The organism is Paenibacillus etheri, from assembly GCF_001012825.1.
GTDB classification, from domain to species: domain Bacteria; phylum Bacillota; class Bacilli; order Paenibacillales; family Paenibacillaceae; genus Paenibacillus_AQ; species Paenibacillus_AQ etheri.
The window spans coordinates 1-55,890 of sequence record NZ_LCZJ02000036.1; the positions used below are offsets into that span (position 1 = coordinate 1).

Sequence of the window (55,890 nt, forward strand, 5' to 3'; positions counted from 1 at the left end):
AGCGATATGCTCATTTTGAAACATCTGACGAGAAAATTAATTCTCACGATGAAATTTCAAAAGCGTAAAATACGCTGTGAAACTCATCAGTTTTGGATCTCACTTTCGTGATTTCCCACTCACTCGTTGTTCAGTTTTCAAAGATCAATGTCTCTCATTTCATCGTCGTTGTTTGTCAGCGGCGACCTTTATAATATATCACAGTGTTTCGTTGTTTGGCAAGTCTTTTTTTTGAAAAAGTTATTTTCAATTTTTCTTGCCTTCCGCTTTCCTTTTACACAAGCAAAAGGAGCGCGAGATATAATTTATCACGAGCACTCCTTTTTAGTCAAGCTATTTTATTAAAAAATCTTAAATTCATATAAGACTCTTGCATTTACCGCCTATCCTTAGTGTTTATACTGAGAAGAACGTCCACCCCACGCATACTTGGAAAGCTCTTTCTGAGGAGCAAAACGAGCATACATACGAAATACAGTCTTATATCTATTGGCGATGGCATGTCTGATATTTTGGTCCAAGCGCTGATCGCTCAAATCTAACAGCATCTCATCAAGTTCTTTCCGCAAAACATAATCCAGTTCCTTGCATTCTTTTTCGTTAAACAACATTCCCAACATATGCTTGGCCTCCTTCATGAAGTTGCAAGTAACACATTCACTTAAACCAAAAACCCCTTGTACATAATTAGTTAGTCCATCTCATGGAGAAAGCTGCCTGAAGGTCCTCTTACACTAGATTAACCGGAGTCCTCTTTTTATAACCATAATTATTAAAAATTCCCTTTATGGTTTCGTCACGATTATATACTTCTGACCTTTAGGCAATCCTTGGATGAATAGCTTTAATGTTATGCTCCATTCTCGGAAGTTTTATGATAATAGAGAAAAAGTTATTGTGCTTTCAATGATGGCTGCAATAAATAACAGGATTACAGTCCAAATAGATGCTGTAAGTGTTTGACGCATAAACGAAGACCAATCAACACCTCTGTTCACTTTTTTAGTGGATGAGCTAAATATACTTGCAAGTACCTTCCCGCCGAACTGCAGTCCAAATGCACAAGCAATAATGATCGCTGGAATCTCTATAATCCCATGTGGCAGCAGTCCTTTTACTATTAGTTCGAACAAATCCTGTCCTTGCAGTGCTGATAAATGAATCAGGTAACCGATAACCGCTCCGTTAATAAATAAGAATATGGCTGGCAGTATACCGAACAACGCCCCTAAAAATATGATAAGAACACCCTTGATGCTGTTATTCAAAAATATAAATACAAAGAAGCTCCATTGCGGATTTGAAGAATCTCTAAGGTTGCCACTGATTTCACTGAGCCCCTCTAATTGCTGAACCAATAGCTTTTCCAGACTGCTAGTAGCTACCCACCCTATAACCGCTCCTACTGCGAAGAGCAGACAAGATAGCAATAAAGCCTTCCGGATCGTTTTTAGATCTTTAACAAACGTGAAGAACGACAACATAAATACCCTCCTGAAATTGTGATCTCTGTTTCTTAGGTCATAACCGTGCGGTACGAGCATACATTTAGAACAAACAAGCATTTCGCATGGGAGAGGAGCGCTGTCATTATGAATTCTTTTTATGTATTCAGCGGCAAAAAGATTAAACGATTCATCTATATCTTCGCCGCTGTGCTTCTTGCTGCTGGAGTTGTCTATGTCGAGAGGGGAAACATAACCGTTTTTTCTGAATCCGGACCTTCCGCGATCTACAGTGTACCAACAGAGAAGAAGCTGATTGCCCTGACCTTCGATATTAGCTGGGGGGAGAAAAGACCCGAACCGATTTTGAAGGTACTCGAAGACAAGAAAGTGGACAAAGCCACCTTCTTCCTATCGTCACCATGGAGTAAGACTCATCCAGACATTGTAACCAACATCAAGAATGCAGGTTTTGAAATTGGAAGTCATGGTCATAAACACGTCAATTACAGCACATTAAGCAACGAAGAAATTCGCACACAGATCTCAACGGCTCACACCGTTCTTACCGAATTAACCGGCACTGAACCCAATTTGATTCGTATGCCTAATGGAGATTTTGATAAAAGAGTCCTTCAGGTTGCCAACGATCTCGGTTACAAGGTCATTCAATGGGATACAGACTCCCTAGACTGGAAGAACATTGGCGTAGACAATATCGTGAAGCGTGTAACAACAAAAGCGCATCCAGGTGATATCGTCCTTCTACATGCCAGTGATTCCTGCAAACAAACACATGAAGCACTTCCACTCATTATCGACGAGCTCCGCAGACAAGGTTATGAATTCGTTACCGTCTCTGAGCTGATTAGTCAAAGCAACACCGAAGGTAAAGAAGTCCGCGACTCAGCTTCACTTAGTAATGCCTTAGAGGACGCGGCTGGACTGTAAAGTACTTTTCAATCTCTGGTGCCGTAATGATATTGATCTGCCCAAAGGATTAATGACGTGGAGAAATGAGTTCCGATATGTCGGGTGTGGGGGTATTCAGCTTCGGATAGCTCAGATCCAGACTCTCCAGTGTCTTTACTACGATGGATAAGGTCAAATAGTTGCGGTACCATTGATGATTAGCGGGTATCCAGTACCATGGTGCTTTATCTATGCTAGTTTCCTTAAAAACATCTTCATATGCTCCTTGGTAATCATCCCAATACTCCCGCTCCTGGAGATCACTTGCATCAAATTTCCAGTGTTTTTTAGGATCTTCAAGCCGTTCCTTGATTTTCTTTAACTGCTTCTCTTTAGAAATGTGCAGAAAAAGCTTGATAATTGTCGTCCCCTCTTCCACCAGCATTTCCTCGAACTGCCGTATGTAACGAAAGCGCCGCTTTAAGTCGTCCTTTTTCAACCCTCCATGTACCCGTGGTACCAATACATCTTCATATTGTGAACGATTAAATGCTGAGATATAGCCCTTAGGGGGTGTCTTCTGATGTACCCTCCATAAAAAATCGTGAGCCTCTTCCTCAAGAGATGGTTTCTTGAAGCTGGTAACAATGAATCCTTGTGGATTGATGCCTGAAAAAATATGCTTAACCGTTCCATCCTTACCGCTGGAATCCATTCCTTGCAGAATAACAAGCAGCGAATGCTTTTTCTGAGCAAACAAAATATCTTGTAGCTCTGCCAAACGTGCTTTAAGCTCTTCTGTTTTGGCTTCTACTTCTTTTTTTGATTTAAAAACACCTGTATCGTCCGGATCCAGCTTGTTAAGCCGGATTTCTTTTGTGTCTTTTATCATATAGCGCTTGATGTCCATATATTCCCCTCCTAAAAGTTTTGTGAGCGGTGCTACACCTGTATTACTACGTACAAAACTCGCATCGGAAGCATACACTTAGTTTTGTGAGCGTATCGTTCTTTAAGATTAACCTTCACAATCTGATTTTAATCGTTTAGATACAGCCAGAGCAGAAAACCCCGTCTTCTGAAATCAGAGCACGGGGTTCATTGTTTAGTGCCTTCCCCATTCATTATCCGGCAGCCGGCCTCAGAATACGGTGAAGCATCAAAATTTGGAATGCATTACAAGCGATAAGCGGAACAACAATAAATACCGTCGCACTATCAACACCTATACGGAGCACGCCGATAACTTCCACAATTGAAATAGCTGTCATAAAAAAGAGGGTTGGAATCAAAGCTGAGATGTTTGTACTTTTCACCTTGAAATAAGACACAATAATAGCTGCTAGCAAAATAACGATTCCTAATATTAGATCAGACATAACATTTCTTTCCCCGCCAACGACGGTACGCAAAAAAATCAGTTCAAGCAATGCGAGCACAGAAAGCACTAGTTGTATGTATTTCCAAACCTTTTGTGGAAAAACGCCGTTACCCATATAATTCAAAATCAAATAGGCAAAAAAACCAAGTTGCGAATAAACGCTTACAAGCATACCGTAGCCAAGCAGAATCAGCGGGTATAAAAAGAAATCCCCGACACTTTTGAAATCAATCTTACCGTTTACGAATTGCAGTGCCAGACCAGCGATTACAGCCCCACCCGCTCCTATAAGGAGGGTAGTCCAAAATAAATGAAACCATTTTTTTATACTCAGCTAATTCACCTCCTCTTGTCAGATTTATTTTACCAAGGATACCGACAAAACACCATTACACCTACAACATAAATGTGCTCTAATGCGGCATAATACATCTGGAGAATCCTATAAAGGAGGGCAGCGCCAATGAAATGGAGATTTATCGGTTCTGTGGGTTTGGCATTGGGCTTTGTTATGGCTTTAACGGCTTGCGGAGGTGAACAAAGCAGTTCTTCTTCCGGACAAGGCAGTTATAAAGAAATGAAGACCATGGTTATAGATATATTGAAAAGTGAAGACGGGAAAAAAGCGGTTGAGGAATCATTATCAAGTTCCAGCTCTAGCGGCACCAGTGGAATGAGCATGAAGATGATGCCTCTTCAAACAACAGAGGAAATCAAGACTGCTGTTAAAGATACGCTCACTGCACCGGAATATCAGAAGGAAATTGAGAAAATAATGAAGGACCCCAAGTTTGCGGGCGATTTTGCTAAAGCCATTCAATCGCAAAGCAAGGAGCTACACCTTCAGCTAATTAAAGATCCCACTTACCAGAAATCAGTCGAAGAAATTATGAAATCTCCAGAAATGATGACGATGTTTCTAAATCTCACCAAAACACCTGATTACCGAAAACAATCCATGAAGACCATGCAGGAATCCATGCAAACCCCATTATTCCGTATGGAAGTATTGAATTTACTTAAAAAAGTCGTACAAGAAGAGCTTGAACCAAAGGAGAAAAAAGAAAAAGGTAGCGAAGGTGGCGACAAACAAGAAAGCGGCGGAGGTGGCGGCGGTAGCGGCGCTGATTCAAGTTCTTAAAAAAGAGGCCTTATCCCACTAATAAAGTGTGGGACGGCCTCTTTTTCATGCATAATAGTTAGTACTCAAGCTCATATTTGGCAATAAGTTTATCAGCGATTTCTGCAAACAATTGTCCTGTTGGTGTTTCTTCTTTGTATACAGAAGGTGAAAAATCGGGTTCAGAAATATGGTTGTCCGGTGCACCCAGCGGCACTTGAGCAAGCAGCTCCGTATGAAGCGTCTCGGCAAGTCTTGCTCCTCCGCCTCTACCAAAGATATAATCTCTCTTCCCACAGTCAGTGCACTCATAATAAGCCATATTCTCAATGACTCCAATAATCTCATGATCTGTCTGTAGAGCCATAGAGCCCGCTCTAGCCGCCACAAACGCCGCGGTAGCATGAGGTGTCGTTACTATGATCTCTTTGCTGTGAGGCAGCATCTGATGCACGTCAAGCGCCACATCCCCTGTACCTGGAGGAAGATCAAGCAGCATATAATCAAGTTCACCCCAACCAACATCATTGAAGAACTGGCGAAGCATTTTACCCAGCATAGGTCCACGCCAAATAACCGGACTATTCTCACGGATAAAGAAGCCCATAGACATGACCTTCACTCCGAATCGTTCCACAGGAATAATCGTTCCCTCTTCAACAACCGGTCCTTCTTCGATCCCCATCATATCAGGAATGCTGAAACCATAAATATCGGCATCGATAAGACCTACTTTTTTTCCTTTTCTTGCAAGGGCTACGGCCAAATTCACCGTTACAGTTGATTTACCGACTCCACCTTTGCCGCTGGCCACGGCGATAAAGTTCACACCGGAGCTCTCGCTAATTAATTCATGGTCATCAAGACCTGCAGCATGTCCTTTAAGTTTCCCTGGCTCATCAACTTCCTCAGTGCTCTCTCCGCGAAGGATAGCACGTTCATAATCGGTTGCATCACGAAGCCGGATATGAACATTAGACGCGCCGCCCGCTTCAAGCAATTCACGAACCCGTTGTTCTAGATCCATGCGACTTTGCTCTTCAGGACTCAGACATACGATAGATAAAGAAATACGATCTTCTTTAATCATGATGTCACGAATCAGCTGTAGTTCCACAAGGCTTTTTCCAGTTTCAGAGTCTGTTAATGGCTGCAGTATTTCCTGAATTTGTTCCTTAGTCAGCATGGAAAGCACCTCTGTTTCCTTTCCGGTTGAGAAATTCTCCGGAGTTTTTGTCTATTATAGCATTACCTGTCTCCCCATGAGTAGTCCTGACTACTCAGAGGCGTACCGAAGGATGCCACGATAAATGCTAGTCGCTACCTTGCGCTGATAGACATCATTTCCGAGTAGAGCTGATTCCTGGGGGTGTGATAAGAAACCTACTTCTACAAGGACCGCTGGTATTTTTAATGCTTTTAGCAGATATACTGTATTCACTGTCTTCGCCACACGATCGGTATTCTCCAGTGTAGTCTTCAGCTCATTCTGCACGAACTCCGCAATGGCTTTATTATCCTTATGATTGGGATAGTAAAAGGTCTGTGCTCCACTCCAACGATTCGAAGGGACGCTGTTCATGTGAACGCTTATAAAAAGGTCTGCGCCTTTCTCTTCGATGCTTCTTACTCGTTGTTTAAGATCTTCTGTCTTGCGCTTAGAATAGCCCTTAGTGCCTTCCAAAGCCAAATCATAATCACCCTCACGAGTCATTACTACAATAGCCCCTGCTTGCTGTAGATAATCACGCAAATAAAGCGATACGGCGAGATTAATATCTTTCTCAATTAACCCTTCCCGGCTAACCGCTCCGCCATCAGCTCCACCATGCCCCGCATCGAGAGCAATAACTTTTCCTGATAAGGGCAGACTCCAATAATTTAGTGTTTTAGCGGTAGGCATGTCATACGCTATAATTCCGATCATTATAGCCAGCAGTGTCGCACCAAGCATACTTTTTTTGATACTGCTCCATGAAATCCAGACCGAGACTTTATTCTGCTTTCGGCCAGACATAACAAAGACCCCCTCGTCCCGATAGATAATACTCATCTATATGGGACAAGAAGGTCAAATAGTACTAGCTGTTAATGATTAAGCTGTAACTTCTTGAGTCATACCTTCAATCAGAATCTGCGCAACCTCAGGCCGCGTAAATTCTGGCGGAGGGCATTGGCCATCACGGAGCAAAGCCCGGACCTTTGTACCCGACAACGTCATGTGATCATCACTAGGATGAGGGCAAGTTTTACTTGAAGCCATATTTCCGCATTTTTTACAGAAGAAGCTATGTTCAAAAAATAATGGAATAATATCAAGCTCCTCAGCACTAAAATTCGAGAAAATTTCCTGTGCCTCGTAAGTGCCGTAGTAATCACCTACGCCAGCATGGTCACGTCCGACGATGAAATGGGTACAGCCGTAATTTTTGCGAACCATGGCATGGAAAATCGCTTCTCTAGGACCCGCATAACGCATTGCAGCCGGAAAAACACCAAGAAAGGTACGATCGTCAGGATAGTAGTTCTCCAAAAGTGCCAGATAGCTCTTCATCCGCACATTTGCCGGTACATCATCCGACTTTGTCTCACCAACAAGTGGATTTAGGAATAGAGCGTCTACAACCTCCATAGCGCACTTTTGAATGTATTCGTGAGCTCGGTGGACCGGATTGCGTGTTTGGAAGCCTACAACCGTTCTCCAACCCTTTCCAGCAAATATCTTCCGCGTATCCGCAGGATCAAAATAAAATTCACCAAACTTCTCTGGCTGTGGGCGGTTTAAGACTGTAATCGGTCCTCCAACATAGGTTGCTGGACGGGCCAAAAGCTTACTTACACCTGGATGTTCAAGGTCTGTTGTTTTGAAGACATTTTGTGCTTCAACCTTTTGATCAACCGTATAAATACTCTCAATATCCAATAAACCGTAAATCTCACCATCGTCTTCACCGATTAGAGAAACTTTATCCCCAATTGATAAACCGGCAACCATGTCATCTTCTACAGCCAGCGTTATTGGAATGCTCCACACTGTGCCATCTGCTAAACGCATGCTTTTTACTACTGAATGATAGTCTTGCTCATTTAAGAAGCCCGTTAGTGGCGAAAATGCACCTACAGCTATAAGATCCAAATCGGATAAGGTCCAGGTATTCAAGGCAATCGCCTTGCTGTCACGTGCAAGATTTAGCAATTCTTCTCGTTCAGTACCCACTACTACACGGTTAACCAAAGCTCCGCCATGCGGACGTATTGAAGTCATCTTAGTCTCTCCTTCTATGTTCCCACAGGGATATGTCTTATTTGTGCAATCCGCACTCTGTCTTCTCTGATCCAGACCAACGTCCAGCACGCGGATCTTCACCTGGCATAACCTGACGTGTACATTGTTCACAGCCGATACTTGGATAGTTACGGTCATGTAGAGGATTATAGATTACGTCATTTTCACGAATATAGTTCCATACATCTTCTGTCGTCCAATCCGCAATAGGATTAAACTTCACTAAACCAAATTTATAATCATACTCAACTTTCTTAGCATTCGCACGGGTAGGCGCTTGGTCACGACGAATTCCAGTAATCCAAGCTTCATATTGCGATAATATACGAGTCAATGGTTCAACTTTACGAATGCCACAGCATTGGTTAGGGTCAACTGTCCATAACGCATCACCGTATTGAAGTGCTTGCTCCTGCGTTGTGAGTTGCGGAGATACACGTACAAACTCTAATCCATATTTGTCTGCCATCAAATCTCTGGTTTCGTAGGTTTCCTTAAAATGATAATCTGTATCGAGATAAAAGACGTCGGTCGACGGACTAACTCTGTGAAGCATATCAACTAGCACTACATCTTCTGCACCAAAGCTGCAGGCAAAAGTAATGTTAGGGAATGTTTCTACGGCCCAACGGATTATTTCCTCGGGTGTAGCAGTTTCTAATTCTTCGGCCTTAACTTTAATTAAATCCTCTTTCTCGAGCAGGTTCATTAAGGTATTCCTCCATCCAAAATGTTAATCGTATGAATAAATGAGGTAAAAGAAGTAATAAAACCAACTATTTCTATATGAAATAGTATATAACTTTTACTGAGGAAGTCAATCAATTTCATCCCTCAGAATTAGTAAATGAATGCAAAAATAGCCCATTTCTTATTCGAAAGGGGCTACTGAAAAAAAATCAACCCTCGACCATAAAGGCCAAGGGTTGATTTTTTGAATAATATTAACGTTTCGAGAACTGAGGCGCACGACGTGCAGCTTTCAAACCGTATTTCTTACGTTCCTTCATACGTGGGTCACGAGTCAGGAAGCCGGCTTTCTTCAGCGCACCGCGATATTCAGGGTCAACTTTAAGCAATGCACGGGAGATACCGTGACGAATTGCTCCAGCTTGACCGGAAATGCCGCCACCATGTGCAAGAACGATTACATCGTAGTTGCCCAGTGTTTCAGTCAGGTTCAAAGGTTGTTTTACGATCATTTTCAGTGTTTCCACACCGAAATATTCGTCCATCTCACGTTTGTTAATGACAATGCGTCCTTCACCCGGTACAAGGCGAACACGTGCTACCGAATGTTTACGACGACCTGTCCCATAGTATTGTACTTGTGCCATGAAACTGTCCTCCTCTATTCTTATCCGCGAAGTTCGTAAACTTCAGGTTTTTGTGCTGCATGTGGATGCTCAGCGCCTGCATATACTTTCAATCTCAGCTTCATGTGGTCCCCTTGACGAGTCTTAGGAATCATACCATGAACAGCGAATTCAATTACGCGTTCTGGTTTAGTATTCAGCAAAGTTTCAGCATTAGTAACTTTCAAGCCACCTGGGTGCATCGAGTGACGGTAGTATTTCTTGTTTTGCATTTTCTTACCGGTCAAGTGAATCTTCTCAGCGTTGATTACGATAACGAAATCTCCTGTATCAACGTGTGGAGTGAATTGCGGTTTGTGTTTGCCACGGATCAAAGCAGCGGCTTCGCTGGCCAAACGACCGAGTGTTTTGCCTTCGGCATCAATAATGTGCCAATTGCGTTCAACTTCGTTCGGCTTCGCCATATAGGTGGTACGCATGAATGTTTCCTCCTTGTTCTCGTACGAAAATCTTCTGTTTCGTATATCTTGTTTCTCATTGAATTACAATTATGTGAGTTAAGCAAAGCATTTTTTTGGCATTTCCTTGATCGGGGCTGTGGGATAGCCATCAAGAAAACACAACTTTTATATTACAGTATAAACATAACAAGTGCAAGTGATTTTTAAACATTCAGCCTATTATTTAGGAAGAAATTTATACAAGTATAAACGCCTTTAACGTCCCAATAAGGACGGTTATCGTTTATGCGAGAAATATAAGAATAATGTATTACGTGAAACTTATACATTCTTATATTTGAAAAAAAGATTCACTTTCAGACTCGTCATATTCTACACTCCACAAAGCCAACCCCTTGGCCATAGCTGTCGGACCAGCAGCAGAACGATCACATGCTGCCAATATCTCAGCAACATGATCAGCATCTATTTTACCTTCCCCCACATGGATCAAAGTCCCCATAATAATGCGAACCATATGCTGAAGAAATCCACTACCCGTTATATAAGTTTGGATCACTCCCTGATCTAAAGTAGAGGGTCGGCACATGCTGCGGTCTACTTCCATATGAGCTTCAAAGATCGTTCGTACATGAGATGTCTTAGTAGACCGACGTGAAGCAAACGAAGTGAAGTCATGTGTCCCTAAAATATGCGTTAAGCCTTGCTGCATCGCAGGAACGTCCAACCTCACCGGATGATGAAGCTGCCAGCGCCGCTGAAACGGATCTGGAAACCTGTTGCCGTTAATCGTGTATCGGTAAGTTTTACGCTTAGCTCCTCTACGAGAGTGAAACGTCAGCGGTACTTCCCTAGCCTCAGTAACCACGATATCTTGTGGCAGCCGGGCATTAAGCGCCAGACACCAACGTTCAAGCGGGATTCGAGAGGAGGTCGTAAAGTTAAAGGGCTGACCATAGGCGTGTACTCCGGCATCTGTGCGACCAGAAGCAGTAATCTTAAGCTCCTCACCCGTCAGATGAAGTATCGCTTGCTCCAGCCGATCCTGAATCGTATTGCCCTGAGGCTGGGTCTGAAAGCCATCATAATTTGTTCCGTCATAATTGACCTTCATCAATAGATTACGCATTCCGTTCTCCTTTTTAAACCGTTCAGCAGAAACGTCGATCGAAGCACTGTCTGATCTTATTCAAGAGGAAGAAATGGCTTTGCCGTCCCTAGAAGGACGGCATCCATTAACACTTCACTCCATTACTTCAAAAAAAAGAGCCCCTGCGGGAGCTCCTTCAATTGAACCAAGGTGATTCCCACGGTTATTGGTACAGCAGAGTCTTGCGCCTCTGCAGCACAATAACGCTGATATTTCCCCCATCTTTACTCCAAAGAGGGCCAGATGAAAGGGAATCATCGGAAATCAATACTTGTGATACTACGCGCGATCTACTAATTCAAGATAGACCATAGGCGCAGCGTCGCCACGGCGAGGTCCGAGTTTCAGGATACGAGTGTATCCACCTGGACGCTCTGTGTAACGAGGAGCAATGTCAGAGAACAATTTTTGAATTGCATCTTGTTCACCATCAACAGTCTCGCGGCGAACAAATGCAGCTACTTGACGACGAGCATGAAGATCACCTTTTTTAGCTTTAGTGATCAACTTTTCAGCGATAGAACGAACCTCTTTCGCTTTAGCTTCCGTTGTTTGGATGCGCTCGTATAAAAACAGATCCGTTACCATGTCGCGAAATAACGCTTTACGCGCACTGGAATCACGGCCCAATTTTTGGTATGCCATTGTGTTTTCCCTCCTTTACTAAAGCAATCTGTAGCTATTCTTCTGTACGGAGACCCAAACCAAGTTCCTCAAGCTTTTCCTGAACTTCTTCCAAAGATTTGCGACCAAGGTTACGCACCTTCATCATATCTTCTTCAGTCTTCGTGGTAAGCTCTTGTACGGTATTAATACCAGCACGTTTGAGGCAGTTGTAGGAACGAACAGAAAGATCAAGCTCTTCGATTGTCATCTCAAGTACTTTTTCTTTTTTGTCTTCTTCTTTTTCAACCATAATTTCGGCGTCTTTCGCTTCGTCCGTAAGACCTACGAACAGAACGAGGTGCTCGTTCAAAATTTTGGCTCCGAGGCTTACAGCCTCTTCCGGTCTAATACTGCCATCTGTCCAAATTTCAAGCGTCAATTTGTCGTAGTTAGTCACTTGACCAACACGTGTATTGTCTATGCCGTAGTTAACGCGTGAAATAGGAGTGTAGATGGAGTCAACCGGGATAACGCCAATTGGCTGATCGTCGCGTTTGTTCCGGTCCGCTTGGACGTAGCCGCGACCACGGCCTGCAAAAATACGCATGTGAAGTCTCGCACCAGGTCCCAGCGTTGCAATGTGAAGATCCGGGTTGAGGATCTCAACATCGCTGTCCGCACGGATATCACCTGCGGTAACGATGCCTTCCCCTTCGGCATCAATCTCAAACACTTTTTCCTCGTCTGAATGAATCTTCAGGGACAAGGCTTTAAGGTTCAGAATGATCTCCGTCACATCTTCCATTACGCCTGGAACGGTCGAGAACTCATGCAGAACGCCGTCAATTTGGACCGAAGTCACTGCGGCTCCTGGAAGCGAAGAAAGCAATATCCGGCGAAGTGAATTCCCCAGAGTCGTGCCATACCCACGTTCCAACGGTTCAACTACGAATTTCCCATAGGTACCTTCATCATTAGCTTCTACGGTCTCAATCTTCGGCTTTTCGATTTCTATCACGAGTTTACCCCTCCTTCAACGTCGCTCCTATATGAAACTGTCACCCCATCAGGTGCATCATGTAGTATGCCTAAACACCTATTATTAGCAGATGTGTCAGAATTATACCACATTCACAATACTGATTTCACTATACGCGACGACGTTTCGGCGGACGGCATCCATTGTGAGGAACCGGAGTTACGTCTTTAATAAGGTTAACTTCAAGCCCTGCAGCTTGAAGGGAACGGATGGCTGCTTCGCGGCCCGCGCCCGGTCCTTTAACCATAACCTCAACCGACTTCATGCCGTGCTCCATAGCTGCTTTAGCTGCTGATTCAGCTGCCATTTGCGCTGCGAATGGAGTCGACTTACGGGAACCTTTAAATCCTTGGCCGCCGGAGCTTGCCCAGGAAATTGCATTTCCGTGAGGATCTGTGATGGTAACGATGGTGTTATTGAACGTGGAACGAATATGTGCCACGCCGGATTCGATATTTTTACGGTCGCGACGTTTAGTACGTACGACTTTTTTCGGTTTAGCCATTGTCTCTTATCCCCCCTTATTATTTCTTCTTGTTTGCTACCGTACGACGCGGGCCTTTCCGGGTACGGGCATTGGTTTTAGTACGTTGACCGCGAACAGGCAATCCACGACGGTGACGAACACCGCGGTAACAGCCGATCTCAGTAAGACGTTTAATATTTAAGGAAATTTCACGACGCAGGTCACCTTCAACCTTAACCGTTTTGTCGATCGTTTCACGCAGTTTGCTGACTTCATCTTCCGTCAAATCACGGACACGTGTATTAGCGCTAATGCCTGTTTCATTAAGAATTTTCTGAGAAGTCGTTTTACCGATTCCGAAAATATAAGTCAAGGCGATCTCAACGCGTTTGTCACGTGGCAAATCCACTCCAGCTATACGAGCCATTTTACGCTACACCCCCTTCTTAACCTTGTTTTTGTTTGTGTTTCGGATTTTCGCAAATCACCATAACAGTCCCTTTGCGGCGGATTACTTTACATTTCTCGCAAATGGGCTTTACAGAAGGTCTTACCTTCATGTTAATTACCTCCTCAAAGTTTTGCGAAGCAAAACTTTTTTCGTAGTTCCCATCTATTTACGGTAAGTTATACGACCTTTTGATAAATCATAAGGCGATAACTGCACGACCACTTTGTCTCCGGTCAAAATACGGATAAAGTGCATCCGCAATTTACCGGATACATGGGCAAGTATTTGATGACCGTTCTCAAGCTCAACCTTAAACGTTGCATTTGGCAACGGTTCAAGGACAGTACCTTCTACTTCAATGACATCTTCCTTAGCCACAGTTAGTCTCCTTTCTCATCAGCACTTATTCCGGTGGGTCCAGCATACTTCATGACTGCGTAACGCAGCTTTCCGTTTGTTACCCGGCCAGTTTCTTCCAAACTGTTCACAACCTCACTGCTGATGAAGGGTATGAGCTCGAGATGAAGAATATTCTTCTTCTTTGGCCCATCAAACTTACGTTTGTCTCCATCTGCAATGTATACAAATCTGCTATCAACAACTGCGATAACAACGGCTGCCTCTCCGGCATCTTTGCCTTTGAGAATTCTCACTAATTGACCAACCTGCGGGCTGCTCACAGTATTCAAGTGGAGATCACCTACGCATTCAGTTTTGTGAAAATTTCCATGCCGTCCGGAGTAACTGCTACTGTATGCTCAAAGTGAGCACATAGTGAGCCATCCACCGTAACGACAGTCCAGTTATCTTCCAGCGTTCTGACATGTCTCTTTCCTACGTTTACCATCGGCTCAATCGCGAGTACCATACCCGGTTTCAGACGTGGTCCACGGTCCGCTATGCCATAATTCGGAATTTGCGGTTCTTCATGCAGTTTTGCCCCAATACCATGACCAACATACTCACGTACGACTGAGAAACCAGCCTCTTCGATGTATTGCTGAATAGCATGGGAGATTGTAAACAAGCGCACATCCGGCTTAACTAACGCCAGTCCCGCGTACAAGGAGCCTTCCGTAACGTCCAGCAAACGCTGAGCCTCTTCGGAAATGCTGCCCACACCGTAGGTCCAGGCGGAATCACCGTGATAACCGCGGTACTCTGCACCGATATCCAGCGTTACTATATCGCCTTCAATCAGTTTGCGTTTACCTGGAAATCCATGCACTAATTGTTCGTTGACTGAAGCGCAAATGCTGGCAGGAAAACCGTTGTAGCCTTTGAAAGACGGCACAGCACCTTGACTGCGAATGTATTGATCGGCGATTCTGTCAAGATCCCCCGTTGTAATGCCGGGCTCAATGGCCTCAGCAATAAGACGGTGACTCTCGGCAACAATTCGACCAGCTTCCCTCATAAAGGCAAGTTCCTGTTCGGATTTACAAATGATCATTACATTAACCTCGCAATAAAGATACGATTTCAGAAGAAACGACATTGATTTCGTTTTCCCCATTTACCTGACGCAAAAGACCTTTATTATCATAAAACGCAAGCAGCGGCGCTGTCTTATTATCATATTCATCCAGACGCTTGCCTACACTTTCTTCGTTGTCATCCGGACGTTGATACAATTCACCGCCATCAATGTCGCAAATGCCATCTTGCTTCGGCGGGTTAAAGATTAAATGGTAGGATGCTCCGCAAACGCTGCAGATACGACGTCCTGTAAGACGCGCCATCAACAGTCCACGGTCAACATTCAAGTTGATAACATGATCCAAAGAAGTATTCAAACGGCTAAGAATTTCATCCAGCGCTTCCGCTTGCGAAAGAGTTCTTGGAAAACCATCCAATAGAAATCCTTTTTCGCAATCGGACTGCTGCAGCCGTTCTTCAACTATACCAATGGTCACATCATCTGGTACAAGCAAACCTTGATCAATAAAGGATTTGGCCTTCAATCCTACTGGAGTTTCCTGTTTGATTGCCAAACGGAAAGCATCTCCTGTCGAAATATGTGGAATACCAAATTCTTTAATGATTTCTGCCGCTTGTGTTCCCTTGCCTGCCCCAGGAGGGCCCATGAATAATATGTTCACGATTTCTCTCTCCCCCCAAAAGTTCGCCACCAAGCAAGAAACAGCACAATAGGTGCCGGGAAGAAAGAGATCTCAAGCTTCGCCGGAACCTATCACCTATTTATTGATGAAGCCTTTGTAATGGCGTTTAATCAATTGGCTCTCGATCTGCTTCATAGTATCCAATGCCACACCGATAACAATTAGCAGTGCAGTACCACCAATTTGAACTTCTTTGGGCAATCCGGATAAAGCACCGAAGAATACCGGCATTACAGAAATCACAGCTAGGAACAATGCACCAGACATGGTCAAGCGAGACATTACTCTAGTCAGATATTTCTCTGTGGCTTTACCAGGACGGATACCTGGAATGTACCCACCATTCTTCTTCATGTTATCAGCCATCTGTTGAGGATTCATTTGCACGAACGTATAGAAGAACGTGAAACCAATAATCATCACTACATACAGAAGCATACCAAGGGGTGCATCCATTGCTAAATACTTAGCAATCCATTTCGCCCAATCATGCGTTGACCAAAAACTGGAGAGAACAACTGGGAACTGAAGCAATGATACGGCGAAGATTACCGGAATAACACCAGCCGCATTAATCTTGAGCGGAATATGCGTATTCTGTCCACCGTACATCTTGTTGCCGACTACGCGTTTAGCGTATTGAACAGGAATCTTCCGAATACCTTGCTGTACGAAGATAACTGCTGTAATAATCGCTACAATCACAATCAGCACAATAACGACTTTAAGAATATTCAGGAACACTTGATCCGGCTGAATAAAGCTTGAGTTAGCCGTACTCGTGATATATCCCGGGATGGCGGCGACGATTCCCGCAAAAATCAGGATCGAAATCCCGTTCCCGATTCCCTTTTCGGTAATCTGTTCACCAAGCCACATCAAGAAAGAAGTACCAGCCGTCAAGATAATGGCAACCAGTAAGTAGTCAGCAAATGTCGCATTCGGCATCATTTGAGTTCCATAAATCCGGTTAAACCCTATCGACGTAGCAAAACCTTGGATCAGGGCCAAAATCACAGTACCATAACGAGTGATCTGCGCCAGTTGTTTTTTACCGTGCTCCCCTTGTTTAGCCCATTCAGCAAACTTAGGAACAACATCCATCGACAGCAATTGCACGATGATGGATGCTGTAATGTACGGATAAATACTGATCGCAAATATCGAGAAGTTTTTGAGCGCTCCGCCCGAGAAGGTGTTCAAAAGTCCCATCAAAGCGTCACCGCTCTGATTTGCTGTTTCCAGTACATCTTTGTTCACACCAGGAACCGGTACAAACGAACCGATACGGTAGATAATCAGAATGAACAAGGTAAACAGGATCTTTTTGCGCAAATCTTCAACATGCCAGATATTCTTAAGCGTCTTGAACATTAGATCACCTCGGTTTTACCGCCGGCAGCCTCGATTTTCTCTACCGCAGATTGAGAGAACTTATTTGCTTGTACAGTCAATTTAACGGTTAACTCACCATTGCCGAGAATCTTAATGCCGCTTTTGGAATTCTTGACAACACCAGTCTCAAGTAACAACTGCGGAGTCACTTCAGTTCCTTCTGCAAAGCTGTTCAGATCTTCCAGGTTCACAATCGCATACTCTTTACGGGTAGGATTAGTGAAACCACGTTTAGGCAGACGACGATAGAGCGGATTTTGTCCACCCTCGAAGCCCGGACGAACACCACCGCCAGAACGTGAGTTTTGACCTTTGTGACCGCGACCGGAAGTTTTACCATTTCCGCTACTTGGTCCACGACCAACGCGATTGCGTTCTTTTCGGGAACCAGGAGCCGGAGCAAGTTCATGTAACTTCATCGTTTGCACCTCCTTATGTTTGTTAATTTATGCGAGGCGATTAGCCTTCAATTTCAGTTACAGATAGCAAGTGACTCACTTTATTGATCATTCCGCGAATTGCAGGACTGTCATTGTGAACCACTGTCGTGTTGAGTTTACGCAGGCCGAGCGTCTTAACAGTAACACGTTGTGTTTCTGGACGTCCGATTACACTACGTACGAGGGTAATTTGCAATTTTGCCATTGACGTTCCCCTCCTTAACCGCGCAATTCTTCGACAGATTTGCCGCGAAGTTTCGCGACCTCTTCAATGCGTTTCAGACGGGAAAGTCCCTCCAAAGTTGCATTGACCATATTCATGGAATTCGAAGAACCCAGTGATTTTGTCAAAATGTCGCCAACGCCTGCCAATTCCAATACTGCACGAACTGGACCGCCAGCGATAACGCCAGTACCCTCTGATGCTGGTTTCAGCAACACGCGTCCTGCGCCGAAGTGGCCAGTAACGAGATGGGGAATCGAAGTTCCTACGATTGGAATGTGAATCAGGTTTTTCTTGGCGTCTTCAATGCCTTTACGGATGGCATCCGGAACTTCGCCGGCTTTACCGATACCAGCACCGACGTAGCCATTGCCATCGCCCACAACAACGAGTGCACTAAAGCTGAAACGGCGTCCGCCTTTTACAACTTTTGCTACACGGTTAATGTGTACAACTCTTTCTGTCAGTTCTAAACTGTTCGGATCTACACGCAAGTCGTTAACCTCCTTTTAAGAATTATTCTAGAATTCAAGACCAGCTTCACGAGCTGCGTCAGCCAAAGCTTGAATCCGTCCATGGTACAAGTAACCTCCGCGGTCGAATACGACCACTGCATAGCCTTTTTCTTTAGCACGCTCAGCGACCAATTGGCCAACTTTCGCTGCAGCTTCAACGCTGCCGCCATTACCGATGTTAGCGCTCAGTTCTTTATCAAGTGTAGAAGCGGATACGATAGTAACCCCTTTAACATCGTCGATCAGTTGAGCGTAGATGTGTTTCGAAGAACGGAATACGTTCAAACGTGGACGCTCAGTAGTTCCCTGGATCTTCTTACGAACACGCAGGTGTCTTTTGAGACGAGCCTTGTTTTTATCTTCTTTTGTAATCATGACTTCCCTTTCACTCCCTTCAGTTTGCCGTAAACAGCTTCACTTTAAGATGCACGGGGTATCTTACAATTAAGTTTAAACTGGTTATTTCTTCTTACCAGCTTTACCTTCTTTGCGGATGATACGCTCGCCTTCATATTTGATACCTTTACCTTTATACGGTTCTGGCTCACGAACGGAACGAATTTTAGCAGCATATGCACCAACGCGTTCTTTATCGATACCTTTAACGATGATCTTCGTGTTCGCAGGAACTTCGAACTCGATACCTGCTTCCGGTGTAATTTCAACCGGGTGAGAGTAACCAACGTTCAGAACGATTTTATCTCCGGATTTGCTTGCACGATATCCGACCCCAACCAATTCCAGAGATTTCGAGAAACCTTCAGTCACGCCTGCTACCATGTTGTTGACAACGGAGCGGGTTGTGCCGTGAAGTGAACGATGCAATTTGTTATCCGATGGACGAACAACGGTAATTTCGTTATTTTCAACTGTAACCTTCATGTCTTTATGAAGCTCACGAGTCAAAGAACCTTTTGGACCTTTTACTGTAATAACGGTGTTGTCCAAAGTGACATCTACACCGCTAGGTACTGCGATTGGTTTACGACCAATACGAGACATGTGTTGCACCTCCTTATCTTGTGACGTTTATTACCAAATGTAGCAGACAACTTCTCCGCCAGATTTTGATTGACGAGCTTCTTTGTCGGTCATAACTCCCTTAGATGTGGAGATAATCGCGATTCCTAGACCACCGAGTACACGAGGCACTTCATTGCTCTTCGTGTATACGCGAAGGCCTGGTTTACTGATTCTTTTCAAACCAGAAATAACACGCTCTTGGTTAGGGCCGTATTTCAAGAAGATACGGATAATCCCTTGTTTGCTATCTTCAACGAATTCCGCATCGCGGATGAAACCTTCACGCTTCAAAATGTCAGCGATTTGTTTCTTCATAGTAGAAGCAGGCATTTCTACCGTTTCGTGACGCACAATGTTAGCGTTACGAATACGAGTAAGCATATCTGCAATAGGATCAGACATAGTCATGTGTGTAAACCTCCTTCCCGTTTATAAACTTCTTACCAACTTGCTTTTTTCACGCCAGGGATCTGGCCTTTATAAGCTAATTCACGGAAACAAATTCTGCAAATTTTGAACTTTTGCAGTACCGAATGTGGACGACCACAACGTTCGCAACGTGTATATGCACGTACTTTAAACTTAGGCGTACGTTGTTGTTTAACTTTCATTGAAGTTTTTGCCACTTAGCCTGACACCTCCTAAACATTTTCGGAGAAAATGGATTAACCGACTTTATTTTGCGAAAGGCATTCCCAGCTGACCCAGCAGCTCACGGGATTCCTCATCCGTCTTAGCAGTCGTTACAATAACGATGTCCATACCGCGGACTTTATCCACTTTGTCATATTCGATCTCGGGGAAGATCAATTGTTCTTTAAGACCAAGTGTGTAGTTACCACGGCCGTCAAAGGCTTTAGTGGAAACACCACGGAAGTCACGTACGCGTGGAAGCGTTACGTTGAACAATTTGTCCAAGAAGTAATACATACGCTCGCCGCGCAGTGTTACTTTAACCCCAATCGGCATATTTTCGCGTAGTTTGAAACCAGCGATGGATTTTTTAGCTTTAGTGATAACTGGTTTTTGACCAGCGATCAACTGCATGTCATTAACTGCAGAATCAAGTACTTTGGAGTTTTGAACAGCGTCACCCACACCCATGTTGATGACAACCTTCTCGATCTTAGGCACTTGCATAACAGTTGTATAGTTAAACTTCTGCATCAAAGCAGGTGTTATTTCGTTGAGATAACGTTCTTTCATTCTTGCTGCCATGAAGATTTAACCTCCTTTCTTAAGGGCTAGATTAGTCGATAATCTCTCCGGATCTTTTTGCAATCCGAACTTTTTTACCATTGTCCAATACTTTGTAACCGATACGTGTTACTTTGCCGGTCTTCGGATCGATGTGCATTACGTTGGACACATGAATCGAAGCTTCCTGCTCAATAATTCCACCCTGTGGATTCAGCTGGTTCGGCTTTTGGTGTTTTTTCACCATATTGACGCCTTCTACCAGAACGCGGTTTTCACGAGGATAAGCAGCGATGACACGGCCTTTTTTGCCTTTGTCTTTACCACTAATCACAAGCACCACATCATCTTTCTTCACGTGCAGTTTATTGTTATGGGATTCCAGAACTTTTTTCACTCTAGGCATTTATTACACCTCCTATAACTAACCTTCAACTTATTGGTGCTCGTGTTTATTAGATTACTTCCGGTGCCAAGGAAACGATCTTCATGTAGTCTTTATCGCGAAGTTCGCGAGCAACTGGTCCAAAGATACGTGTTCCACGAGGGCTTCTGTCGTCTTTAACAACAACAGCTGCATTTTCGTCGAATGCGATGTAAGATCCATCTTTACGACGAACGGAACGTTTCGTACGAACAACTACCGCTCTAACAACATCACCTTTTTTGACAACGCCGCCTGGTGTTGCTTGTTTAACGGAACAAACGATCAAATCACCGATTGCTGCTGTACGGCGTCCAGTACCACCCAGTACGCGGATACACATCAGTTCCTTCGCACCAGAGTTATCAGCCACATGCAAACGTGTAAATGGTTGAATCATTATAATTTCCTCCTTCCGGAAAAACTCTTTTGATTATCTTAGATGATAACCGCTTTTTCAACCACTTCAACTAGTCTCCAACGTTTGTCCTTGGACAACGGACGAGTTTCCATGACTTTTACGGTATCGCCAATTTTCGCAACGTTTTCCTCATCATGTGCTTTGAATTTCTTCGTAGACTTGATGCGTTTGTGGTACAAGTTATGCTTCTTATAGGTTTCAACAGCGACTACGATGGTTTTATCCATTTTATCACTGACCACTTTACCGATTAGCACTTTACGTGCATTACGTTCTTCGCTCATTAGTTAGCCTCCTTCCTGAATACGGATCTGAGATCCGTCTCACTTAACTAATCCCAAGCACTCTTTGATGGATTACGGTTTTAGCACGAGCTATTTCCTTACGCACGTCACGAATCCGAGTCGGGTTGTCCAGTTGGCCAGTTGCCAATTGGAAACGGAGATTAAAAAGTTCCTCTTTGAATCCAGCGATCTTTTGTTCAATCTCAGCAGTGGTTAAGTTGCGAAGTTCATTAGCTTTCATTTGCTTCACCACCCAATTCTTCACGTTTCACAAACTTAGTCTTAACAGGCAGCTTGTGAGCGGCAAGACGCATCGCTTCACGAGCGATTTCTTCCGAAACGCCTCCGAGTTCGAACATAATCTTGCCCGGTTTAACTACGGCTACCCATTTCTCAACATTACCTTTACCACTACCCATACGAACCTCGAGAGGCTTTTGAGTAATAGGCTTATCTGGGAAAATCTTGATCCAAACTTGACCGCCACGTTTAATATAACGTGTCATTGCGATACGAGCAGCTTCGATCTGACGGTTAGTGATCCAAGATGGTTCCATTGCAACCAGGCCAAATTCGCCAAAGTTCAATTCAGTACCACCCTTTGCCATACCCTTCATGTGTCCGCGTTGTTGCTTGCGGTGTTTTACGCGTTTTGGTACCAACATGATTAGTTGCCTCCTTCCTGAGCAGCTTGTTTCTTAGCTGGGGGAAGAACTTCTCCACGGTAGATCCATACTTTTACGCCGATAAGACCGTAAGTTGTATGTGCTTCAGCCGTTCCGTAATCGATATCGGCACGAAGCGTATGAAGTGGAACTGTTCCTTCGCTATAACCTTCTGAACGAGCAATCTCAGCTCCGCCAAGACGTCCGCCTACTTGAGTTTTAATCCCTTTTGCGCCAGAACGCATAGTTCTTTGAATCGCTTGTTTGAGTGCACGACGGAACGATACACGACGTTCCAATTGTTGAGCAATGCTCTCAGCTACAAGAATTGCATCCAATTCAGGGTGCTTGATTTCATTGATGTTGATGTGTACTTTTTTGCCACCAGCGATTGCTGTAACTGCGCTGCGAAGTACTTCTACTTCTGCTCCGCCCTTACCAATAACCATACCTGGTTTAGCAGTATGAATTGTAACGTTCACGCGGTTAGCCGCTCTTTCGATCTCGATATGGGAAACAGCGGAATCCTTCAATTTACCTTTAAGGTATTCCCGGATTTTGACGTCTTCCATCAGAAGAGTACCGAAATCTTTTCCTGCATACCATTTAGATTCCCAATCGCGAATGATCCCGATCCGGAGTCCGATTGGATTTACCTTTTGACCCACGTGTTATCCCTCCTTATTTCTCAGATACCACCAGTGTAATGTGGCTCGTGCGTTTATTGATCCGACTTGCGCGACCCATGGCGCGCGGACGGAAACGTTTCATAGTAGGTCCTTGGTTAACGAAAACCTCGCTAACGAACAAACTGTTCACGTCCAAAGAATAGTTATGCTCAGCATTCGCAATTGCCGAATTAAGCAACTTCTCAACGACCGGAGAAGCGGATTTCGGAGTGTGGCGAAGAATAGCAATTGCTTCCCCCACTTGCTTACCACGAATCAAGTCAACAACCAGTTTCGCTTTACGAGCGGAAATCCGCACCGATCTTGCATGTGCTTTTGCTTCCATTGTTTAACCTCCTTTCAAACAGAGACCTTATTATTATCTTCTTGTTTTCTTATCGTCACCCGCGTGGCCTTTGTAAGTACGTGTTGGCGCGAACTCGCCCAACTTGTGACCTACCATATCTTCTGTTACGTATACAGGCACGTGTTTACGGCCGTCATATACACCAAACGTATGTCCGATAAACTGAGGGAAAATGGTTGAGCGACGGGACCAAGTTTTAACTACAACCTTTTTTTCAGCCTCGTTCAGTTCCTCAACTTTTTTAAGCAGGTAGCCATCGATAAACGGCCCCTTCTTTAAACTGCGACCCATGTGTGAATCCTCCCTTCATCCGGTTCTTCAAACCGCGAATCGACGCTTCGCGCTTTATTAACTTGCCAGAAGCGTCTTATTTCGTGCGGCGGCGAACGATATATTTATCAGATGCCTTGTTTTTCTTACGCGTTTTGTAACCAAGGGTTGGTTTACCCCATGGAGACATAGGCGATTTACGTCCGATTGGAGCGCGGCCTTCACCACCACCGTGTGGGTGATCGTTCGGGTTCATTACTACACCGCGTACTTCAGGGCGACGGCCCAGCCAGCGACTACGTCCAGCTTTACCGATTTTGATCAATTCATGATCTTCGTTACCTACGGAACCGATAGTTGCACGGCATACGCTAAGGATCTTGCGAACCTCACCGGATGACAAACGAACGGAACAGTACTTCTCTTCTTTACCAAGCAATTGAGCTTCTGTACCAGCAGCACGAACCAATTGTCCGCCTTTACCTGGTTTCAACTCGATGTTGTGGATAACTGTACCCACTGGGATGTTCTCCAGTGCAAGACTGTTACCAATTTTGATGTCGGCTGTTGGGCCAGACTCTACTTTATCCCCAACTTTAAGGCCTTTAGGAGCGATGATATAACGTTTCTCTCCATCAGCATAGTGGATCAAAGCAATATTAGAAGTACGGTTCGGGTCATACTCGATTGTAGCAACGCTACCTGGTATGCCGTCTTTAGTCCGCTTGAAGTCGATAATACGGTATTTACGTTTGTGTCCGCCGCCATGGTGACGAACCGTAATTTTACCTTGGTTGTTGCGTCCCGCATGTTTGAACAGCGGAGAAAGCAACGATTTCTCTGGCTGGTTTGTTGTGATTTCTTCAAACGTAGACACAGACATGTGGCGTCTTGCCGGAGAGGTCGGTTTGTACTTTTTGATTGGCACTATAGTTTCCTCCTTACTTTAAGAGTATTATTCTACCGCTTCAAAAAATTCAAGCGGTTTGCTGTCCGGGCTAAGCTTAACGATGGCTTTTTTCCACTCTGGAGTATAACCAGAATATTTACCATAACGTTTCAGTTTGCCAGGTACGCGCATTGTGTTCACATTCGTTACTTTTACTTTGAAAATAGCCTCGACAGCTTTTTTGATTTCGGTTTTGTTAGCACGGATATCCACTTCAAAAGCGTATTTCATTTCGCTCATGTAGTCGGAAGTACGTTCCGTAATCACCGGACGTTTGATAATATCACGAGGATCTTTCATTACGCGAACACCTCCTCTACCTTCAGAACTGCTTCTTTAGTGATGATCAGTTTGTCGTACGTCAGTACGTCAAGAACATTAATGCCGTCAGCCGCTACGAATTTCACCCCAGGGATGTTACGAGCGGAAAGTGCTACGTTATCATCATAGCTAGTAGCTACGATCAAAGCTTTGCGTTCCACTTTCAGGTTGTTCAAGATTGCTGCGAATTCTTTCGTCTTCGGAGCATTCATTGTCAAGCTATCCAATACGATAATGTCATTCTCGAGTACTTTCGAGGACAAAGCGGATTTGATCGCCAAACGACGAACCTTCTTAGGCAATTTCCAGGAATAGCTACGTGGTGTTGGTCCGAAGACAACGCCGCCGCCTTTCCATTGTGGAGAACGAATGGATCCTTGACGAGCGCGACCTGTACCTTTTTGTTTCCAAGGCTTACGTCCACCGCCACGAACTTCAGAACGTCCTTTTACTTTGTGTGTACCACGACGAAGGGAAGCTCTTTGCATAAGCGCAGCTTCGTGTAGAACGTGCTCATTCGGTTCAATACCGAATACTGTATCGCTCAGTTCTACTTCACCAACTTCGTTGCCACTAATATTAAAAAGTGTTACTTTTGGCATTTCATGTTCCTCCTTTCTTAGGTAATTATTTCTTAACGGTTTGTTTAACTTTCACGAAGCTGTTTTTAGGACCTGGGATAGCGCCTTTAACCAGCAATACGTTACGCTCAACGTCAACCTTGATGATTTCAAGCTTTTGAACCGTGATAGTCGTGTGACCCATATGTCCTGGAAGGCGTTTGCCCTTAGGAACACGGTTAGCTTGGATAGAACCCATGGAACCCGGTCTTCTGTGGTAACGCGATCCGTGTGCCATTGGTCCGCGGCTTTGTCCCCAACGTTTGATGTTACCTTGGAAACCTTTACCTTTAGATGTACCAGTTACGTCAACAAATTCGCCCTCAGCAAAGATATCAGCCTTCAGCTCTTGTCCAACCTCGAGAGACCCGAGATCAACACCGCGAATTTCGCGAACGTAGCGCTTAGGTGTTGCATTTGCCTTTTTGGCGTGACCCTGTTCAGGCTTATTGGAGCGACTTTCTTTTTTATCAGAAAAGCCCAATTGCACTGCTTCATATCCGTCGATATTCAGGTCTTTCTTTTGCAGTACTACACAAGGTCCTGCTTCGATAACAGTAACCGGAATTACGTTACCTTCTGGAGTAAACACTTGAGTCATACCGAGTTTTTTTCCTAAGATACCTTTCAATGTTGACACCTCTTTTCTTTTCCTAAGTTACTAATAATAGAATTACAATTTGATTTCGATATCTACACCGGACGGTAGATCCAAGCGCATCAAGGCGTCTACAGTTTGTGGTGTTGGGTTCACAATATCGATCAAACGTTTGTGAGTCCGTTGTTCAAACTGTTCACGGGAATCCTTGTACTTGTGTACCGCACGGAGAATAGTAATGATTTGCTTCTCAGTTGGCAACGGAATCGGTCCAGATACACCAGCACCCGAACGTTTTGCAGTTTCAACGATTTTCTCTGCAGATTGATCAAGAATTCTGTGGTCGTATGCTTTCAAGCGAATACGAATTTTTTGCTTTGCCATTTTAGTCCCTCCTTCTATCGCCCAATTTATTATCGGACATACTCCGTGAAAATTTTCTGACGTCGACCTCATGGCAAAGGGGCCGGGTGTGTCAGTAACCTCTCACATCATCGCAACGTCTCAGAACAACATTTATTATTATATATAATAGGCGGCAGTATTGCAAGCTAAAATAACAAAACAACGCATATTTTTTTCATGCGCTGTTTTATTACTATTATATAGGTTAAAGATTCTCAGTGGCAGATTTAAAAAACTCAGCTGACTCCGCTGTCTGTGCTGTTGCTGACCCAATTCCCTCTATAGTCTGAATCAATGTTCTTATTTCTTCTTCTACTATAACAATCTCCTGTGTACTACTTCTCATCGTCTCTACAATATCGAAAAACAAGAGACTGGTCTCTACGGATTGATGCTTTCCACTTTTGGTTAACTCTTGTACTTTACGTATCTCATTAACGACCTGTTGTGTGAGACTTCCCGATTTATTAGTTAGCTCTACGATCTGAATTACAGTATTCTTCGTATCCTCTGCCAAACGACTAACCTCTTGGGCAACTACACTGAGCCCTCTACCATGCTCTCCGGCTCTAGCAGCTTCTATCGTTGCATTAAGAGATAGAATTTTAGTTTGATCAGCAATTTCTTTAACTGAGTTTACTATTTTTTGAATTTGTTTAGAGGAATTACTTAATTCATGAACTGAGTGTTCCATCTCGCTAGTACTTTGATAGATGAGATTAATCTGTCCTGTTAAGCTATCCAAATGCTCATGTCCATCTGCAGCCAAACCCTGCGACTCTACAGCGGATGTAGCAGTAAGTTGGAATGTTCTACTCACTTCATTGCTACTGGCTACTAGCTGCTTCACAGCAGCATTTGTATCGATGCTAAAATCTATTCATTCACTGCTGAATTCAGCAATTTTCTGCTTTAATTCATTTTTAACCAATAAGTATTGCCGTTCCTTCTCTTTGACGTTCTCTTTCTCGTATTCTTCTAAAACAAGTTGTTGCTCAAGATTAAGCAATTTAGTCACAGTCTGAACTATTTGTAGGCGTGCATTATCATCATGTGTTTCTTTATAGATAACTTGTATAAATACGTTCTGAAGATTTTGAAAAGAGGATAAGTACCATTTAGGCTCTAGTCCAACTCTTTTATGAATATTAGCAATCTTCAAACGTTTAGCTATGTATTCCTCATCAACTTTGCCATCAAAAATTTCAATGATATGCTCACGAAGTGTTGTTTTTAACCTTTCGATACTACTATGCTCCAATATAATAGCTTCAAGTTTATCCACACCTAATACCGAATTATAAATTTGATCAGTTATATAGTCTATATTCTGCTCAACGCTAGGCTTCACCCTACGTAATAAGTTCAAATCTGATTCAGATAGATCAATCATTCTCATTTGCTCATTGAGTTCATCATGTCCTTCCAGCTTGTGAAAAGACTCCTCAGCAGATTTGCTCTGATGCTTGAGATCTAAGGAATGAGAGGCAGGAGAATCCACATTATTATTAAATGTCGAAATATGAGTAATTGTTTCAGAACACAAAAAGCCCCGGATTCTCCGCAAGAAGAATCCGGGGCACTATGATTCAGAGTCTACCCGCAGATAGAAACGAATTTATTTTTGGATGGAAGCTACGCTACCTGCTCCAACTGTACGTCCACCTTCGCGAATGGAGAATTTAGTACCTTCTTCAATAGCGATTGGGGAGATCAAGGAAACAGTTACAGTGATGTTGTCACCAGGCATAACCATTTCAGTACCTTCTGGCAAGTTGATGATGCCAGTTACGTCAGTTGTACGGAAGTAGAACTGTGGACGGTAACCAGTGAAGAATGGTTTGTGACGTCCGCCTTCTTCTTTAGTCAAAACGTAGATTTGAGCAGTGAACTCAGTGTGTGGTTTAACAGAGTTCGGCTTAGCCAATACTTGACCACGCTCGATCATGTTACGGTCTACACCACGAAGCAAAGCTCCGATGTTGTCGCCCGCTTGAGCGGAATCTAGCAATTTACGGAACATTTCTACGCCCGTAACTACGGATTTCTTAGTATCTTCGTGAATACCAACGATTTCGATTTCTTCTCCGACTTTAACTGTTCCGCGTTCTACGCGACCAGTTGCCACAGTACCGCGACCAGTGATGGAGAATACATCTTCGACAGGCATCAAGAAAGGTTTGTCAGTTTGACGCTCAGGAAGTGGAATATACTCATCGATTGTTTCAAACATTTCGATGATTTTTTTAGCATAGTCGCCATCAGGGTTTTGCAGAGCTTCACGAGCAGAACCACGGATGATTGGAGTATCGTCGCCTGGGAAGTCATACTCGCTCAGCAAGTCACGAACTTCCATTTCAACCAATTCCAACAACTCTTCGTCTTCAACCATGTCGCATTTGTTCAAGAAGACAACGATGTAAGGAACGCCTACTTGACGGGACAACAGGATGTGCTCGCGAGTTTGTGGCATAGGGCCATCAGCTGCGGATACAACCAGGATAGCTCCGTCCATTTGCGCTGCGCCAGTGATCATGTTTTTAACATAGTCGGCGTGACCAGGGCAGTCTACGTGAGCGTAGTGACGGTTAGGAGTTTCATATTCAACGTGGGAAGTAGAGATTGTGATACCACGTTCGCGCTCTTCAGGAGCTTTGTCGATTTGATCGAATGCGATAGCTGCGCCACCGTAAGTTTTGGACAATACAGTAGTGATTGCAGCAGTCAGAGTCGTTTTACCATGGTCGACGTGACCAATAGTACCGATGTTAACGTGCGGTTTGTTACGTTCAAACTTTGCCTTTGCCATTTGAACAGTTCCTCCTTAATGTGGGGTTCCTTATATTTGAGCCGCCCGTATATATGTTTATCTTAGATGACTGAGTGGTTATACCCGGACGGCAAGTTAAAACTAGTAATTATTCTCCGCCTTTGTTCTTAGCAGCGATCTCTTCCGCAATGGATTTAGGAACTTCTTCATAGTGAGAAAGCTCCATTGAGAATACGCCACGTCCTTGAGTACCAGAACGAAGAGTTGTAGAGTATCCGAACATTTCGGAAAGAGGCACCTTAGCACGGATAATTTGCGCTCCACCACGGGAATCCATACCTTCGATACGGCCACGGCGGGAGTTCAGCATACCCATTACATCACCCATATATTCCTCAGGAACAGTTACTTCTACTTTCATGATTGGCTCAAGCAGGACAGGTTTACACTTGTCTTTAGCTGCTTTGAGTGCCATCGAACCGGCAATTTTAAATGCCATTTCGTTGGAGTCAACATCATGATAAGAACCATCAACGATGGTAGCTTTAACGTCTACAAGCGGGAAGCCTGCAAGTACGCCGTTTTTCATTTGTTCTTCGATACCCGCAAGTGCAGGAGCGATGTACTCTCTAGGAACCGAGCCACCCACAACTTTACTTTCGAATTTGCTACCAGTACCTGGCTCGAGGGGTTCAAATTCAACCCATACGTGACCGTATTGACCACGACCACCAGATTGGCGTACAAATTTACCTTCGACGCGAGCAGGTGCCTTGAACGTTTCGCGGTAAGCAACCTGTGGTTTACCCACATTGGTTTCTACTTTGAACTCACGACGCATACGGTCGATGATGATGTCCAAGTGAAGTTCACCCATACCAGCCAGGATAGTTTGGCCAGTTTCTTCATCAGTATGAGCACGAAGAGTTGGATCCTCTTCAGTCAACTTTCCGAGAGCAACGCCCAATTTATCTTGGTCAGCTTTTGTTTTTGGCTCTACAGCGATTTCGATAACTGGATCAGGGAAGTTCATTGATTCCAGAATTACTGGATGCTTCTCATCACACAGTGTATCACCTGTACTGGTGTCTTTCAAACCAACTGCTGCAGCGATGTCGCCAGAATACACGATGGAAATCTCTTGACGGCTGTTAGCATGCATTTGAAGGATACGGCCAATACGTTCACGCTTATTCTTAGTAGCATTAACTACGTATGATCCGGACTCTAGAACACCAGAGTACACACGGAAGAACGTAAGTTTACCTACATAAGGGTCAGTCATGATTTTAAATGCCAATGCTGCAAACGGTTCTTCATCCGAAGAATGACGAATTGCTTCAGTTCCATCCTCAAGATGTCCAGTGATAGCTGGAACGTCAAGTGGAGATGGCAAGTAATCAACAACTGCATCCAGCATAAGCTGAATACCTTTGTTACGGTAGGAGGATCCAACAATTACAGGGAACAATTTAACTTCAACTACGCCTTTGCGCAGTGCAGCTTTAATTTCCGGAACTGTAATTTCTTCGCCTTCCAGGTATTTCATCGTCAGATCTTCATCAAGTTCAGCAACTTTCTCGATCAACTCGAGACGCAGCTCCTCAACTTTGGCCAAATATTCTTCCGGAATATCCGTTACTTCGATGTTTTGGCCTAGATCATCTCTGAACATGTGTGCTTTTTGCTCAACAAGGTCGATAATACCAGTGAAATCACTTTCCGCACCAATTGGCAATTGAATAGCAACTGCATTGGCTTGAAGGCGATCACGCATAGTTTCGATTACGTTAAGGAAATCCGCACCGATAATGTCCATTTTGTTCACATATGCAATACGTGGAACGTTATAACGGTCAGCCTGTCTCCATACGGTTTCAGACTGAGGCTCAACGCCCTCTTTTGCACTAAATACACCTACTGCCCCATCCAATACACGCAGGGAACGTTCAACTTCAACAGTGAAGTCAACGTGTCCTGGGGTATCAATGATATTGATGCGGTGACCTTTCCACGCAGCAGTTGTAGCAGCGGACGTAATCGTGATTCCGCGCTCTTGTTCTTGCTCCATCCAGTCCATTGTAGCAGCACCCTCGTGAACTTCACCGATTTTGTGCGTACGGCCTGTATAGAAAAGAATCCGCTCTGTGGTAGTTGTTTTACCAGCATCAATATGCGCCATGATCCCGATATTACGTGTATTTTTTAAGGAGAACTCTCTAGCCATGAAATGGATCTCCCTTCAAAATATAAGTTATTTGAATGACCTTTATCCTACCAACGGTAGTGAGCGAACGCTTTGTTTGCTTCAGCCATTTTGTGTGTATCTTCGCGTTTCTTAACAGAAGCGCCTGTGTTGTTGGAAGCATCGATGATCTCAGCCGCCAAACGCTCTTCCATCGTCTTCTCACCGCGGTTGCGAGAGTAGTTTACGAGCCAACGTAATCCCAGAGCAGTACGTCTCTCTGGTTTAACCTCGATAGGTACTTGATAGTTAGCACCACCGACACGACGAGCTTTGACTTCCAAAACCGGCATGATGTTCTTGATGGCAGCTTCGAAAACTTCCATCGGATCTTTACCCGTACGTTCTTCAATCAACTTGAATGAATTGTACAGAATGCTTTGAGCGACACCTCTTTTACCACCCAGCATAATGCGGTTAATCAAACGAGTAACCAACTTGCTATTATACAACGGATCTGGCAATACGTCTCTCTTAGTAACTGGACCTTTGCGTGGCATGGATATCCCCCTTTCTTAAATGTTTATTATTCTAGTACTTTTTCTTATTTCTTAGCTTTAGGACGTTTAGCACCGTACTTAGAACGAGCTTGCATCCGGTTAGCTACACCTGCTGTATCCAATGCACCACGAACGATATGGTAACGAACCCCTGCAAGGTCCTTTACTTTACCTCCGCGAAGTAATACAACACTGTGCTCTTGTAAGTTATGTCCGATACCCGGGATATAAGCTGTTACCTCGAGACGGTTCGTCAAACGAACACGGGCATATTTACGAAGCGCTGAGTTTGGTTTACGTGGAGTCATTGTACCAACACGAGTGCACACACCGCGTTTTTGCGGAGCGCTCAAATTTGTAGCCTCACGCTTGAGGGCGTTATACCCTTTTTGAAGAGCGGGAGATTTAGATTTTTCGATTTTGGCTTGACGGCCTTTACGAACCAATTGGTTAATTGTTGGCATGTTGTTGCCACCCCCTTCCTGAAATGATAGCCGATTTAAGAACTCTAAGCCCACAGACCCAGGCGGTTCATAAAAAGACAAATGAAAAGTTCTTGCCTCTGGAGTTCACCCCAGTACAAAAACATTTCCGTAGCTATTGTTTTAAGACGGCTGCCATCGCAGCGCCAACTTCTATTCCGCAGGCCTTGCCCAAATTTAGCATCGTATCCACATATGTGATCTTAACACCTTGTTTGTTACAAAGCATAACTATCCTGGAAGTAAGCCTTTGATCTCCGTCCTCTGCCACATAGACTTCTGCGGCTTGGCCCAACTCTACCGCCTTGACGGTTTGTTTGGTACCGATCTTGACCTGAGCATCCTGTAGTCCTCTATCATCAGTCATAATCATTACCTCCAATGAACAAGGATAACATGGCTACTCACGCACCTTAGACATTTTAGCATTATCAATAGATGGTGTCAAGAAATTCAACAATAATTTTATAAATATTATACACAGCAGATATTCGCGCCACACCTATAAATAGGTATGACACGAGTAAACTACCATGGTTGCTAATTTATTCAGCAGGAACCGGCTCTAAAGAATCAAGCGCGCTTTCTGCATTTGGATCACTTAACTTAACATTACGGTAACGATTCATACCAGTACCTGCAGGAATCAACTTACCGATAATAACATTTTCTTTGAGTCCAAGCAACTTATCTACTTTGCCTTTGATAGCAGCGTCTGTTAAGACACGAGTAGTTTCTTGGAAAGATGCAGCTGACAAGAAGGAATCTGTCTCAAGAGACGCCTTGGTAATACCGAGCAATACTGGTTTAGCAACTGCAGGCTCTTTACCAGACAAGATAGCTTCCTTGTTAGCACCTTCATATTCATGAATATCCGCAAACGCACCCGGTAACAGACTTGTGTCTCCTGCGTCAATGATACGGATCTTCCGAAGCATTTGTTTGATCATAACTTCAATGTGCTTATCATTGATCTCAACGCCCTGGTTACGATATACACGCTGAACTTCTTGCAGAATGTAGTTTTGTACCCCACGGATCCCTTTGATTCGCAGCATTTCTTTAGGGTCAATTGAACCGTCTGTCAACTCATCGCCAGCTTCGATCTCTTGGCCTTCACTGACACGTAGACGTGAGCCATAAGTAATGGAATAAGTCTTGGATTCTGCTTCACCTTGAACCTCGATTTCGCGACGGTCCTTAGTTTCACGGATTTCCTTGATTACGCCATCGATCTCACTGATCGTAGCTTGACCTTTAGGGTTACGAGCTTCAAACAACTCCTGAATACGCGGCAAACCTTGCGTGATGTCATCACCGGCAACACCCCCGGTATGGAACGTACGCATTGTAAGCTGGGTTCCTGGTTCACCGATGGATTGTGCCGCAATAATACCAACTGCTTCACCAATCTCAACGTGTTTACCAGTTGCCAAGTTACGTCCGTAACATTTCTTACAAACTCCATGACGGGCACGGCAGCTCAGTACAGAACGAATTTGCAGCTTAGTTACGCCAGCTTCCACGATCGCCTCCGCTTTATCGGAGTCAATCAAATCATTGCGGTGAACAATGATTTCGCCTGTTTCTGGATGACGAACCGTCTCGAAGCAGTAACGACCTTCAATACGGTCATACAGATCCTCAATAACCTCTTTACCATCCTGAATACGACTAACTGTAAATCCTTTATCGGTTCCGCAATCTTCCTCACGGACGATAACGTCCTGAGCTACGTCAACAAGACGACGAGTCAAGTAACCAGAGTCAGCAGTACGAAGTGCGGTATCGGCAAGACCTTTACGTGCTCCGTGAGTGGAGATAAAGTACTCCAAGACCGTAAGGCCTTCACGGAAGTTCGCTTTAATTGGCAATTCGAAAATCCGACCCGAAGGTGTGGCCATCAGACCACGCATACCACCCAGCTGAGTAATCTGCGATTTGTTACCCCGCGCTTTGGAGTCAACCATGAGCATGATAGAGTTGAAACGGTCCATCGATTTAAGCAAGATGTTCGTTAGATCATCCTTCGTTTTCGACCAGATCTCAATAACACGGTCGTACCGTTCATCATTGGTGATCAGACCACGGCGATATTGGTTTGCTACCACATCAACCTTAGCTTCGGACTCTTTCAAGATCGTAACTTTTTCCTCAGGTACGATAACATCCGACACGGCAACTGTAACACCAGAACGTGTGGAGTAAGTAAAGCCGAGTTGCTTAATTTTATCCAAAATCATAGAGGTTTTGGTTGTATGATAAGTTTCAAAACAACGAGCGATAATCAGACCCAGATACTCTTTACCTACAGCGCTGGCTTCAGGAGCGGATTCAATCAGCTCGCGAATGTCTGCGCCTTTTTCGTAGATGAAGTATTTCTCTGGCGTGCCTTGCAGCAAGTTAGTCTTGGTCGCCTCATTGATATAAGGGAAACTACTTGGGTAAATTTCATTAAAGATAATCTTCCCGACCGTAGTGATCAACATTGCACCTTGTTGTTTTTCCGTAAAGCTAGTTTTGCCAAGTGCTTTAACTGGAATAGCAACACGAGCATGAAGTCCCGCAGTTCCGCGTTGGTAAGCTGATACAGCTTCGTTAACGGTACGCAGAATCATACCTGTACCCTTTTCTTCCTTGTTGTCCATGGTTAAGTAGAAAGTACCAAGAACCATATCCTGGGAAGGTGTTACAACTGGTTTTCCGTCTTTAGGGTTCAAGATATTACCGGATGCAAGCATAAGAATACGCGCTTCCGCTTGAGCTTCTGCTGACAGAGGAACGTGCACCGCCATTTGGTCACCGTCAAAGTCGGCGTTATAAGCCGTACATACGAGTGGGTGAAGACGAATAGCATGACCTTCCACCAAAATCGGTTCAAACGCTTGAATACCGAGACGGTGAAGTGTTGGTGCGCGGTTTAGAAGTACTGGGTGCTCTCTGATTACTTCTTCAAGTACATCCCATACTTCAGGACTTACACGCTCAACTTTACGTTTTGCGCTCTTTATGTTGTGGGCTAGGCCCTTGTTAACCAATTCTTTCATGACAAAAGGCTTGAACAATTCTAGCGCCATTTTCTTAGGAAGTCCGCACTGATACATCTTGAGGTACGGTCCTACAACGATAACGGAACGTCCAGAGTAGTCAACCCGTTTACCGAGCAAGTTCTGGCGGAAACGTCCTTGTTTACCTTTCAGCATATGGCTGAGCGATTTAAGCGGACGGTTACCAGGACCAGTTACCGGACGTCCTCTACGGCCGTTATCGATGAGAGCATCGACAGCTTCCTGTAGCATCCGTTTTTCGTTCTGCACGATAATGTCAGGAGCACCGAGGTCAAGCAGTCTTTTCAGACGGTTGTTCCGGTTAATAACACGACGATAAAGATCGTTCAAATCAGACGTAGCAAAACGGCCACCATCCAATTGAACCATCGGACGAAGCTCCGGAGGAATAACCGGAAGAACATCCATGATCATCCAATCAGGTTTGTTGCCTGAGTTACGGAATGCTTCAATGACTTCCAGACGTTTGATCGCCCGGTTACGACGTTGGCCTTGAGCCGTACGCAGTTCTTCTTTGAGGAATTCCAGCTCTTTTTCGATGTCGATGTCTTGAAGAAGCTTCTTAACAGCTTCAGCACCCATACCGGCTTGGAATCCGTAACCGTACTTTTCACGGTAGCTACGATATTCTTTCTCGGACAGAAGTTGTTTCTTTTCCAGTGGTGTTTCACCTGGATCAGTTACAACGTAAGAAGCGAAGTAGATAATCTCTTCAAGAGATCTTGGAGACATATCTAGTGCCAAGCCCATACGGCTTGGGATACCTTTGAAGTACCAGATATGAGATACCGGAGCAGCCAATTCAATGTGACCCATACGTTCACGACGAACTTTAGCACGAGTAACTTCAACGCCACAACGGTCGCAGACTACGCCCTTATAACGGACACGTTTGTATTTACCGCAATGACATTCCCAGTCTTTTTGCGGTCCAAAGATACGCTCGCAGAAAAGACCCTCTTTTTCCGGTTTCAATGTACGATAGTTAATGGTTTCCGGTTTTTTAACTTCTCCGCGGGACCATGAACGAATCTTCTCCGGAGAAGCGAGTCCGATTTTCATAAATTCAAAATTGTTAACGTCCAACAAGGAGCAACCCTCCTTAACCTAATCCTGATTTAGTACCGCTTTGCCCTCCTCTGACTGTTACATCAAAAGTGGGCGCGGTCCTTTATAAAATGGAACTTTAAAGCTCCAACGTGATTATTCTACTCCGACTTCTGCGCCTTCTAAATTGAGGCTCAGCTTGTCGCCTGACGTCTCGTCCTCATCATCCAATTCTCTCATTTCAATTTCCTGCTCGTCACCGCTAAGAATCTTAACATCCATACCCAGTGACTGCAGTTCTTTGATCAATACCTTGAACGACTCAGGAACACCTGGTTCCGGTACATTTTCACCTTTGACAATGGATTCGTACGTCTTCACGCGACCAACCACGTCATCGGATTTCACGGTCAAAATTTCTTGCAATGTATATGCAGCACCGTAAGCTTCAAGCGCCCACACTTCCATCTCCCCGAAACGCTGTCCACCAAACTGAGCTTTACCACCCAGTGGCTGTTGCGTAACCAGTGAGTAAGGACCTGTTGAACGGGCGTGAATCTTATCATCAACCATGTGCGCCAGTTTGATCATATGCATGACGCCGACAGTAACTTCACGTTCGAAGCGTTCGCCTGTCCGGCCATCGTACAATATAGTCTTACCATTACGTTGCATACCTGATTCTTCCATCGTATCAAACACGTCATACTCACGCGCTCCGTCAAATACCGGCGTTGCAATGTGAATACCCAGACGCAATGCGGCCATACCAATATGGACCTCGAGCACCTGTCCTATGTTCATACGAGAAGGAACGCCTAGAGGGTTAAGAACAACCTGTACTGGCGTACCGTCCGGAAGGAACGGCATATCTTCTTCTGGCAGGATACGAGCAACGACACCCTTGTTACCGTGACGTCCGGCCATTTTGTCACCTTCAGAGATCTTACGCTTCTGAGCGATGTAGACACGAACCAATTGATTTACGCCAGGAGGCAGTTCATCACCATTCTCACGCGTAAATACTTTAACGTCCACGATAATACCATCACTACCATGAGGAACGCGTAAAGAGGTATCCCGTACTTCACGAGCCTTCTCACCAAAGATAGCGTGTAGGAGACGCTCTTCTGCAGTCAATTCAGTCACACCCTTCGGAGTAACCTTACCAACCAGAATGTCACCAGCACTGATTTCCGCACCGATGCGGATGATTCCACGCTCATCAAGATTGCGCAGAGCTTCTTCGCCCACGTTCGGAATATCACGTGTGATTTCTTCAGGTCCTAGTTTAGTGTCACGAGCTTCGGATTCGTATTCCTCGATATGAATCGAAGTGTATACATCTTCCTTAACCAGCTTCTCACTTAACAGGATCGCATCCTCGTAGTTGTAACCTTCCCAAGTCATGAACGCAACGACTACGTTGCGGCCAAGAGCAAGTTCGCCCATTTCCGTGGAAGGACCGTCTGCCAGGATATCACCCTTCTTAACAATGTCCCCTCTTTTAGCTAAAGGACGTTGGTTAATACAGGTACCTTGGTTAGAACGCATAAATTTGTGTAATTTATATTTAACGATATCACCTTTAACTTCTTTGCCTTCGACAGTCTCAACCCGGCGCAGCCAAATTTCATTAGCTGAAGAACGTTCGATAATACCGTCATACTTAGAAACAACACATACGCCAGAATCCTTAGCGGATTTATGTTCCATCCCTGTTCCGACCAGCGGAGCTTTTGGAATTAGAAGCGGAACAGCTTGACGCTGCATGTTAGATCCCATCAGAGCGCGGTTGGAGTCATCGTTCTCAAGGAACGGAATGAGCGCCGTAGCGACGGATACGACCTGTTTAGGTGAAACGTCCATGTAATCCACACGATTACTTGGCATCGTTGTGATATTGTCTGAGTCTTTATTGTAACGAACGATTACCATATCTTCCTTAAAGGAGCCATCTTCATCGATCAATACGTTAGCCTGAGCAACTACATAATTATCTTCCTCATCAGCAGTCAGATAATCGATTTGTTCAGTTACCTTCCCCGTCTTCGGATCTACCCAACGATACGGAGCTTCAATAAATCCATATTCGTTGATACGAGCAAAGGTGGACAAGGAGTTGATCAATCCAATGTTCGGACCTTCCGGTGTTTCAATTGGACACATCCGGCCGTAGTGACTGTGATGGACGTCACGAACTTCAAAGCCCGCGCGTTCACGTGTCAAACCACCGGGTCCGAGTGCAGACAGACGACGTTTATGCGTAAGTTCCGCAAGCGGGTTCGTCTGGTCCATAAACTGAGACAACTGGGAGCTACCGAAGAACTCTTTAATGGACGCGATAACCGGACGAATATTGATCAGAGCTTGAGGCGTAATTGCATTAGCATCCTGAATCGACATTCTTTCACGCACAACGCGTTCCATACGAGAAAGACCGATACGGAACTGATTCTGCAGAAGTTCACCTACAGAACGCAGACGACGGTTACCCAAATGGTCAATATCATCGGTATTACCAATTCCGTGAAGCAAATTAATAAAGTAGCTGATCGAGGATATAATATCAGCTTGAGTAATGTGCTTAACAGACTTATCGATGTTACCGTTAGCGATCAGCTTAATTACCCGACCTTCTTCAATTGGCGAGAATACGTCAATCGTTTGAAGCGGGATATCTTCGCTGTCCATAACTCCGCCAGTAACACGGTAGTTTTTAAAGGCAACATTCTTTTCGAAATATGGAATCAATTCATCAAGCAGTCTGCGATCGACCATTTGACCGGACTCTGCCAGGATTTCTCCTGTAGCTTCGTCAACCAAAGGCTGAGCAAGACGTTGATTGAAAAGACGGTTCTTAATGTGTAGCTTTTTATTGATTTTGTAACGGCCTACATTAGCTAGGTCGTAGCGTTTTGGATCAAAGAAACGCGCGACCAGCAAACTCTTGGCATTGTCTAGTGTCGGCGGTTCGCCCGGACGCAAACGCTCGTAAATTTCAATAAGCGCCTTCTCCGTGGAGTCCGTGTTGTCTTTATCCAGCGTATTGCGAATATATTCATCATTGCCAAGCAATTCCAGAATTTCGGCATCACTACCGAAACCGAGAGCACGCAAAAGTACGGTAACAGGAATTTTACGAGTCCGATCGATACGAACATACATAATATCCTTAGCGTCGGTCTCAAGTTCCAACCAGGCTCCGCGGTTCGGGATTACTGTGGCGGTGTAGGTTTTTTTGCCGTTCTTATCCACTTTTGTGCTGAAATAGACGCTTGGAGAGCGAACCAACTGGCTGACAATAACCCGTTCCGCACCGTTAATAATGAAAGTGCCGGTCTCCGTCATCAGCGGGAAATCTCCCATGAACACTTCCTGCTCTTTGACCTCACCGGTCTCCTTATTAATGAGCCGCACCTTTACACGCAGAGGAGCCGCATACGTCACGTCCCGCTCTTTAGCGTCGTCAACCGTATATTTTGGTTCACCCAGGCTGTAATCAATGAACTCTAGTACCAAATTACCTGTGAAATCCTGGATCGGCGAGATGTCCTGAAACATTTCCCGCAATCCTTCCTCCAAAAACCAATCATACGATTTTTGTTGGATCTCGATCAGGTTCGGGACCTCGAGTACCTCGTTAATTCTCGCATAGCTCCGCCGAGTGCGTCGACCATACTGAACAAGATGTCCTGCCAACTTTACTCACCCCTCATGTCTACTCACTTAAAAATTGATTGCGAACCCTTGTTTGGAACCGTATAATGGAACCATACTACAAGGATTCAGTCATAAATAAAAGAAAAGCCCTTATCGAAATCTTCGAAAAAAGAGCGCACTTATCCATGACCAAAATACTCCTTATCCAGTAGATTTGCCCAAAACGTACATATTATACGTCACCAAGCAACAGTTTATGCGCTATTATCTATTACCGCGTAACACTCGCTACGCCAGAGCATAGAGAACCAATTCGCACAAAACTTGCCGTACGGCTTGCGCTAGCCGGCGACAATATATCGCTTGACATTTTCAGCAAACTAAAGACATGGAGCCTATCTTAATACTGACATTTTATAATAATACCACTATCACTATCACATGTCAATAACCTATTGAATTTTATTTCTGAGCTTTAATAATGCGATAACCTTTATCTTTCCCCACTTCTTCCACTTCCGAGAACAAGCTTTCAAGTTTAGCTACCGCTGACGGAGCACCCTGCTTCTTCTGAATTACAATCCACAGAAAGCCACCCTCATTCAAATGATCATAAGCTTCTTCAAAAACCTGATGTACTACAGCTTTTCCCGCACGTATCGGAGGATTGGTGAGAATCACATCGAACTTTTGCTGTTCATTCAATGCGCCGAGCACATCGCTTTCCATTACCGTAACATTCCGGATTCCATTGTGCTGAGCATTCTCACGCGCAAGTTCTACCGCACGACTATTAATATCAATCATCAATACTTGCCCTTTGGGGGCTAGGTATGCTGCACTTATGCCTATCGGTCCATATCCGCAACCCACATCAAGTACTGCCGAACCGTCCGGAATAATCATAGCTTCAATGAGAACTCGGCTACCGTAATCGATATCTCCTTTAGAAAACACACCCGCATCGCTTGTAAAACGAAAGCTTTTGCCTCTTAGAACGGTGTCGATGGTACGTCTGTCATGACGCACTTCCGGTTGCTGCGAATAATAATGTTGCGACATCTCTATCCTCCCTTTCCTTTATGTTAATAGTTGTATTTACACAACCCTACTAACTCTATTTATAAAATAAACCCCTTGAACAAGTTCAAGGGGTTTTCAGTATAGAAGGAATTACTTCACTTCTACAGCTGCGCCTGCTTCTTCCAATTTTGCTTTAGTAGCTTCGGCTTCATCTTTGCTTACTTTTTCTTTGATTGCTTTTGGTGCGTTGTCTACAAGGTCTTTAGCTTCTTTCAAGCCAAGGCCTGTGATTTCGCGAACGATTTTGATAACGTTGATTTTGGAAGCGCCAGCGCCTGTCAAAATTACGTCAAATTCGGATTGCTCTTCAGCTACTGCTGCTACCGCACCGCCAGCTGCTACTGGAGCTGCTGCTGTTACGCCGAATTCTTCTTCAATTGCTTTAACCAGGTCGTTCAGTTCCAATACGCTCATGCCTTTAATTGCTTCCAAGATTGCTTCTTTACTCATGATTGAACCTCCATTTATAATTTAAATTTGTTTGTGGTAATGTGATTTATGCTGCAAGAGTCAAAGGCTTACGCGCTTTGTTCTTCTTTTTCAGCAACAGCTTTAACTGCAAGCGCGAAGTTGCGCATTGGAGCTTGAAGTACGCTAAGCAGCATGGACAGCAAACCATCGCGGGATGGAAGCTCAGCCAGTGCTTTCAATTGGTCCGCGTCGATGACACGTCCTTCTACTACGCCGCCTTTCAATTTCAAAGCGTCGTTTTTCTTGGCGAAATCGTTCAAAATTTTAGCTGGAGCTACTGCATCAGTTGTGCTGAATGCGATAGCTGTTGGACCAGTCAAAACTTCATCCAACTCACTCAACTCAGCCGCAGCAGTTGCGCGACGCAGCAATGTGTTCTTCAGGACTTGAAACTCAACGCCAGCTTCACGAAGTTGCTTACGCAGTTCAGTCACTTGGGAAACGTTCAATCCACGATAGTCCGCTACAACAGTCGAAAGACTGTTTTGCAGTTTCGCAGTAACAACGTCAACCGCATCCTGTTTTGCTTGAATTACTTTTGCATTTGCCAATGTATACACCTCCTGAAAATTTATGTGTCGGCGTTCTTTCCAAGGAAAGCATCACCGCTCCTACGCAGGCATTAGAAAAGCCTCCGCAGAATCACGAAGGCTTGATAAAACGAAAGTTATACGAGCGAGCTCGTTACTTCTTGTTTCTATCACAACACCTCGGTAGGGAATTAAGCACTAAGGCACCTACTGTCTACGGTAAGCATATTCAAGGTTAAGATACATACCTTAAGTTTCACAACTGTTATAGATTATCAAAATTGACTCAAAGAGTCAACCTTTATTTATCTGAAGACGGTTGTGTTCACACGAGCGCTAGGTCCCATTGTGGAAGAAATCGAGATGCCTTTAAGGTATACACCTTTAGCAGCAGCCGGTTTCGCACGGTTCAAAGCGTCGATAAGAGCTTTAAGGTTATCGTTCAATTGTGCAGCATCAAAGGACACTTTGCCGATTGGCGCGTGAATTTGACCCGCTTTGTCAAGACGATATTCGATTTTACCGGCTTTGATTTCTTGCACAGCCTTGGAAACATCGAATGTAACTGTGCCAGCTTTAGGGTTAGGCATAAGACCTTTACCACCAAGCAGACGACCCAGTTTACCGACTTCACTCATCATATCAGGTGTAGCTACGCAGACATCAAATTCAAACCAGCCTTGTTGAATTTTGTTGATCATGTCTTGATCACCAACAAAATCCGCGCCAGCAGCTTCTGCCTCTTTCGCTTTTTCACCTTTTGCAAATACAAGCACGCGTTGTGTTTTACCAGTGCCGTGAGGCAGGACAACAACACCACGAACTGCTTGGTCTTGTTTACGCGGGTCTACACCCAAACGAACTGCTGCTTCAACGGTTTCGTCGAACTTTGCAGTCGCTGCCTTTTTCACAAGCTCTACAGCTTCTGAAGGCTCGTAAGTTGCTTCGCTGTTGATCAGCTTAGCAGCTTCTTGGTATTTCTTACCATGTTTAGCCATGAAATGTTCCTCCTTTGTGGTGTTAGCGGAAATTCCTCCCACATACTTGCGGGTCACGAATGACCGATTCTTCGAAAACTACTAGTCTTCGATTGTGATACCCATACTGCGAGCAGTACCTTCAACCATACGCATTGCAGCTTCTACAGTTGCAGCGTTAAGGTCGGGCATTTTTGTTTCAGCAATTTCACGAACCGCTGCGCGGCCGATTTTTGCTACTTTTTTCTTGTTTGGTTCGCCGGATCCTTTTTCTACTTTAGCAGCGATGCGAAGCAGAACAGCAGCCGGAGGAGTTTTAGTGATGAACGTAAAGGAACGGTCTTCAAATACTGTAATTTCAACCGGAATGATCAAGCCAGCCTGGTCGGCAGTACGAGCATTAAATTCCTTACAGAATGCCATGATGTTGACACCTGCTTGACCTAACGCCGGACCTACTGGAGGCGCTGGATTCGCTTTCCCTGCAGGAATCTGCAGTTTCACCATTTTAATAACTTTTTTAGCCATGAGTGACACCTCCTTGCAAAAATAGTGGTCTTCGAACGCCATTAGCGCTCTCCCACAAGAAACCCTTAGCTTATGTTATATTTTCTCCACTTGAGTGAAATCCAACTCTAGCGGGGTTTCCCGTCCAAACATGTTCACATGCACTTTGATCTTGCTCTTGTCAGCCAAAATTTCTTCCACGGATCCCACAAAATTCGCAAACGGACCAACCATAATACGTACGGATTCCTTGATTTCGAAATCAATCTTCGCTTTAGGTTCAACCATGCCCATATGCTTCAGAATTTGTTCTACCTCTTCCGGAAGCAAAGCTGTTGGTTTAGACCCTGAGCCTGTCGAACCAACAAATCCAGTAACGCCCGGAGTATTGCGGACAACATACCAGGAATCATCAGTCTGAACCATTTCCACCAAAACATAACCCGGGTAAACTTTACGCATAACGGTTTTTTTCTTACCGTCTTTGTTTACGATTTCTTCTTCCATAGGAACAAGAACGCGGAATATTTTGTCTTCCATGCCCATGGACTCAACGCGCTTTTCCAAATTGGCTTTGACCTTATTCTCATACCCAGAATAGGTATGAACGACATACCATCTTTTTTCCATATCAAGCCACCTGGGACCTCTCTAAATAATCGCTTCAATCACAGCGGAAATACCGATGTCCAGAACCCAGAAGTAAATAGCGACAACCACAATTGTACCGAGAACGATCAATGTATAGTTGGTCAATTCTTTACGACTTGGCCAGCGAACTTTTTTGAGTTCACTCCAGCTCTCAGTGAAAAAGGAAAACATAGACTTGAAACTACGTTTCATGCCGACTACACCTCCACAGACTATCTGGTTTCGCGATGAGGAGTTTGCGAGTTACAATACTTGCAAAATTTCTTCATCTCCATGCGGTCGGGGTGATTTCGCTTGTTTTTGGTAGTCGCATAGTTTCTTTGTTTGCAACTTGTACAAGCCAAAGTGATAATTACCCGCATGATGTGCACCTCCCGAGACGTCCTTCTAACTATTCAATTAGAAGACGTAAATATTGATCCTAAAAAAAGCCGCGAATTTAGGCCTACCTAAAACACTTTAGCATAATGTCAAGGTCTGTGTCAACGAAAGAATTCCGTACTGCACTGGGTAATTTCGGGTGTTATAGTCATATGGCCGTACCCTGTCCTTGGGTCTATCTCTTCCTCACACTTCGCTGTCTTCCTTATCATTATGGGGTATTCCGACTGTGTATAAACCTACCCTCAACGGCAACAACTAAAATCGACGCAAATAGAAATTTATGGCATTAGCTCCTAATTCTATCCGGGCAATTTAATGAGACTAAAAAAAAGAACTCGATGTACGAGCTCTCTTGTGTTCATTATATCATTAATTGTCACGCACTTCTAGATATCTTTCTAATTTCCGCTTTACTCGTTGTAAAGCGTTGTCAATTGACTTTACATGCCGCTTTAGATCTTCAGCAATTTCCTGATAAGATCGTCCGTCTAAGTACAACATGAGAACTTTACGCTCTAGGTCGCTTAAAATCTCCGCCATCTTATCTTCAAGTCCGATGAATTCTTCTTGATTAATAATTAACTCTTCTGGATCGAGAACCTGAGTTCCACAAATGACATCCATAAGCGTCCGGTCAGAATCTTCATCATAAATGGGCTTGTCCAAAGAAACATAAGAATTGAGCGGAATATGCTTCTGACGAGTGGCCGTCTTAATAGCGGTTATAATCTGACGTGTAATGCAGAGCTCAGCAAAAGCCTTGAATGAAGAGAGCTTGTCACCTTTAAAGTCACGAATAGCCTTATATAGACCAATCATTCCTTCTTGAACAATATCTTCACGATCTGCCCCGATCAAGAAATAAGAGCGGGCCTTAGCACGTACAAAATTACGGTATTTATTAATTAAGTGTTCCAATGCGCCACTGTCGCCACCACGGAAAGCCTCGACAATATCTTCATCACTTATGAAATCATACTCAGATAGCATTATTTCCTTGAGGTCGACACTCACCAAGAATCCCCCCGGCTGCAACGCAAGACACATCGTTACTTCTCGAAATATAGGATCAGTATATATTATGTTACCTTACACCGTCAACCGGATTTGTCCAAAAACAATCTAGAATAGCATAAAATGGAATAAAAATATTACCAAAATCTTCCCAGTTGTCACTGCCTACGCCAATTTTCCAGTTTACTTCGCACATCAGGAGGCAGTTTGTCTCCCAAAGAATGACGTGTAGAACTGATATTTCCCGGTTCGATAGCCTTTTTTACTTGTTTCTGATTCTCTACAATTTCCAGATGCAATTCTCTTGCAGAAATCCGCAGTGCACCTTGGGCAAAAATAATATGCTGCTCCACAAAGTCACTCGTTGCAACATAGATCTGCCGACGTCGGTTGCTAAATTCTCCAACCAATCGTTCGATGCACTCATCTGCGGTTTCTTTTTCCTTGGTGAAAAACACCTGGACCTTGCCCTGGACAAATGACCTTCCCAATCCTGGAACGCGGTATGCATCAAACACAGCAATAACTCGTCGTCCTGAGTAAGCCTGGTAATCAGCCAGTAAATCCATCAAGCGGTCGCGTGCTTCCTGCATACCAATCTGGGACAGTGCCGCAAGTTCCGGCCAGCCACCGATCATATTATATCCGTCCACAAGCAGCACATCGCGCCAGTCGGCCATAGTTATCCCTGCTGTTGCCGAAGGCGTACCACTTCATACATAATGACTCCTGCGGCGACAGAGGCATTTAATGAATTGATCTTCCCGGCCATCGGAAGCTTGAGTAATACATCACATTTTTCACGAATCAGGCGTCCCATCCCTTTATTCTCATTACCGATTACAACAGCTACCGGTCCTGTGAAAATATTGGATCCAAACAGATTCTGATCTGTGTCCACATCCGTACCTACTACCCAGACTCCCTGCTCTTTCAGACGATCAATGGTCTGACCCAGGTTAGTGACCCGTGCAACCGGAACATATTCCACGGCACCCGCGGATGTTTTGGACACAGTAGCAGTAATCTGAGCCGAACGGCGTTTAGGTACGATTACCCCATGCACTCCAGTACAATCTGCTGTCCGCAGAATGGATCCCAGGTTATGTGGATCTTCGATCTCATCCAGCAAAATCAGGAATGCGGGCTCTCCTTTGGCTTCAGCTGCAGCCAGCAAATCATCTACCTCGACATAGGCAAAAGGTGCCGCTTGAGCAACTACCCCCTGATGTTGCACTCCAGGAGCAAGTTGATCCAGCTTACGCTTGTCCACATGTTGAATGACAATCCCCGCTTTACGTGCTTCAGCAACGATTGGTGCGGTCAGATGCTTCTGAGCCGTTTCTGCAATCCATATTTTATTTAATGTACGACCCGCGCGAAGCGCCTCAAGCACGGAATGCTTCCCAGCCAATATTTCCTCTTCTGTCTTCAAATCTTCTTCCATGTTCACTTCTCCTATTCTCTATTTCGCAAAAGCCTTATCACGGCTGTTTCAACATAAACTGTATGCCACTGTTCACAATTTCTTGTATTCTCTCCTGTTGACCTGTGTAGTATAAGTAACCTATCAGGCACTCAAAGGCAGTAGCATGACGGTATTCAAGAACATCTGCGTTCTTAGGAATACTTCCCGATTTAGCATTTCTCCCCTGACGGGCGACATCTTTTTCCTCTTCTGTGAGACTTGGCTCCAAAAATCCAAGAATTGCACTCTGCGCCTTAGCGGATACAAGTCCTGTAGCAGAGCGATGCAAATGGTTTGGGCGCAAATTCGGAAGAGATACTAAATACTGACGAACTGACACTTCGTAAATAGCATCTCCTACATAGGCAAGCACAATTGGCGAGAGGAGTCGCGCAGGTTTGGAAGGTTCATAAGGAAGCCACCCGTTCTGAAACTTGCGTTCCTCGCTCATTTACGCCGCCACCGCATTCCTTGGGGAGTATCCTCAAGCAATATGCCTAAGCGACCTAATTCATCACGGATCTCATCGGACCGGCTCCAGTTCTTATTCTTACGCGCTTCAACCCGCTCTGCGATCAATCGTTCAACTTCTTCACCCGCAATCTCTTCTTCAAGCTCAGGTGTCAAACGCAGTACAGCATTCATTTCCCCAAAAGCTTGCAATAGTGCAGCAAAATCAGCTGGGGCTGCCTCATTATTCGCAAGGGTATGGTTAGCAAGACTCACCCAATCAAACATAGCGGTGATCGCATCAGGAGTATTAAAGTCATCCTGCATTCTAGCATGAAAATTGGCCACAATTGCAGATAGCTTATCATTAATCTCTGAGCTGACCTCACCCTGAGCACCCTCAGCAGCAAGTTCAAGACGATGTTTAACGTTACTTTCTGCAAGCGAGATACGTTCTACGCTCTTTTCGGCTGAAGTCATGGAATCCACCGAGAAGTTCAACGGATTACGATAATGGGTTGATAGCATGAAATAACGAATGGTTCCAGCTTTAAATTGCCCACGGATATCTTTTACAAGCCAACCGTTACCCAATGATTTCGACATTTTTTCATCACCGATGTTGATAAATCCATTGTGCATCCAGTAATTAGAGAGTGGCTTACCCGTCAGAGCTTCTGTCTGTGCGCATTCGCATTCATGATGCGGGAACTGTAAATCTTGTCCACCCCCGTGGATGTCGATCGTATCCCCCAAGAACTCTCTTGCCATGGCCGAGCATTCAATATGCCAGCCCGGGCGTCCATTCCCCCATGGGCTCTGCCAATACACTTCACCAGGTTTCGCTGCTTTCCACAACACAAAATCTTCAGGCTTCTCTTTACGTGAGTCTACCTCCACGCGAATACCAAACTGCAATTCATCTAGATTCTGACGGGACAGCTTACCATAGTCTTCAAATTTGGAAGTACGGTAGTATACATCGCCACCACTCTCGTAGGCATACCCTTTTTCCTCAAGCTCTTTAATGAATTCAATGATCAGCTCCATGCTTTCTGTTACCCGCGGATTCAATGTTGCCGGTTTTACTCCAAGCCCTTCAAGATCCTCACGATAAGCATTAATGAAAATCTCAGCAACCTCTGCTACTGAAGTGTTCATTTCTTCTGCTTTACGTATTAGTTTATCATCTACATCCGTGAAGTTCGTAACATACCGTACCTCATTGCCGAGTTGCTCCAAATAATTCCGGACCATATCAAAAACAATAATAGGTCTAGCATTTCCGATATGCATATATCCATAAACGGTTGGACCACATACGTACATTTTCACTTTGCCCGACTCCTGGGGTACAAACTGCTCCTTGCTGCGTGTCATTGTGTTGTAAATTTGTAAAGCCATCCTATTCCAACCCTTTCTGTGTCCCGATTCCTTAAGTACCGGATATGCTTAAATTTCGTAATCACCAATATACTGCTGAGTTTCAGCCAGTCGCTGTGCAGTCTTTTGCTTATCTTCTCCTCCAAGCTTCTCTCTGATCTCTTCGATTTCTTTCTGCAAAAAGCGAAGTGAATCCACAAGCGGGTCTGGCATCTGGGTATGATCCAAGCGATCGGATACACGTTCACCATTACGTTTTACTACACGGCCCGGATTTCCTACCACCGTACTGTTATTCGGCACTTCACGCAACACAACTGCATTAGAACCTATATTTGAATTGTCGCCGATACGAAACGATCCTAATACCTTCGCTCCAGAACCAATAACTACATTGTTGCCAACTGTGGGATGACGCTTACCTTTTTCTTTCCCTGTTCCTCCGAGTGTAACCCCTTGATAGATAATAACATCATCACCGATTTCACAGGTTTCTCCAATAACAATCCCCATACCATGGTCGATAAATAACCTATTTCCGATGACGGCTCCGGGATGGATCTCAACACCGGTCATAAATCTACTAAACTGTGAGACTATACGGGCCATTGTATACCAGCGGCGTTTGAAAAAAGAATGGGCAATCCGGTGCCCCCAAATGGCGTGCAACCCTGCATATGTGAAGACAACCTCGAACCAGCTGCGGGCAGCGGGATCGTTATCAAATACCGCCCGAATGTCCGACTTAATATGCTTAAACATCACGGTTCCTCTCTTCTTGACTCCCCCATCTCCTGTTTACAGGTACACAAGGAAGGTATTGTCTCCAATCCATCATTCTTATCATACATATGCTGTGGGTGTTTGCTTGGTTTGTTATATTAAAAAAGATACCTTGAAACAAAAAAAGCCCCTGCAGCATAAAGCTGCAGAGACGTTTAACCGCGGTTCCACTCTGCTTGAACGAATCAAACAGGCTGCGTTGTTACCATCGGCAGAGTTCGTTCGTTCCACTTGGCATCATTAACGGCGATGTACCCGGCGCGATCTAACGAGCCTTAAGGATCGTTCAACCGTGCAGCTCACAGGCGCATGTTCTGCCCCGGACAAATGAATAACTCCCAGCCCGAAAGGGTATACCTTTCTCGGTTATTCTCTCTGGCAATTGCCTTAATGGACGTACTTCTCCTGATCACAGCTATTATCATATGGTTCTATCTTAGCGTAAAAGTTAAGGGACTGACAAGAGGCTTAATGATAAGTAATACTACCCTAAGCTCCTTTAATTTGTGATTTCAAACGTTCGATGACACGGTTTTGGCCGAGTAAAGCAATCGTTATATTAAGATCACGTCCGTGCGTTTGTCCGGTCAAAGCTACACGTATCGGCATAAAGAGTGCTTTACCTTTGTTCCCTGTTTCCTTCTGCACTTCCTTGATCAGAACAGCCATATTGCTAGCACTAAAATCCTGACAAGCTTCAACCTTAGCCAGGAAAGCAGACAAAACTTCAGGCACTTGGCTTTCAGCCAGAACCTGCGCCGCTTCCGTTTCTAACTCCAGATGACTGCGGAAGAATAATTCCGATAGCTCCACGATGTCAGATGCAGATGTCATCTGCTCTTGATACAGCGCTACAAGGCTTTCCGCCCAAATTTGCTGTTCTTCAGTGAGTTCGGCCGGTATTCTTCCTGCCTTTTGCAGATGTGGAATAGCTAGTGCAGAGATCTGTTTAGGATCAGCATGCTTAATATAATGATTATTCAGATGCGCCAGCTTGTTTTTATCGAATACAGCCGGGCTTTTGGACAAACGGTCCGCATCAAAAATAGAAATGAGTTCTTCTTTACTGAAGATCTCTTCTTCTCCCTCTGGCGACCAGCCCAGCAGAGAAATGAAGTTAACCAAAGCCTCAGGCAAATAACCCAATTCGTCATACTGTTCGATAAACTGAATAACGGATTCATCCCGTTTGCTGAGCTTCTTGTGGTTGTCGCCAACAATAAGTGTCATGTGACCAAATAAAGGCGGTTCCCAACCGAGTGCTTCAAAGATCATAAGTTGACGCGGAGTGTTGGAAATATGATCTTCTCCACGCAATACATGGGTAATAGCCATCAGATGATCATCAACAGCTACTGCAAAGTTGTAAGTAGGAATTCCATCCTTCTTCACAATAACAAAGTCACCCATTTCCTTCGTGTCAAAAGAAATGTTGCCCTTTACGATATCATCGAATGCATACGTACGATCTGCTGGTACACGGAAACGAATACTAGCTACTCGTCCTTCAGCTTCAAAAGCAAGGCGCTGCTCTTCCGTCAAATCACGGTGTTTGCCAGAATAACGAGGGGTTTCTCCGCGAGCGGTCTGTTCTTCACGTTCCGCTTCCAGTTCTTCCTCTGTGCAATAGCAACGGTAAGCCAAACCTCTATCCAGCAAGTCCTGCCAATATACACGATAAAGATCCAGACGTTCAGTCTGGCGGTAAGGTCCGTACTCTCCGCCGACATCAACACTCTCATCCCAATCCATGCCTAGCCATTTCAAATACTTAAGCTGGCTCTCTTCGCCACCTGCGACATTGCGCTTCACGTCTGTATCTTCAATTCTGATAATGAATTTACCGCCTTTATTACGGGCGAACAGATAGTTAAACAGCGCCGTTCTGGCGTTACCTATATGTAAATGTCCCGTAGGGCTCGGTGCGTAACGCACCCGGACTTGATCCGTCATTATATTCCCTCCGCTTCATATGGTTAAACTACAATTTACTACTTAGACCATCTCAAGATGATATCACATCTTGGAGTAGACAGACAATAGATTGTGCGGCAATTCCTTCGCCACGACCGGCAAAACCAAGCTGCTCAGTAGTGGTAGCTTTAACATTCACCTTGGACGGGTCCGCGTGAAGCGCACGAGCGATGATCTCCGTCATCTGAGGAATATAGGGTGCCATTTTTGGTTTTTGTGCAATAATCGTTGAATCGATATTTCCAAGCTTATAACCACGCTCGCTAGCAAGCGCCCACACTTGTTCTAATAATTTCAAGCTATCCGCGTCCTTAAACGCTGGATCTGTGTCCGGAAAATGTCTGCCAATATCACCAAGTCCAAGTGCGCCTAGAATGGCGTCACTTACTGCATGCAGCAGCACATCTGCATCGGAATGCCCCAGTAATCCTTTTTCATAAGGAATCGTAACTCCTCCAATAATACAAGGTCTTCCCTCTACCAGTTGATGTACATCAAATCCTTGTCCTACAGCGATCATGATTGTCCCTCTCCCCTGTTACTTTCTGTGAATTCTGCAAAATCCAAATCGTCAGGCGTCGTAATCTTAATATTTCTGTAGCTTCCCTCTACCACAGAAACCGGAATGCCGGCACGTTCCGCTAAGCTGGAATCATCGGTACCTAGGAATCCATCCCGCTCCGCCGCTGCGTAGGCATCCAGCAATTCAGAAAGACGAAAAGTCTGCGGGGTTTGAATCGCCCACAGACTTCGCCGATCCGGCGTAGAAAGTACTTTGCCTTCGTTATCTACCTGTTTGATCGTATCTTTGACTGGCACAGCAAGAACTGAAGCACCAATCTGCTTCGCTCGCTCGTAGCATGCCTCAATTTCATTCGGCTGTACAAACGGGCGAACACCATCATGCACCATTACCCATTGTGTCGTAAGTTTCAACAATCCTTTATGTACGGAATGCTGACGCTCAGATCCACCAGGTACTATAGCCTTAACCTTGTCCAGCTTATAGAGCTGTATCCATTCCCGGCAGCGCTCAATATCTTCCTTACCGGTTACGAGCACGATTTCAGAAATCAATTCGTGCTGCTGAAATACTTCCAGCGTATGAACGATAATTGGTTTACCCTGCAGTAACAGATATTGCTTGTTCTCTACAGTCCCCATTCGCGTTCCTCTGCCTGCCGCCACAATGACGACGCCTACACTGTTTGACATTACTCAGGCTCCTGTCTTTCACGTATATTCCCATCATAACGTGTTTGGCGGGCATTTCCAACCCATAGGACATTTGCCGTACACTTTATCTACGCTTATTGTGCTTTTTCCAAGAGCTTTGGCTTTGCAAATATCATCCGTCCAGCCGAAGTTTGCAGCACACTCGTGACGAGAACCTCCATCGTAGTCCCGATATATTCCCGTCCGCCTTCCACAACGATCATTGTTCCATCGTCTAAATAGGCTACGCCTTGTCCATGCTCTTTGCCATCCTTAATGACCTGAACTACGATTTCCTCACCAGGCAACACTACTGGCTTCACGGCATTCGCAAGATCATTAATGTTCAGGACAGAGACTCCTTGCAATTCGCATACTTTATTCAAATTGAAGTCATTGGTAACTACTTTACCTCGCAGTACCTTCGCTAACTTCACCAGCTTACTATCCACCTCAGAGATTTCTTCAAAATCCCCCTCATAGATTAACACCTTCACATCGAGCTCTTTTTGGATTTTATTGAGAATATCAAGTCCCCGCCGTCCGCGATTCCGTTTCAGTAGATCGGAAGAATCTGCGATATGCTGGAGCTCCTCAAGTACGAATTCCGGTATAACAATCGTTCCCTCAATAAATCCAGTTTTGCAAATGTCGGCGATCCGACCATCAATAATCACGCTTGTATCGAGGATTTTATGCTCTTCCAGCCCACGACCTTCTGGTTCAGCCGCTTGTCCCCAGCGTCCAGTTGTCCAAAGTGCAGCTAGCTCTTCTTTTTTCTCCAAACCGATCCTCAGCCCCATATATCCAAAAGCTAACGTAACGGGTACCTGCAGCAACTGCCCAGCTTTTCCAAGCCAAATCATAGCAGGATATAACAGAAGAGATAGCAAAAGCCCCCCAGTAAGCCCAGCTGCACCTGCAGCCAATTCATTCATTGGTATACGCGAACAGTACAGAACCGCCTCCTGCAGTTTTGAACCTCCCCATTCCGCGCATAAAGACCCCGCAAACAAAAAAATAATGGCACCCAGCACCGTAAATAAAATGCTTCCCTCTACAGGTAAACTTTCACTCAGCTTTTCCATTCCCTTGGGGAATCCTCTTTCAAGCGCATGGTATAGCGAAAAACCAGACCAAGCTCCACATATTAAAGCAAAAGACAATATCACTTTTTTCCACATAACCTAACGCACCTCCTTTTTATTCATCCTTGAATGATCTATACCTCACCAGTATGTTCCAATTTTCAAGACGATAAACTTAGGGTAGCGCTGGAATTACAAAAAGGCTTTGCCATCCCCTAAGGACGACAAAACCTTTAACTTAATTGTATCGATTAAACCTTACTTCAAGAGACTGCTTTAACCGTTCTTCGAATGATACACTTTATCTTCTGAACGTCTTCTACGACGGTGACGGCGTCTGGCTGTCAATCGATCAATGTTTTGTTTAAAACCATATAACGCGTAAATCCCAAGTAAGACGAAGATTAGCTTAGCAATTTGTTCTGGGAACACAACGGCAACTGCCACAGCAACAATAATAACTACTGGCGCTCCAACAACCACTTTTTTAGGTAATCCAACCTTCTTAAAATTAGGATATTTAACAGTGCTGACCATCAAATATGATAAGAGCAATGTAGCCACGATCATAAACGGAGCAGAAACATCTTTATTAAAAAGAGCTAATGTGGCAAGTACACCACCAGCAGCAGGAATTGGCAGTCCGATGAAATAACCAGGAACCCCTGGGTGAACATTAAAACGAGCAAGGCGCAAGGCACCAAACACCGGGAAAATTGCAGTTACTGTCCAAGCTAATGCAGAATTTAAATCATGCAGGCTTGAGACGTACATAATAACAGCCGGTGCTACTCCAAAAGAAACGACATCTGACAAAGAGTCCAGTTCCTTACCAAATTCACTCTCACATTTAAGTGCACGAGCAACCCGGCCATCCAATCCGTCTAACAGCATAGCAATAATAACCATGATAGCGGCCATGCTAACTTTACCGTCAAACGCCATCATGATACCAAACATTCCGAGCATCAAGTTACCTATCGTAAATAGACTCGGAATTGATTTTTGTATCATTTCTTCACCTCAATTTTCTCACATTGGCCTTCAACAGCTCCAATATTACGTGATTGTATGTTATTTACATTTGTCTGTCAATAAGAACTTGCTTCTGTAAACGTTTGAGCCCATCCTGAATATTACGAGCCCGCACCTCCCCAATTCCGTCCACTTCATCTAGTTCAGCTATGCTTGCAGACATCAAATTAGGCAGCATTTCAAACCGCTCAACCAGATTATGAATGATCACATTTGGAAGCCGTGGAATCTTGTTAAGCAGACGATATCCACGTGGTGTAACCACTTCCTCGGAAGAAATTGCCGTAGAAGAATAGCCCAGCAATCGAGCAATATGGTTGTCATCCATTAGATCATCATCACTAATACGTTTGAGGCCGGCAATAATTTCACGAATTTTATCTTCTTGTTCTTCCTTAGCATAGTCTCTGTATAGAAGCCATGCTTCTTCCTCTGTATTTCCAACCAGTTCTTCCATCTGCATGCTGATTAAGCGTCCTTCGTTGCCCAGTTCATTTATATATCGTTTGATCTCCATTTTTATGCGTAGAACCATCTCTACCCGCTGAATCACTCCAACCA

At 44.5% G+C, this 55,890-nt stretch carries 74 protein-coding genes and 1 other annotated feature (1 of these 75 only partly in view); of the genes, 3 read left to right on the forward strand and 71 right to left on the reverse strand.

Features of this window, described 5'->3' with window-relative positions:
* Positions 1-389: 389 nt before the first annotated feature.
* Both UQ64_RS23240 and UQ64_RS23245 read right to left on the reverse strand, forming a co-directional pair.
* Positions 390-620, reverse strand: coding sequence for a hypothetical protein (locus UQ64_RS23240; RefSeq protein ID WP_036680631.1), 231 nt, complete (start codon positions 618-620; stop codon positions 390-392).
* 252 nt (positions 621-872) lie between these two features.
* Entirely contained in the window at positions 873-1,481 is a 609-nt protein-coding gene (locus UQ64_RS23245) for a stage II sporulation protein M (RefSeq protein ID WP_425339615.1), read from the reverse strand.
* 111 nt (positions 1,482-1,592) lie between these two features.
* Between UQ64_RS23245 and pdaB the strand changes: the two genes are divergently transcribed.
* The gene (gene pdaB / locus UQ64_RS23250; protein WP_060625818.1) at positions 1,593-2,396 is read left to right on the forward strand and encodes a polysaccharide deacetylase family sporulation protein PdaB; all 804 of its coding nucleotides are present in this window, start codon (positions 1,593-1,595) and stop codon (positions 2,394-2,396) included.
* Between the two features lie 49 nt (positions 2,397-2,445).
* On the opposite strand, the gene UQ64_RS23255 is transcribed toward pdaB, so the two are convergent.
* Together UQ64_RS23255 and UQ64_RS23260 are read right to left on the reverse strand one after the other, a co-directional pair.
* Entirely contained in the window at positions 2,446-3,267 is an 822-nt protein-coding gene (locus tag UQ64_RS23255) for a PPK2 family polyphosphate kinase (protein WP_060625819.1), read from the reverse strand.
* A 214-nt stretch (positions 3,268-3,481) separates the two neighbouring features.
* On the reverse strand, positions 3,482-4,072 hold the full coding sequence (locus UQ64_RS23260) for a KinB-signaling pathway activation protein (RefSeq protein ID WP_060625820.1): 591 nt from the start codon (positions 4,070-4,072) through the stop codon (positions 3,482-3,484).
* 129 nt (positions 4,073-4,201) lie between these two features.
* On the opposite strand from UQ64_RS23260, the gene gerD reads away from it, so the two are divergent.
* Positions 4,202-4,879 carry a spore germination lipoprotein GerD gene (gerD, locus tag UQ64_RS23265; protein WP_060625821.1) on the forward strand — a complete coding sequence of 226 codons (678 nt, stop codon included), beginning with the start codon at positions 4,202-4,204 and terminating at the stop codon, positions 4,877-4,879.
* A 58-nt stretch (positions 4,880-4,937) separates the two neighbouring features.
* On the opposite strand, the gene UQ64_RS23270 is transcribed toward gerD, so the two are convergent.
* From UQ64_RS23270 to cysE, 61 genes are all read right to left on the reverse strand, one after another.
* A complete protein-coding gene (locus UQ64_RS23270; protein WP_060625822.1) occupies positions 4,938-6,044 on the reverse strand; it encodes an Mrp/NBP35 family ATP-binding protein in 1,107 nt (368 codons plus the stop codon).
* 90 nt (positions 6,045-6,134) lie between these two features.
* Complete coding sequence (cwlD, locus tag UQ64_RS23275) at positions 6,135-6,875, reverse strand: N-acetylmuramoyl-L-alanine amidase CwlD (RefSeq protein ID WP_060625823.1); 741 nt, start codon at positions 6,873-6,875, stop codon at positions 6,135-6,137.
* A gap of 78 nt (positions 6,876-6,953) precedes the next feature.
* Positions 6,954-8,123, reverse strand: coding sequence for a sulfate adenylyltransferase (gene sat / locus UQ64_RS23280; RefSeq protein WP_060625824.1), 1,170 nt, complete (start codon positions 8,121-8,123; stop codon positions 6,954-6,956).
* A 37-nt stretch (positions 8,124-8,160) separates the two neighbouring features.
* Entirely contained in the window at positions 8,161-8,853 is a 693-nt protein-coding gene (locus UQ64_RS23285; protein ID WP_060625825.1) for a phosphoadenylyl-sulfate reductase, read from the reverse strand.
* A 235-nt stretch (positions 8,854-9,088) separates the two neighbouring features.
* Entirely contained in the window at positions 9,089-9,481 is a 393-nt protein-coding gene (rpsI, locus tag UQ64_RS23290) for a 30S ribosomal protein S9 (protein ID WP_025706574.1), read from the reverse strand.
* A gap of 20 nt (positions 9,482-9,501) precedes the next feature.
* The gene (rplM, locus tag UQ64_RS23295; RefSeq protein WP_060625826.1) at positions 9,502-9,939 is read right to left on the reverse strand and encodes a 50S ribosomal protein L13; all 438 of its coding nucleotides are present in this window, start codon (positions 9,937-9,939) and stop codon (positions 9,502-9,504) included.
* A gap of 313 nt (positions 9,940-10,252) precedes the next feature.
* Positions 10,253-11,050 carry a tRNA pseudouridine(38-40) synthase TruA gene (truA, locus tag UQ64_RS23300; protein ID WP_060625827.1) on the reverse strand — a complete coding sequence of 266 codons (798 nt, stop codon included), beginning with the start codon at positions 11,048-11,050 and terminating at the stop codon, positions 10,253-10,255.
* 300 nt (positions 11,051-11,350) lie between these two features.
* Complete coding sequence (rplQ, locus tag UQ64_RS23305; protein ID WP_019908254.1) at positions 11,351-11,716, reverse strand: 50S ribosomal protein L17; 366 nt, start codon at positions 11,714-11,716, stop codon at positions 11,351-11,353.
* A gap of 34 nt (positions 11,717-11,750) precedes the next feature.
* The gene (locus UQ64_RS23310; RefSeq protein WP_036680585.1) at positions 11,751-12,695 is read right to left on the reverse strand and encodes a DNA-directed RNA polymerase subunit alpha; all 945 of its coding nucleotides are present in this window, start codon (positions 12,693-12,695) and stop codon (positions 11,751-11,753) included.
* A gap of 130 nt (positions 12,696-12,825) precedes the next feature.
* Positions 12,826-13,221 carry a 30S ribosomal protein S11 gene (gene rpsK / locus UQ64_RS23315; protein ID WP_019908251.1) on the reverse strand — a complete coding sequence of 132 codons (396 nt, stop codon included), beginning with the start codon at positions 13,219-13,221 and terminating at the stop codon, positions 12,826-12,828.
* Between the two features lie 19 nt (positions 13,222-13,240).
* Positions 13,241-13,609, reverse strand: coding sequence for a 30S ribosomal protein S13 (gene rpsM / locus UQ64_RS23320; RefSeq protein WP_036680583.1), 369 nt, complete (start codon positions 13,607-13,609; stop codon positions 13,241-13,243).
* 19 nt (positions 13,610-13,628) lie between these two features.
* On the reverse strand, positions 13,629-13,742 hold the full coding sequence (gene rpmJ / locus UQ64_RS23325; protein WP_003322638.1) for a 50S ribosomal protein L36: 114 nt from the start codon (positions 13,740-13,742) through the stop codon (positions 13,629-13,631).
* 53 nt (positions 13,743-13,795) lie between these two features.
* Positions 13,796-14,011, reverse strand: a complete 216-nt coding sequence (gene infA / locus UQ64_RS23330; RefSeq protein WP_036652996.1) for a translation initiation factor IF-1 — start codon at positions 14,009-14,011, stop codon at positions 13,796-13,798.
* A 2-nt stretch (positions 14,012-14,013) separates the two neighbouring features.
* Positions 14,014-14,322 carry a KOW domain-containing RNA-binding protein gene (locus UQ64_RS23335; protein ID WP_042131215.1) on the reverse strand — a complete coding sequence of 103 codons (309 nt, stop codon included), beginning with the start codon at positions 14,320-14,322 and terminating at the stop codon, positions 14,014-14,016.
* 11 nt (positions 14,323-14,333) lie between these two features.
* The gene (gene map / locus UQ64_RS23340; protein WP_042192159.1) at positions 14,334-15,086 is read right to left on the reverse strand and encodes a type I methionyl aminopeptidase; all 753 of its coding nucleotides are present in this window, start codon (positions 15,084-15,086) and stop codon (positions 14,334-14,336) included.
* A gap of 4 nt (positions 15,087-15,090) precedes the next feature.
* Positions 15,091-15,735 (reverse strand): adenylate kinase, encoded by a 645-nt coding sequence (locus tag UQ64_RS23345; RefSeq protein WP_060625828.1) that lies wholly within the window; start codon positions 15,733-15,735, stop codon positions 15,091-15,093.
* Between the two features lie 96 nt (positions 15,736-15,831).
* Positions 15,832-17,130, reverse strand: coding sequence for a preprotein translocase subunit SecY (gene secY, locus UQ64_RS23350; RefSeq protein WP_060625829.1), 1,299 nt, complete (start codon positions 17,128-17,130; stop codon positions 15,832-15,834).
* On the reverse strand, positions 17,130-17,570 hold the full coding sequence (rplO, locus tag UQ64_RS23355) for a 50S ribosomal protein L15 (protein ID WP_060625830.1): 441 nt from the start codon (positions 17,568-17,570) through the stop codon (positions 17,130-17,132). The genes secY and rplO overlap by 1 nt, the downstream gene beginning before the upstream one ends.
* Positions 17,571-17,610: 40 nt before the next feature.
* A complete protein-coding gene (gene rpmD, locus UQ64_RS23360) occupies positions 17,611-17,796 on the reverse strand; it encodes a 50S ribosomal protein L30 (RefSeq protein WP_036680567.1) in 186 nt (61 codons plus the stop codon).
* A gap of 14 nt (positions 17,797-17,810) precedes the next feature.
* Positions 17,811-18,308 (reverse strand): 30S ribosomal protein S5, encoded by a 498-nt coding sequence (gene rpsE, locus UQ64_RS23365; RefSeq protein ID WP_036652980.1) that lies wholly within the window; start codon positions 18,306-18,308, stop codon positions 17,811-17,813.
* Between the two features lie 27 nt (positions 18,309-18,335).
* On the reverse strand, positions 18,336-18,704 hold the full coding sequence (gene rplR / locus UQ64_RS23370) for a 50S ribosomal protein L18 (RefSeq protein WP_042131220.1): 369 nt from the start codon (positions 18,702-18,704) through the stop codon (positions 18,336-18,338).
* An 84-nt stretch (positions 18,705-18,788) separates the two neighbouring features.
* Positions 18,789-19,331 carry a 50S ribosomal protein L6 gene (gene rplF, locus UQ64_RS23375; RefSeq protein WP_060625831.1) on the reverse strand — a complete coding sequence of 181 codons (543 nt, stop codon included), beginning with the start codon at positions 19,329-19,331 and terminating at the stop codon, positions 18,789-18,791.
* Between the two features lie 30 nt (positions 19,332-19,361).
* Positions 19,362-19,760, reverse strand: coding sequence for a 30S ribosomal protein S8 (gene rpsH / locus UQ64_RS23380; protein ID WP_036680560.1), 399 nt, complete (start codon positions 19,758-19,760; stop codon positions 19,362-19,364).
* A gap of 32 nt (positions 19,761-19,792) precedes the next feature.
* The gene (locus UQ64_RS23385; RefSeq protein WP_013312154.1) at positions 19,793-19,978 is read right to left on the reverse strand and encodes a type Z 30S ribosomal protein S14; all 186 of its coding nucleotides are present in this window, start codon (positions 19,976-19,978) and stop codon (positions 19,793-19,795) included.
* Between the two features lie 49 nt (positions 19,979-20,027).
* Positions 20,028-20,570, reverse strand: a complete 543-nt coding sequence (rplE, locus tag UQ64_RS23390; RefSeq protein WP_060625832.1) for a 50S ribosomal protein L5 — start codon at positions 20,568-20,570, stop codon at positions 20,028-20,030.
* A 31-nt stretch (positions 20,571-20,601) separates the two neighbouring features.
* Positions 20,602-20,955, reverse strand: a complete 354-nt coding sequence (gene rplX, locus UQ64_RS23395; protein WP_076099615.1) for a 50S ribosomal protein L24 — start codon at positions 20,953-20,955, stop codon at positions 20,602-20,604.
* Positions 20,956-21,004: 49 nt separating this feature from the next.
* A complete protein-coding gene (gene rplN, locus UQ64_RS23400; protein WP_036680556.1) occupies positions 21,005-21,373 on the reverse strand; it encodes a 50S ribosomal protein L14 in 369 nt (122 codons plus the stop codon).
* Positions 21,374-21,411: 38 nt separating this feature from the next.
* On the reverse strand, positions 21,412-21,678 hold the full coding sequence (gene rpsQ / locus UQ64_RS23405) for a 30S ribosomal protein S17 (RefSeq protein ID WP_042131223.1): 267 nt from the start codon (positions 21,676-21,678) through the stop codon (positions 21,412-21,414).
* 43 nt (positions 21,679-21,721) lie between these two features.
* Positions 21,722-21,919, reverse strand: coding sequence for a 50S ribosomal protein L29 (gene rpmC, locus UQ64_RS23410; RefSeq protein ID WP_019908232.1), 198 nt, complete (start codon positions 21,917-21,919; stop codon positions 21,722-21,724).
* On the reverse strand, positions 21,909-22,343 hold the full coding sequence (rplP, locus tag UQ64_RS23415; RefSeq protein WP_042131224.1) for a 50S ribosomal protein L16: 435 nt from the start codon (positions 22,341-22,343) through the stop codon (positions 21,909-21,911). The genes rpmC and rplP overlap by 11 nt, the downstream gene beginning before the upstream one ends.
* A 2-nt stretch (positions 22,344-22,345) precedes the next feature.
* Positions 22,346-23,011 carry a 30S ribosomal protein S3 gene (rpsC, locus tag UQ64_RS23420; protein WP_042192169.1) on the reverse strand — a complete coding sequence of 222 codons (666 nt, stop codon included), beginning with the start codon at positions 23,009-23,011 and terminating at the stop codon, positions 22,346-22,348.
* Positions 23,012-23,024: 13 nt separating this feature from the next.
* Positions 23,025-23,357, reverse strand: coding sequence for a 50S ribosomal protein L22 (gene rplV, locus UQ64_RS23425; protein WP_036680546.1), 333 nt, complete (start codon positions 23,355-23,357; stop codon positions 23,025-23,027).
* 33 nt (positions 23,358-23,390) lie between these two features.
* Positions 23,391-23,669, reverse strand: a complete 279-nt coding sequence (rpsS, locus tag UQ64_RS23430) for a 30S ribosomal protein S19 (protein WP_036652940.1) — start codon at positions 23,667-23,669, stop codon at positions 23,391-23,393.
* 76 nt (positions 23,670-23,745) lie between these two features.
* Positions 23,746-24,576, reverse strand: a complete 831-nt coding sequence (gene rplB, locus UQ64_RS23435; protein WP_042192171.1) for a 50S ribosomal protein L2 — start codon at positions 24,574-24,576, stop codon at positions 23,746-23,748.
* 27 nt (positions 24,577-24,603) lie between these two features.
* The gene (gene rplW, locus UQ64_RS23440) at positions 24,604-24,897 is read right to left on the reverse strand and encodes a 50S ribosomal protein L23 (RefSeq protein WP_036680537.1); all 294 of its coding nucleotides are present in this window, start codon (positions 24,895-24,897) and stop codon (positions 24,604-24,606) included.
* Entirely contained in the window at positions 24,897-25,520 is a 624-nt protein-coding gene (rplD, locus tag UQ64_RS23445) for a 50S ribosomal protein L4 (protein ID WP_042192174.1), read from the reverse strand. The genes rplW and rplD overlap by 1 nt, the downstream gene beginning before the upstream one ends.
* A 25-nt stretch (positions 25,521-25,545) precedes the next feature.
* Positions 25,546-26,169, reverse strand: a complete 624-nt coding sequence (rplC, locus tag UQ64_RS23450; protein WP_076286852.1) for a 50S ribosomal protein L3 — start codon at positions 26,167-26,169, stop codon at positions 25,546-25,548.
* Between the two features lie 42 nt (positions 26,170-26,211).
* Complete coding sequence (gene rpsJ / locus UQ64_RS23455; RefSeq protein WP_017692074.1) at positions 26,212-26,520, reverse strand: 30S ribosomal protein S10; 309 nt, start codon at positions 26,518-26,520, stop codon at positions 26,212-26,214.
* Between the two features lie 226 nt (positions 26,521-26,746).
* Entirely contained in the window at positions 26,747-27,361 is a 615-nt protein-coding gene (locus UQ64_RS23460) for a methyl-accepting chemotaxis protein (RefSeq protein ID WP_167348520.1), read from the reverse strand.
* A 60-nt stretch (positions 27,362-27,421) separates the two neighbouring features.
* Positions 27,422-28,108: a protoglobin domain-containing protein gene (locus UQ64_RS23465; RefSeq protein WP_209445871.1), complete on the reverse strand. Its 687-nt coding sequence runs from the start codon at positions 28,106-28,108 to the stop codon at positions 27,422-27,424.
* A gap of 51 nt (positions 28,109-28,159) precedes the next feature.
* Positions 28,160-29,350 carry an elongation factor Tu gene (gene tuf, locus UQ64_RS23470; RefSeq protein ID WP_060625835.1) on the reverse strand — a complete coding sequence of 397 codons (1,191 nt, stop codon included), beginning with the start codon at positions 29,348-29,350 and terminating at the stop codon, positions 28,160-28,162.
* A 109-nt stretch (positions 29,351-29,459) separates the two neighbouring features.
* Positions 29,460-31,538, reverse strand: coding sequence for an elongation factor G (fusA, locus tag UQ64_RS23475; RefSeq protein WP_060625836.1), 2,079 nt, complete (start codon positions 31,536-31,538; stop codon positions 29,460-29,462).
* 47 nt (positions 31,539-31,585) lie between these two features.
* Positions 31,586-32,056 (reverse strand): 30S ribosomal protein S7, encoded by a 471-nt coding sequence (gene rpsG / locus UQ64_RS23480; protein ID WP_036680520.1) that lies wholly within the window; start codon positions 32,054-32,056, stop codon positions 31,586-31,588.
* Between the two features lie 44 nt (positions 32,057-32,100).
* Entirely contained in the window at positions 32,101-32,520 is a 420-nt protein-coding gene (gene rpsL, locus UQ64_RS23485) for a 30S ribosomal protein S12 (RefSeq protein WP_036680518.1), read from the reverse strand.
* Positions 32,521-32,653: 133 nt separating this feature from the next.
* On the reverse strand, positions 32,654-32,905 hold the full coding sequence (locus tag UQ64_RS23490) for a ribosomal L7Ae/L30e/S12e/Gadd45 family protein (protein WP_042131229.1): 252 nt from the start codon (positions 32,903-32,905) through the stop codon (positions 32,654-32,656).
* Between the two features lie 178 nt (positions 32,906-33,083).
* Entirely contained in the window at positions 33,084-36,695 is a 3,612-nt protein-coding gene (gene rpoC / locus UQ64_RS23495) for a DNA-directed RNA polymerase subunit beta' (RefSeq protein ID WP_060625837.1), read from the reverse strand.
* Between the two features lie 114 nt (positions 36,696-36,809).
* Positions 36,810-40,355: a DNA-directed RNA polymerase subunit beta gene (gene rpoB, locus UQ64_RS23500; RefSeq protein ID WP_060625838.1), complete on the reverse strand. Its 3,546-nt coding sequence runs from the start codon at positions 40,353-40,355 to the stop codon at positions 36,810-36,812.
* Between the two features lie 423 nt (positions 40,356-40,778).
* The gene (locus UQ64_RS23505) at positions 40,779-41,378 is read right to left on the reverse strand and encodes a class I SAM-dependent methyltransferase (RefSeq protein WP_060625839.1); all 600 of its coding nucleotides are present in this window, start codon (positions 41,376-41,378) and stop codon (positions 40,779-40,781) included.
* A gap of 111 nt (positions 41,379-41,489) precedes the next feature.
* Entirely contained in the window at positions 41,490-41,849 is a 360-nt protein-coding gene (gene rplL, locus UQ64_RS23510) for a 50S ribosomal protein L7/L12 (RefSeq protein ID WP_036680508.1), read from the reverse strand.
* Between the two features lie 68 nt (positions 41,850-41,917).
* Positions 41,918-42,421 carry a 50S ribosomal protein L10 gene (rplJ, locus tag UQ64_RS23515; RefSeq protein ID WP_060625840.1) on the reverse strand — a complete coding sequence of 168 codons (504 nt, stop codon included), beginning with the start codon at positions 42,419-42,421 and terminating at the stop codon, positions 41,918-41,920.
* Positions 42,422-42,485: 64 nt separating this feature from the next.
* Positions 42,486-42,638: a sequence feature (ribosomal protein L10 leader region), on the reverse strand.
* Positions 42,639-42,705: 67 nt separating this feature from the next.
* Complete coding sequence (rplA, locus tag UQ64_RS23520) at positions 42,706-43,398, reverse strand: 50S ribosomal protein L1 (protein WP_036680504.1); 693 nt, start codon at positions 43,396-43,398, stop codon at positions 42,706-42,708.
* A gap of 81 nt (positions 43,399-43,479) precedes the next feature.
* The gene (rplK, locus tag UQ64_RS23525) at positions 43,480-43,905 is read right to left on the reverse strand and encodes a 50S ribosomal protein L11 (RefSeq protein ID WP_036680502.1); all 426 of its coding nucleotides are present in this window, start codon (positions 43,903-43,905) and stop codon (positions 43,480-43,482) included.
* A 75-nt stretch (positions 43,906-43,980) separates the two neighbouring features.
* Entirely contained in the window at positions 43,981-44,514 is a 534-nt protein-coding gene (nusG, locus tag UQ64_RS23530; protein ID WP_036680499.1) for a transcription termination/antitermination protein NusG, read from the reverse strand.
* Positions 44,515-44,535: 21 nt separating this feature from the next.
* Entirely contained in the window at positions 44,536-44,727 is a 192-nt protein-coding gene (secE, locus tag UQ64_RS23535; protein ID WP_036680497.1) for a preprotein translocase subunit SecE, read from the reverse strand.
* 20 nt (positions 44,728-44,747) lie between these two features.
* On the reverse strand, positions 44,748-44,897 hold the full coding sequence (rpmG, locus tag UQ64_RS30345) for a 50S ribosomal protein L33 (protein WP_076099620.1): 150 nt from the start codon (positions 44,895-44,897) through the stop codon (positions 44,748-44,750).
* 391 nt (positions 44,898-45,288) lie between these two features.
* The gene (sigH, locus tag UQ64_RS23540; protein ID WP_036680496.1) at positions 45,289-45,933 is read right to left on the reverse strand and encodes an RNA polymerase sporulation sigma factor SigH; all 645 of its coding nucleotides are present in this window, start codon (positions 45,931-45,933) and stop codon (positions 45,289-45,291) included.
* Between the two features lie 158 nt (positions 45,934-46,091).
* Positions 46,092-46,613 carry an NYN domain-containing protein gene (locus tag UQ64_RS23545; protein WP_060625841.1) on the reverse strand — a complete coding sequence of 174 codons (522 nt, stop codon included), beginning with the start codon at positions 46,611-46,613 and terminating at the stop codon, positions 46,092-46,094.
* A 2-nt stretch (positions 46,614-46,615) separates the two neighbouring features.
* Positions 46,616-47,380, reverse strand: a complete 765-nt coding sequence (rlmB, locus tag UQ64_RS23550; protein WP_042131237.1) for a 23S rRNA (guanosine(2251)-2'-O)-methyltransferase RlmB — start codon at positions 47,378-47,380, stop codon at positions 46,616-46,618.
* A 37-nt stretch (positions 47,381-47,417) separates the two neighbouring features.
* Positions 47,418-47,852, reverse strand: coding sequence for a Mini-ribonuclease 3 (locus UQ64_RS23555; RefSeq protein ID WP_060625842.1), 435 nt, complete (start codon positions 47,850-47,852; stop codon positions 47,418-47,420).
* Positions 47,849-49,255 (reverse strand): cysteine--tRNA ligase, encoded by a 1,407-nt coding sequence (gene cysS, locus UQ64_RS23560; protein ID WP_060625843.1) that lies wholly within the window; start codon positions 49,253-49,255, stop codon positions 47,849-47,851. The genes UQ64_RS23555 and cysS overlap by 4 nt, the downstream gene beginning before the upstream one ends.
* 48 nt (positions 49,256-49,303) lie before the next feature.
* Entirely contained in the window at positions 49,304-49,996 is a 693-nt protein-coding gene (gene cysE / locus UQ64_RS23565; protein ID WP_060625844.1) for a serine O-acetyltransferase, read from the reverse strand.
* Between the two features lie 133 nt (positions 49,997-50,129).
* Between cysE and UQ64_RS32620 the strand changes: the two genes are divergently transcribed.
* Positions 50,130-50,261 carry a hypothetical protein gene (locus UQ64_RS32620; protein WP_280818247.1) on the forward strand — a complete coding sequence of 44 codons (132 nt, stop codon included), beginning with the start codon at positions 50,130-50,132 and terminating at the stop codon, positions 50,259-50,261.
* A 245-nt stretch (positions 50,262-50,506) separates the two neighbouring features.
* Here the strand turns inward: UQ64_RS32620 and gltX are convergent, their stop codons facing one another.
* The 6 genes from gltX to disA all read right to left on the reverse strand — a co-directional run.
* Complete coding sequence (gene gltX, locus UQ64_RS23570; RefSeq protein ID WP_060625845.1) at positions 50,507-51,970, reverse strand: glutamate--tRNA ligase; 1,464 nt, start codon at positions 51,968-51,970, stop codon at positions 50,507-50,509.
* Between the two features lie 52 nt (positions 51,971-52,022).
* Positions 52,023-52,511: a 2-C-methyl-D-erythritol 2,4-cyclodiphosphate synthase gene (ispF, locus tag UQ64_RS23575; protein WP_042131242.1), complete on the reverse strand. Its 489-nt coding sequence runs from the start codon at positions 52,509-52,511 to the stop codon at positions 52,023-52,025.
* The gene (gene ispD, locus UQ64_RS23580; RefSeq protein WP_060625846.1) at positions 52,508-53,206 is read right to left on the reverse strand and encodes a 2-C-methyl-D-erythritol 4-phosphate cytidylyltransferase; all 699 of its coding nucleotides are present in this window, start codon (positions 53,204-53,206) and stop codon (positions 52,508-52,510) included. The genes ispF and ispD overlap by 4 nt, the downstream gene beginning before the upstream one ends.
* Before the next feature lie 95 nt (positions 53,207-53,301).
* Positions 53,302-54,390, reverse strand: a complete 1,089-nt coding sequence (locus tag UQ64_RS23585; protein WP_060625847.1) for a PIN/TRAM domain-containing protein — start codon at positions 54,388-54,390, stop codon at positions 53,302-53,304.
* 180 nt (positions 54,391-54,570) lie between these two features.
* Positions 54,571-55,308, reverse strand: a complete 738-nt coding sequence (gene pssA, locus UQ64_RS23590; RefSeq protein ID WP_060625848.1) for a CDP-diacylglycerol--serine O-phosphatidyltransferase — start codon at positions 55,306-55,308, stop codon at positions 54,571-54,573.
* A 64-nt stretch (positions 55,309-55,372) separates the two neighbouring features.
* A protein-coding gene (gene disA / locus UQ64_RS23595; RefSeq protein WP_042131246.1) for a DNA integrity scanning diadenylate cyclase DisA crosses the window boundary here: on the reverse strand, positions 55,373-55,890 show its 3' end. It continues 559 nt past the right edge of the window; the window shows 518 of its 1,077 coding nt (coding positions 560-1,077); the start codon falls outside the window, past its right edge; it ends in the stop codon at positions 55,373-55,375.

Coding starts and splice junctions, on each gene's coding strand:
- UQ64_RS23585 (WP_060625847.1), bottom strand. CDS start 54,390: ATGTGGAAAAAAGTGATATTGTCTTTTGCTTTAATATGTGGAGCTTGG.
- rplK (WP_036680502.1), bottom strand. CDS start 43,905: ATGGCTAAAAAAGTTATTAAAATGGTGAAACTGCAGATTCCTGCAGGG.
- rpmD (WP_036680567.1), bottom strand. CDS start 17,796: ATGGCAAAATTGCAAATTACCCTCGTACGTAGTGTAATCGGACGTCCA.
- rpsG (WP_036680520.1), bottom strand. CDS start 32,056: ATGCCACGCAAAGGTCCAGTTACTAAGAGAGACGTATTGCCAGATCCG.
- UQ64_RS23545 (WP_060625841.1), bottom strand. CDS start 46,613: ATGGCCGACTGGCGCGATGTGCTGCTTGTGGACGGATATAATATGATC.
- UQ64_RS23505 (WP_060625839.1), bottom strand. CDS start 41,378: ATGTCGCAACATTATTATTCGCAGCAACCGGAAGTGCGTCATGACAGA.
- rplN (WP_036680556.1), bottom strand. CDS start 21,373: ATGATTCAACCATTTACACGTTTGCATGTGGCTGATAACTCTGGTGCG.
- rpmJ (WP_003322638.1), bottom strand. CDS start 13,742: ATGAAGGTAAGACCTTCTGTAAAGCCCATTTGCGAGAAATGTAAAGTA.
- tuf (WP_060625835.1), bottom strand. CDS start 29,350: ATGGCAAAGGCAAAGTTTGAACGTAACAAACCGCACGTTAACATCGGT.
- map (WP_042192159.1), bottom strand. CDS start 15,086: ATGATCATTTGTAAATCCGAACAGGAACTTGCCTTTATGAGGGAAGCT.
- rplA (WP_036680504.1), bottom strand. CDS start 43,398: ATGGCTAAACATGGTAAGAAATACCAAGAAGCTGCTAAGCTGATCAAC.
- rplE (WP_060625832.1), bottom strand. CDS start 20,570: ATGGCAGCAAGAATGAAAGAACGTTATCTCAACGAAATAACACCTGCT.
- UQ64_RS23255 (WP_060625819.1), bottom strand. CDS start 3,267: ATGGACATCAAGCGCTATATGATAAAAGACACAAAAGAAATCCGGCTT.
- fusA (WP_060625836.1), bottom strand. CDS start 31,538: ATGGCTAGAGAGTTCTCCTTAAAAAATACACGTAATATCGGGATCATG.
- rpsI (WP_025706574.1), bottom strand. CDS start 9,481: ATGGCACAAGTACAATACTATGGGACAGGTCGTCGTAAACATTCGGTA.
- rpmC (WP_019908232.1), bottom strand. CDS start 21,919: ATGAAAGCTAATGAACTTCGCAACTTAACCACTGCTGAGATTGAACAA.
- rplL (WP_036680508.1), bottom strand. CDS start 41,849: ATGAGTAAAGAAGCAATCTTGGAAGCAATTAAAGGCATGAGCGTATTG.
- UQ64_RS23490 (WP_042131229.1), bottom strand. CDS start 32,905: ATGACTGATGATAGAGGACTACAGGATGCTCAGGTCAAGATCGGTACC.
- rplF (WP_060625831.1), bottom strand. CDS start 19,331: ATGTCTCGTATTGGTCGTAAACCAATCGCAGTACCTAGCGGTGTAGAT.
- rpsQ (WP_042131223.1), bottom strand. CDS start 21,678: ATGAGCGAAGAACGTAATGCACGTAAAGTGCTAATCGGTAAAGTGGTC.
- rplW (WP_036680537.1), bottom strand. CDS start 24,897: ATGAAAGATCCTCGTGATATTATCAAACGTCCGGTGATTACGGAACGT.
- gltX (WP_060625845.1), bottom strand. CDS start 51,970: ATGACGGATCAAGTCCGGGTGCGTTACGCACCGAGCCCTACGGGACAT.
- rpsL (WP_036680518.1), bottom strand. CDS start 32,520: ATGCCAACAATTAACCAATTGGTTCGTAAAGGCCGTCAAGCCAAAATC.
- UQ64_RS23270 (WP_060625822.1), bottom strand. CDS start 6,044: ATGCTGACTAAGGAACAAATTCAGGAAATACTGCAGCCATTAACAGAC.
- pssA (WP_060625848.1), bottom strand. CDS start 55,308: ATGATACAAAAATCAATTCCGAGTCTATTTACGATAGGTAACTTGATG.
- ispF (WP_042131242.1), bottom strand. CDS start 52,511: ATGATCGCTGTAGGACAAGGATTTGATGTACATCAACTGGTAGAGGGA.
- ispD (WP_060625846.1), bottom strand. CDS start 53,206: ATGTCAAACAGTGTAGGCGTCGTCATTGTGGCGGCAGGCAGAGGAACG.
- rplR (WP_042131220.1), bottom strand. CDS start 18,704: ATGATTACAAAAGAAGATAAAAACAAGGCTCGTCTCAAAAGACACCTG.
- rplP (WP_042131224.1), bottom strand. CDS start 22,343: ATGTTGGTACCAAAACGCGTAAAACACCGCAAGCAACAACGCGGACAC.
- cysS (WP_060625843.1), bottom strand. CDS start 49,255: ATGGCTTTACAAATTTACAACACAATGACACGCAGCAAGGAGCAGTTT.
- rplX (WP_076099615.1), bottom strand. CDS start 20,955: ATGCCTAGAGTGAAAAAAGTTCTGGAATCCCATAACAATAAACTGCAC.
- UQ64_RS23240 (WP_036680631.1), bottom strand. CDS start 620: ATGTTGGGAATGTTGTTTAACGAAAAAGAATGCAAGGAACTGGATTAT.
- cysE (WP_060625844.1), bottom strand. CDS start 49,996: ATGTTTAAGCATATTAAGTCGGACATTCGGGCGGTATTTGATAACGAT.
- rlmB (WP_042131237.1), bottom strand. CDS start 47,380: ATGGAAGAAGATTTGAAGACAGAAGAGGAAATATTGGCTGGGAAGCAT.
- cwlD (WP_060625823.1), bottom strand. CDS start 6,875: ATGTCTGGCCGAAAGCAGAATAAAGTCTCGGTCTGGATTTCATGGAGC.
- rpsK (WP_019908251.1), bottom strand. CDS start 13,221: ATGGCTAAACCGAAAAAAGTCGTACGTACTAAACGTCGCGACCGTAAA.
- rpsM (WP_036680583.1), bottom strand. CDS start 13,609: ATGGCTCGTATAGCTGGAGTGGATTTGCCACGTGACAAACGCGTTGAG.
- UQ64_RS23555 (WP_060625842.1), bottom strand. CDS start 47,852: ATGAGCGAGGAACGCAAGTTTCAGAACGGGTGGCTTCCTTATGAACCT.
- UQ64_RS23285 (WP_060625825.1), bottom strand. CDS start 8,853: ATGAACCTGCTCGAGAAAGAGGATTTAATTAAAGTTAAGGCCGAAGAA.
- rplV (WP_036680546.1), bottom strand. CDS start 23,357: ATGGAAGCAAAAGCACATGCAAGATCGGTGCGGATTTCCGCTCGTAAA.
- sat (WP_060625824.1), bottom strand. CDS start 8,123: ATGACTTCAATACGTCCGCATGGCGGAGCTTTGGTTAACCGTGTAGTA.
- rplD (WP_042192174.1), bottom strand. CDS start 25,520: ATGCCAAAAGTAACACTTTTTAATATTAGTGGCAACGAAGTTGGTGAA.
- rpsJ (WP_017692074.1), bottom strand. CDS start 26,520: ATGGCAAAGCAAAAAATTCGTATTCGCTTGAAAGCATACGACCACAGA.
- rpsH (WP_036680560.1), bottom strand. CDS start 19,760: ATGACTATGTCTGATCCTATTGCAGATATGCTTACTCGTATTCGTAAC.
- secE (WP_036680497.1), bottom strand. CDS start 44,727: ATGAAACGTAGTTTCAAGTCTATGTTTTCCTTTTTCACTGAGAGCTGG.
- rpsS (WP_036652940.1), bottom strand. CDS start 23,669: ATGGGTCGCAGTTTAAAGAAGGGGCCGTTTATCGATGGCTACCTGCTT.
- rplQ (WP_019908254.1), bottom strand. CDS start 11,716: ATGGCATACCAAAAATTGGGCCGTGATTCCAGTGCGCGTAAAGCGTTA.
- rplO (WP_060625830.1), bottom strand. CDS start 17,570: ATGAAGTTACATGAACTTGCTCCGGCTCCTGGTTCCCGAAAAGAACGC.
- gerD (WP_060625821.1), top strand. CDS start 4,202: ATGAAATGGAGATTTATCGGTTCTGTGGGTTTGGCATTGGGCTTTGTT.
- truA (WP_060625827.1), bottom strand. CDS start 11,050: ATGCGTAATCTATTGATGAAGGTCAATTATGACGGAACAAATTATGAT.
- rpmG (WP_076099620.1), bottom strand. CDS start 44,897: ATGCGGGTAATTATCACTTTGGCTTGTACAAGTTGCAAACAAAGAAAC.
- secY (WP_060625829.1), bottom strand. CDS start 17,130: ATGTTCAAGACGCTTAAGAATATCTGGCATGTTGAAGATTTGCGCAAA.
- nusG (WP_036680499.1), bottom strand. CDS start 44,514: ATGGAAAAAAGATGGTATGTCGTTCATACCTATTCTGGGTATGAGAAT.
- pdaB (WP_060625818.1), top strand. CDS start 1,593: ATGAATTCTTTTTATGTATTCAGCGGCAAAAAGATTAAACGATTCATC.
- rplM (WP_060625826.1), bottom strand. CDS start 9,939: ATGCGTACCACCTATATGGCGAAGCCGAACGAAGTTGAACGCAATTGG.